At 60.1% G+C, this 57671-nt stretch carries 45 protein-coding genes (1 of these 45 cut by a window edge); 25 read left to right on the top strand and 20 right to left on the bottom strand.

The genetic code is table 11. The annotated features are described in order from the left end of the window. Positions 1-1047 precede the first annotated feature (1047 nt). Positions 1048-2547 (top strand): hypothetical protein, encoded by a 1500-nt coding sequence (locus CKW11_RS18190; RefSeq protein ID WP_095138610.1) that lies wholly within the window; start codon positions 1048-1050, stop codon positions 2545-2547. A 251-nt stretch (positions 2548-2798) separates the two neighbouring features. Here the strand turns inward: CKW11_RS18190 and CKW11_RS18185 are convergent, their stop codons facing one another. The 3 genes from CKW11_RS18185 to CKW11_RS18175 form a co-directional block, all read right to left on the bottom strand. Next, positions 2799-3158 carry a DUF6124 family protein gene (locus tag CKW11_RS18185; RefSeq protein WP_095138609.1) on the bottom strand — a complete coding sequence of 120 codons (360 nt, stop codon included), beginning with the start codon at positions 3156-3158 and terminating at the stop codon, positions 2799-2801. Positions 3159-3298: 140 nt separating this feature from the next. Continuing rightward, on the bottom strand, positions 3299-3670 hold the full coding sequence (locus CKW11_RS18180) for a DUF6124 family protein (RefSeq protein ID WP_095138608.1): 372 nt from the start codon (positions 3668-3670) through the stop codon (positions 3299-3301). Between the two features lie 1097 nt (positions 3671-4767). Next, positions 4768-13389, bottom strand: a complete 8622-nt coding sequence (locus CKW11_RS18175; protein WP_095138607.1) for a retention module-containing protein — start codon at positions 13387-13389, stop codon at positions 4768-4770. 532 nt (positions 13390-13921) lie between these two features. Between CKW11_RS18175 and CKW11_RS18170 the strand changes: the two genes are divergently transcribed. From CKW11_RS18170 to CKW11_RS18160, 3 genes are all read left to right on the top strand, one after another. Continuing rightward, positions 13922-15280 (top strand): TolC family outer membrane protein, encoded by a 1359-nt coding sequence (locus tag CKW11_RS18170; RefSeq protein ID WP_095138606.1) that lies wholly within the window; start codon positions 13922-13924, stop codon positions 15278-15280. Positions 15281-15421: 141 nt separating this feature from the next. Continuing rightward, the gene (locus tag CKW11_RS18165) at positions 15422-17584 is read left to right on the top strand and encodes a type I secretion system permease/ATPase (RefSeq protein ID WP_095138605.1); all 2163 of its coding nucleotides are present in this window, start codon (positions 15422-15424) and stop codon (positions 17582-17584) included. 172 nt (positions 17585-17756) lie between these two features. After that, on the top strand, positions 17757-19115 hold the full coding sequence (locus CKW11_RS18160) for an HlyD family type I secretion periplasmic adaptor subunit (protein WP_095138604.1): 1359 nt from the start codon (positions 17757-17759) through the stop codon (positions 19113-19115). A 696-nt stretch (positions 19116-19811) separates the two neighbouring features. Here the strand turns inward: CKW11_RS18160 and CKW11_RS18155 are convergent. Both CKW11_RS18155 and CKW11_RS18150 read right to left on the bottom strand, forming a co-directional pair. Beyond that, a complete protein-coding gene (locus CKW11_RS18155; protein ID WP_095138603.1) occupies positions 19812-20408 on the bottom strand; it encodes a tRNA-uridine aminocarboxypropyltransferase in 597 nt (198 codons plus the stop codon). Positions 20409-20413: 5 nt separating this feature from the next. Beyond that, positions 20414-21307: a LysR family transcriptional regulator gene (locus CKW11_RS18150; protein WP_007956593.1), complete on the bottom strand. Its 894-nt coding sequence runs from the start codon at positions 21305-21307 to the stop codon at positions 20414-20416. 323 nt (positions 21308-21630) lie between these two features. Here CKW11_RS18150 and speB point away from each other — a divergent pair, with 323 nt between their 5' ends. The 6 genes from speB (at position 21631) to CKW11_RS18120 (ending at position 27208) form a co-directional block, all read left to right on the top strand. Continuing rightward, entirely contained in the window at positions 21631-22581 is a 951-nt protein-coding gene (gene speB / locus CKW11_RS18145) for an agmatinase (protein WP_003222717.1), read from the top strand. A gap of 10 nt (positions 22582-22591) precedes the next feature. Further along, positions 22592-23014: a nuclear transport factor 2 family protein gene (locus CKW11_RS18140; protein ID WP_095138602.1), complete on the top strand. Its 423-nt coding sequence runs from the start codon at positions 22592-22594 to the stop codon at positions 23012-23014. A gap of 56 nt (positions 23015-23070) precedes the next feature. Next, positions 23071-24573, top strand: coding sequence for a cytosine permease (locus tag CKW11_RS18135; protein ID WP_095138601.1), 1503 nt, complete (start codon positions 23071-23073; stop codon positions 24571-24573). A gap of 153 nt (positions 24574-24726) precedes the next feature. After that, entirely contained in the window at positions 24727-26106 is a 1380-nt protein-coding gene (locus CKW11_RS18130; RefSeq protein WP_095138600.1) for a sodium:solute symporter, read from the top strand. A gap of 85 nt (positions 26107-26191) precedes the next feature. After that, the gene (locus CKW11_RS18125; protein WP_095138599.1) at positions 26192-26917 is read left to right on the top strand and encodes an MBL fold metallo-hydrolase; all 726 of its coding nucleotides are present in this window, start codon (positions 26192-26194) and stop codon (positions 26915-26917) included. 42 nt (positions 26918-26959) lie between these two features. Continuing rightward, a complete protein-coding gene (locus CKW11_RS18120; RefSeq protein WP_095138598.1) occupies positions 26960-27208 on the top strand; it encodes a phosphopantetheine-containing protein in 249 nt (82 codons plus the stop codon). 203 nt (positions 27209-27411) lie between these two features. On the opposite strand, the gene CKW11_RS28870 is transcribed toward CKW11_RS18120, so the two are convergent. Further along, positions 27412-27540: a PA1414 family protein gene (locus CKW11_RS28870; RefSeq protein ID WP_007914492.1), complete on the bottom strand. Its 129-nt coding sequence runs from the start codon at positions 27538-27540 to the stop codon at positions 27412-27414. 142 nt (positions 27541-27682) lie between these two features. Continuing rightward, on the bottom strand, positions 27683-28576 hold the full coding sequence (locus CKW11_RS18115) for a LysR family transcriptional regulator (RefSeq protein ID WP_095138597.1): 894 nt from the start codon (positions 28574-28576) through the stop codon (positions 27683-27685). 104 nt (positions 28577-28680) lie between these two features. On the opposite strand from CKW11_RS18115, the gene CKW11_RS18110 reads away from it, so the two are divergent. After that, complete coding sequence (locus tag CKW11_RS18110; protein ID WP_095138596.1) at positions 28681-29862, top strand: MFS transporter; 1182 nt, start codon at positions 28681-28683, stop codon at positions 29860-29862. On the opposite strand, the gene CKW11_RS18105 is transcribed toward CKW11_RS18110, so the two are convergent. From CKW11_RS18105 to CKW11_RS18095, 3 genes are all read right to left on the bottom strand, one after another. After that, positions 29807-30739, bottom strand: coding sequence for a DMT family transporter (locus CKW11_RS18105; protein WP_095138595.1), 933 nt, complete (start codon positions 30737-30739; stop codon positions 29807-29809). The two genes, CKW11_RS18110 and CKW11_RS18105, sit on opposite strands and share 56 nt — an antisense overlap. A 255-nt stretch (positions 30740-30994) precedes the next feature. Continuing rightward, positions 30995-31384, bottom strand: a complete 390-nt coding sequence (locus tag CKW11_RS18100) for a DUF2177 family protein (protein WP_095138594.1) — start codon at positions 31382-31384, stop codon at positions 30995-30997. Positions 31385-31487: 103 nt separating this feature from the next. After that, the gene (locus CKW11_RS18095; protein ID WP_095138593.1) at positions 31488-32324 is read right to left on the bottom strand and encodes a S1 RNA-binding domain-containing protein; all 837 of its coding nucleotides are present in this window, start codon (positions 32322-32324) and stop codon (positions 31488-31490) included. A 350-nt stretch (positions 32325-32674) separates the two neighbouring features. Between CKW11_RS18095 and CKW11_RS18090 the strand changes: the two genes are divergently transcribed. The 3 genes from CKW11_RS18090 (at position 32675) to CKW11_RS18080 (ending at position 34730) form a co-directional block, all read left to right on the top strand. After that, positions 32675-32863 carry a hypothetical protein gene (locus tag CKW11_RS18090; protein ID WP_016985943.1) on the top strand — a complete coding sequence of 63 codons (189 nt, stop codon included), beginning with the start codon at positions 32675-32677 and terminating at the stop codon, positions 32861-32863. Between the two features lie 206 nt (positions 32864-33069). Further along, positions 33070-33789: a TorF family putative porin gene (locus CKW11_RS18085; RefSeq protein WP_095138592.1), complete on the top strand. Its 720-nt coding sequence runs from the start codon at positions 33070-33072 to the stop codon at positions 33787-33789. Between the two features lie 71 nt (positions 33790-33860). Then, positions 33861-34730, top strand: a complete 870-nt coding sequence (locus tag CKW11_RS18080) for a DUF6279 family lipoprotein (protein ID WP_095138591.1) — start codon at positions 33861-33863, stop codon at positions 34728-34730. Between the two features lie 113 nt (positions 34731-34843). Here the strand turns inward: CKW11_RS18080 and CKW11_RS18075 are convergent, their stop codons facing one another. After that, a complete protein-coding gene (locus CKW11_RS18075; RefSeq protein WP_095138590.1) occupies positions 34844-35236 on the bottom strand; it encodes a transcriptional regulator in 393 nt (130 codons plus the stop codon). A gap of 176 nt (positions 35237-35412) precedes the next feature. Between CKW11_RS18075 and CKW11_RS18070 the strand changes: the two genes are divergently transcribed. From CKW11_RS18070 to CKW11_RS18055, 4 genes are all read left to right on the top strand, one after another. After that, positions 35413-36147 carry a thioredoxin family protein gene (locus tag CKW11_RS18070; RefSeq protein ID WP_095138589.1) on the top strand — a complete coding sequence of 245 codons (735 nt, stop codon included), beginning with the start codon at positions 35413-35415 and terminating at the stop codon, positions 36145-36147. 105 nt (positions 36148-36252) lie between these two features. Beyond that, positions 36253-36528 carry a hypothetical protein gene (locus CKW11_RS18065; protein ID WP_095138588.1) on the top strand — a complete coding sequence of 92 codons (276 nt, stop codon included), beginning with the start codon at positions 36253-36255 and terminating at the stop codon, positions 36526-36528. Between the two features lie 262 nt (positions 36529-36790). After that, on the top strand, positions 36791-37375 hold the full coding sequence (locus tag CKW11_RS18060; RefSeq protein WP_095138587.1) for a papain-like cysteine protease family protein: 585 nt from the start codon (positions 36791-36793) through the stop codon (positions 37373-37375). 12 nt (positions 37376-37387) lie between these two features. Beyond that, positions 37388-37987: a hypothetical protein gene (locus CKW11_RS18055; protein ID WP_095138586.1), complete on the top strand. Its 600-nt coding sequence runs from the start codon at positions 37388-37390 to the stop codon at positions 37985-37987. A 63-nt stretch (positions 37988-38050) separates the two neighbouring features. Here the strand turns inward: CKW11_RS18055 and CKW11_RS18050 are convergent, their stop codons facing one another. Further along, positions 38051-39391 carry a DEAD/DEAH box helicase gene (locus CKW11_RS18050; RefSeq protein WP_041070247.1) on the bottom strand — a complete coding sequence of 447 codons (1341 nt, stop codon included), beginning with the start codon at positions 39389-39391 and terminating at the stop codon, positions 38051-38053. Between the two features lie 191 nt (positions 39392-39582). Between CKW11_RS18050 and CKW11_RS18045 the strand changes: the two genes are divergently transcribed. Continuing rightward, entirely contained in the window at positions 39583-40881 is a 1299-nt protein-coding gene (locus tag CKW11_RS18045; protein ID WP_095138585.1) for a mechanosensitive ion channel family protein, read from the top strand. 110 nt (positions 40882-40991) lie between these two features. Here CKW11_RS18045 and CKW11_RS18040 read toward each other — a convergent pair whose 3' ends face one another. The 3 genes from CKW11_RS18040 to CKW11_RS18030 all read right to left on the bottom strand — a co-directional run bounded on the left by CKW11_RS18040 (position 40992) and on the right by CKW11_RS18030 (position 43347). After that, positions 40992-41858 (bottom strand): carboxylate/amino acid/amine transporter, encoded by an 867-nt coding sequence (locus CKW11_RS18040; RefSeq protein ID WP_095138584.1) that lies wholly within the window; start codon positions 41856-41858, stop codon positions 40992-40994. Between the two features lie 342 nt (positions 41859-42200). After that, positions 42201-42800, bottom strand: coding sequence for an FMN-dependent NADH-azoreductase (locus CKW11_RS18035; protein ID WP_095138583.1), 600 nt, complete (start codon positions 42798-42800; stop codon positions 42201-42203). Between the two features lie 232 nt (positions 42801-43032). Further along, positions 43033-43347, bottom strand: a complete 315-nt coding sequence (locus tag CKW11_RS18030; RefSeq protein ID WP_095138582.1) for a 3-phosphoglycerate kinase — start codon at positions 43345-43347, stop codon at positions 43033-43035. A gap of 49 nt (positions 43348-43396) precedes the next feature. Between CKW11_RS18030 and CKW11_RS18025 the strand changes: the two genes are divergently transcribed. The 5 genes from CKW11_RS18025 (at position 43397) to aqpZ (ending at position 48612) form a co-directional block, all read left to right on the top strand. After that, positions 43397-44320, top strand: coding sequence for a LysR family transcriptional regulator (locus tag CKW11_RS18025; protein ID WP_025110609.1), 924 nt, complete (start codon positions 43397-43399; stop codon positions 44318-44320). Between the two features lie 14 nt (positions 44321-44334). Beyond that, on the top strand, positions 44335-45138 hold the full coding sequence (locus tag CKW11_RS18020; RefSeq protein ID WP_095138581.1) for an alpha/beta fold hydrolase: 804 nt from the start codon (positions 44335-44337) through the stop codon (positions 45136-45138). A 3-nt stretch (positions 45139-45141) separates the two neighbouring features. Further along, positions 45142-45705 (top strand): peptidylprolyl isomerase, encoded by a 564-nt coding sequence (locus CKW11_RS18015; protein WP_095138580.1) that lies wholly within the window; start codon positions 45142-45144, stop codon positions 45703-45705. An 88-nt stretch (positions 45706-45793) separates the two neighbouring features. Then, the gene (locus CKW11_RS18010) at positions 45794-47626 is read left to right on the top strand and encodes an ABC transporter ATP-binding protein (RefSeq protein ID WP_095138579.1); all 1833 of its coding nucleotides are present in this window, start codon (positions 45794-45796) and stop codon (positions 47624-47626) included. Between the two features lie 290 nt (positions 47627-47916). Further along, complete coding sequence (gene aqpZ / locus CKW11_RS18005; protein ID WP_095138578.1) at positions 47917-48612, top strand: aquaporin Z; 696 nt, start codon at positions 47917-47919, stop codon at positions 48610-48612. Between the two features lie 158 nt (positions 48613-48770). Here the strand turns inward: aqpZ and CKW11_RS18000 are convergent, their stop codons facing one another. After that, positions 48771-49895, bottom strand: coding sequence for a GNAT family N-acetyltransferase (locus tag CKW11_RS18000; RefSeq protein WP_095138577.1), 1125 nt, complete (start codon positions 49893-49895; stop codon positions 48771-48773). Positions 49896-50173: 278 nt separating this feature from the next. Here CKW11_RS18000 and CKW11_RS17995 point away from each other — a divergent pair, with 278 nt between their 5' ends. Further along, positions 50174-51496, top strand: a complete 1323-nt coding sequence (locus tag CKW11_RS17995; protein ID WP_095138576.1) for a putative porin — start codon at positions 50174-50176, stop codon at positions 51494-51496. Between the two features lie 183 nt (positions 51497-51679). On the opposite strand, the gene CKW11_RS17990 is transcribed toward CKW11_RS17995, so the two are convergent. The 4 genes from CKW11_RS17990 to hrpA form a co-directional block, all read right to left on the bottom strand. Next, entirely contained in the window at positions 51680-51913 is a 234-nt protein-coding gene (locus CKW11_RS17990; protein ID WP_095138575.1) for an anti-sigma factor, read from the bottom strand. Continuing rightward, on the bottom strand, positions 51907-52521 hold the full coding sequence (locus CKW11_RS17985; protein ID WP_095138574.1) for an RNA polymerase sigma factor: 615 nt from the start codon (positions 52519-52521) through the stop codon (positions 51907-51909). Before CKW11_RS17985 ends, CKW11_RS17990 begins: the two co-directional genes overlap by 7 nt. A gap of 189 nt (positions 52522-52710) precedes the next feature. Next, on the bottom strand, positions 52711-53832 hold the full coding sequence (locus CKW11_RS17980; RefSeq protein ID WP_095138573.1) for a beta-ketoacyl-ACP synthase III: 1122 nt from the start codon (positions 53830-53832) through the stop codon (positions 52711-52713). 403 nt (positions 53833-54235) lie between these two features. After that, positions 54236-57671, bottom strand: partial view of an ATP-dependent RNA helicase HrpA gene (gene hrpA / locus CKW11_RS17975; protein ID WP_095138572.1) — the 3' portion only. 476 nt of this gene lie beyond the right edge of the window; only the last 3436 of its 3912 coding nucleotides appear in the window; its start codon lies off the right edge, out of view — the gene reads right to left on this strand; it ends in the stop codon at positions 54236-54238.

Genomic DNA, 57671 nt, shown 5'->3' with positions numbered 1-57671 from the left:
GGTACCGATTGCCGAAGGCGGAATCACCGTCGATGACGAGGTCACGTTGTCAGGGGCCGGGGCCAAAGGTCAGAAAGTCCAGATCAAGGATGGCACCACCGTCAAAGGTGAAGCGACGGTTAACCTGACAACCGGCCTGTGGGAACTGACCCTGACAGGCTTGAGCGTGGCCGCTCACAGCTTCACCGCCATCGCGTTATATGGCAGTGGTCAGGTGTCCGCGGCGTGGACGTTGACGGTGACGGCCAGTAACCCACCGACCATCACCAAGGCCATCGACTCCAAAGGGAATGAGATTGCCAAAGGCGGATTCACCGTTGATACCCAGATCAAGTTGTCAGGGGCCGGGGCCAAAGGTCAGAAAGTCCAGATCAAGGATGGCACCACCGTCAAAGGTGAAGCGACGGTTAACCTGACGACCGGCCTGTGGGAACTGACCCTGACAGGCTTGAGCTTGGCCGCTCACAGCTTCACCGCCATCGCGCTGTATGGCGGTGGTCAGGTGTCCGCAGCGTGGACATTGACGGTGACGGCCAATACCCCACCGACCATCACCAAGGCCATCGACTCCAAAGGGGCAACGATTGTCAAAGGCGGATTCACCGTCGATACCCAGATCACGTTGTCAGGGGCCGGGGCCAAAGGTCAGAAAGTCCAGATCAAGGACGGCACCACCATCAAAGGTGAAGCGACGGTTAACCCGACGACCGGCCTGTGGGAACTGACCCTGACAGGCTTGAGCGTGGCCGCTCACAGCTTCACCGCCATCGCTCTCTATGGCAGTGGGCAGGTGTCCGCGGCGTGGACGTTGACGGTGACGGCCAGTACCCCACCGACCATCACCAAGACCATCGACTCCAAAGGGAATGAGATTGCCAAAGGCGGATTCACCGTTGATACCCAGATCAAGTTGTCAGGGGCCGGGGCCAAAGGTCAGAAAGTCCAGATCAAGGATGGCACCACCGTCAAAGGTGAAGCGANNNNGCCATCGACTCCAAAGGGAATGAGATTGCCAAAGGCGGATTCACCGTTGATACCCAGATCAAGTTGTCAGGGGCCGGGGCCAAAGGTCAGAAAGTCCAGATCAAGGATGGCACCACCGTCAAAGGTGAAGCGACGGTTAACCTGACGACCGGTCTGTGGGAACTGACCCTGACAGGCTTGAGCGTGGCCGCTCACAGCTTCACCGCCGTCGCGCTGTATGGCAGTGGGCAGGTGTCCGCGGCGTGGACGTTGACGGTGACGGCCAGTAACCCACCGACCATCACCAAGGCCATCGACTCCAAAGGGAATGAGATTGCCAAAGGCGGATTCACCGTCGATACCCAGATCACGTTGTCAGGGGCCGGGGCCAAAGGTCAGAAAGTCCAGATCAAGGATGGCACCACCATCAAAGGTGAAGCGACGGTTAACCTGACGACCGGCCTGTGGGAACTGACCCTGACAGGCTTGAGCGTGGCCGCTCACAGCTTCACCGCCGTCGCGCTGTATGGCAGTGGGCAGGTGTCCGCGGCGTGGACGTTGACGGTGACGGCCAATACCGCACTGACCATCACCTCAGTAAAAGATCAGAGCAACTGGAACATTCCCGATAACGGTCATACCGTGCACACCAGCGTCACGCTCACTGGCTCCGCGCCTGTTGGCCAGAAGGTGGAAGTTTTCCTCGGTGCGATCTCCAAAGGCATCGCGGAAGCTGGCCCCGACAGAACCTGGACCCGTACCGTGAGCGGGTTATCGCTGGACGTACTGCACACCTTAAAGGCCGTTGGCCAATACGCGAACAATCCGACATCGAACCTTTGGCGTTTGACGGCGTTGAATGGCGTGAGGCCGGCCATCACCGCCGCGCAGGATTCCAAAGGGCAGCCAATCAGCAATGGTGGCAACACTGTTGACCGCACTGTTCATCTTATGGGGACGGCGACTAAGTATCTTGAGGTGGAGATTTACGACGGTGCCACCGCCACTGGCAAAAAGGCCAGGGCCAATGACAAAGGTGAATGGGCGGTTCAGTTGACCGGGCTGACACCTACGAAGCATGTGTTCAAAGCCAAGGCGTTGTATGGCAGCGGGACGGAGTCGGGGGAGTGGGCTGTCACGGTAGTCAATGAAATATTGTTAGAGAATTTCGATAGTCGCCCCCAGCAAGAGCATAAACCGGGCACTCCATTAATAATCCCAACAATGACAGTCACATCATCCAATACTAACGTTGGAATAATACCCTCTCCCAACTACTCTGCCGGAATGAAAGAAGGAATGATTTTGGTTATATTCACTCGCGGCACCGCATACATCACTTTCAAATCCGAATATTCCTATATTAAATTCTCCGGCTCATTTTCCGATGTAACAACTTTAACTTTCTATAGCTCGAACGACACTCGATTAGGCGAACGTCGTCCGCCGCATGGGAGGCCCACCCCCATTACCTGGGTCGAATTTCAAGCTCCAGAGGGAGAAAAAGTTTCCTATATAGATATTAATCAGACAGCAAGCGCTTTTACACAGTCGCATTTTGATTATTTCTATATCCGACCATAACGCACGAAATTAAACTCAACATACAAAAACATGTTTGATTTATAGTGCCGCCGCAACACCTGATCCATTGGCAAAGTGTTGCATTGGGATAAGGATCTGAATAAGGATGGGATAAGGGCACGGATTTATTTAATGGTAATCACGAGCAGGCTCACGCCTACAGTAGATCTGCTTTTTTCGCAGGTTATGTGCCCAGCAAAGATCCTTGTAGGTGTTAGCCTGCTTCGCAATGAGGCCGTTACTGCTTTCGGCTATTCCTTCGGCACAACATTATCCAGCGCCCGATTCACCGCCAACTCTCCCAACATCACCACCTGCGCGATACCCAACACCGTGTTGCGACTCGGCCCATCCAGCGTGCCGGCAAAGTCACCGAGCATGACCGTAGCCGAGGCCAGGGATTCGCAGGCGTTGGCCAGCAGGGATTCGGTGTCGGTTTGTGGATTGACCAGGAACATGCTGTTGGGGGTGTAGGGTGTGGCCATGATTTGCGCGGGTGCGAGGTAATGGTCGAGGGCGCGTTCGGCGGCTTCGTGGAGTTTTCTGGAGTTGAGGGATTCGTAGGGTGATAGCGGGTCTGTGATTGGAGGATTGGGCTTGGTTTCGGACATCAGCAGGAACTCCGATCAAAGTACTTTGAAAGAATGACTCCCTGTAGGAGCTGCCGAAGGCTGCGATCTTTTGATCTTGTTTTTTAAAAGCAACATCAAAAGATCGCAGCCTTCGGCAGCTCCTACAGGGAACCGGGCAGTTAGTTCGGCACGCGGCGGCCGTCCAGTACCCGGTTGACCATCAGTTCACTGAGCATGATCACCTGATGCAGCATCAGCATGGCTCGGCGCTGTGGGTGGTCGACGGTGTCGCCGATGTCGCGGGCCATGTCGCTGGCAGCTGCCAGAGATTCGCAGGCTTCGACGAGCAAGGTTTCTTCGTCCACGGTGGGGTCGATGAGGAAGATTCTGTTCGCCTTGCATGACGAGGTTGAAGGGATCGAGATCTTCAGGGCGCCGGGGTTGAGGTAGAAGTTGATGGCGCGGTCGGTTGCCGCTTTTATCTTCTGCGGGTCGAGGGCTGGGTCGTATGGGATCGAGGTGTCCGGAGGGTTGGGTGTGGCTTTGAACATAGGTGACTCGCTGTTTTGAATAAGTGAGGAGCCATCACTCTCGCTACCAAACGAAGGGTGGCGGCCATTTGTGGGTTGGTAGACCGGTCAAAACAGTAAACCCGGCGCTCCCGAAGGAGCCCCACGCATGGCCACCAAAAAGCAGAGTCCCAAAAACGGACCTGTAATGTGGCGCACGACTGTAATGAAACGGGCTACCAAACCCGATCACTGATTTTCAGTGACAGGGAAACGATATAGCCCGCCCCATAGCCGTGTAAGCCGGCGGATTCTGGCGTACGCGTAGGTAACGGCGCAAGGCGTTGTAGCCGGTATGGCGTAACGATTCGTGTACTTTAAACGTGGTTGCGGAGTTACGTTTATGTGCGGGGTTTGCTCTGTTGTTTTTATGTTGTCTGGCAAGCCGCTTTCGCGAGCAAGCCCGCTCCCACAGTTGGATTGCGTGCATTCAGGTGGGAGATTGGTCGGCTGGTGGGCCGCCATCGCTGGCAAGCCAGCTTCCACCATTTGACCGAGTGCATTCAGTTGGGGATTGGTCGGCTAGTAGGCCGCCATCGCTGGCAAGCCAGCTCTCACCATTTGACCGAGTGCATTCAGTCAGGGATTGGTCGGTTGTGAGGCCGCTTTCGCGAGCAAGCTCGCTCCCACAGTTGGAATGCGTGCATTCAGGTGGGAATTGGTCGGCTTGTAGGCCGTCATCGCTGGCAAGCCAGCTCCCACCATTTGACCGAGTGTATTCAGTTGGGGATTGGTCGGCTGTGAGGCCGCTTTCGCGAGCAAGCTCGCTCCCACAGTTGGAATGAGTGCATTCAGTTGGGGATTGGTCGGCGGGTAGGCCGTCATCGCTGGCAAGCCAGCTCCCACCATTTGACTGAGTGCATTCAGTTGGGGATTGGTCGACTGTGAGGCCGGTTTCGCGAGCAAGCCCGCTCCCACAGGGGAGCCTTGTTGTTCACAAAATGATGAGCACCCTAAATCCAATGTGGGAGCGAGCTTGCTCGCGAAGGCTGACTCACTGGCAACACAGTTCTCCAGACAGAAAAAAACCCGCCGTCCCGACTGATCGGGGCGGCGGGTTTTGTCGTTTCAGGCCTTGATCACACCGTGTCCACTTTCAGCGAATGATCATTGAGCATGCCGCTGATGATCGTCGCCGTGTCGTGCCCGCCGGCCACCACCCCACCCGCCCCCGGGGTCACGCCGTAGTGGCTGGCGAGGTTGACGCCGGCCAGGTCGATGGTCTGGTTCGGCGTGGCGCCGGCCATGGCGCTGACGTCGATGCTGGTGAGCACCGAGGCGCCGCTGCCGGTGACGGTGAAGTGCAGGTAGTCGTCGAGCGAGGCGGTGGTGCCGTTTTCACCTTGCAGCAGTTGCGACAGATCGAGCTTGTCGGTGCCTGGGGTGAAGTCGGTGATCAGGTCGTGGCCGCTGTTGCCCTTGAGCCACTGGAAGGTATCCGCGCCCGGCCCGCCGGTGAGGGTGTTGTTGCCCATGCCGCCGATCAGCAGGTCATCGCCACCGCCACCGTTGAGGATGTCGTTGCCCAGGCCGCCGTTGATCACGTTGTTATTGTTGTCGCCAGTGAGGGTGTCGTTGAAGTTCGAGCCGACGAGGTTCTCGATCCCGGTCAGGGTGTCGGTGCCGGCCCCGAGGGTGTTTTGCGCACCGAGCAGGCCGAGGTTGACGGTGACGGCAGCGGTGGCGTGGGCGTAGCTGGCGGTGTCGCTGCCGGTGCCGCCGTCGAGCAGGTCATTGCCCGGGCCGCTGTAGAGCAAGTCGTTGCCCGCACCGCCGTGCATCTCGTTGTTGCCGGAACCGGCGGTGAGCACGTCGTTGCCGTCGCCGGCGTTGAGGATGTTGTTGCCGGTGCCCGCCACCAGAATGTCATCCCCGGCGGTGCCGGTGAGGGTGTGGCCGTCCTGATAGCTGATGCTCACATTGGCGGTGTCGCTGCCGCCATGGTTGTCATTGGCGGTGTAGGTGCCGTTGAAGTCCGGGGTAATGTCATGCGCCCCGGCGTAGTTGAGGGTCATGGTCAGCTGATAGTTTTCCGCCGCGTTGGGGTTACCGCCGCCGGTGGGATCGGTGATGTTGGTGATGTGGATCTGATAGACGCCATCGGCCGACGCGGTGAGGGTTTGCCCGTCCGCCAGGGTTGTGTAGGCGCCACCGTTGATCGAGTACTCCATGGTGACGTGACCGGCCGCCAGGTTGTGATCGAGGTTGAGGGTTTCGCCCTGGCGCAGGTTGACGGTAATGCGGTCTTCATCGTTGGCGTTACTGTTGGTCACCGCACCGAGATAGCCACTGACCACCAGCACGGCAGTCATTGTCGCGGCGTTGGCACTGAACGAATTACGCACGTTGGCCAGGTTCTGGTTGGCGGCGGTGTTGGCGTTAGTGCCGGTGAAGTTGATCGCACCGGTGCCGGTGAAGTCCGCCGCTTTCGAGATCCAGCCCGTGTTGAAACTGGTGGGCGTGGCGTTGAGCGTATCGCCGTTGGGATCGGTGTCATTGGCCAGCAACAGTTCGCCCGGCACGACGATATTGCCCGACAGCACGTTGGTGATGACATGGTCGTCGACCGCCACTGGCGGCGAATTGGGGATCACTTTCACGGTCAGCGTCGAGCTGACAAGGTCGCCGTCGTTGTCGCTGAGGGTGAAGCCGATGTTCTCGGTGATCACCGTAGTGGTGGTTTTTTGCGAGGTGTAGTTGTAGTCGCCGGTGTCGAGGTTGATCACCAGGGTGCCGCTGTTGTTGGTGGCGATACTCAGCGTGTTGTTCACCGTATTGAACGTGCCGTGGTTGGTGCCGCCGGATGCGGTCAACGAACCCTGGCCGCTGTTGGCGCGCGGGTCATAGGTGTAGGTGGTGCCGTCGACCACGATCGATTTGATGAAGCCGCCATCGGCGCCGAACGTACCGCCCTCGCCCAGCAGCGAACCGGTGACCGGCGCACCTTCCACAGTGCCCGACAGCACCGAGTTGAGCTGATTGAGATCGGTGACCACCACCGCGTTGGTGTTGGTGTGGCTGATGCCGTCATAGGCCAGCGGATCAAGGTTGGCGTTGCTCACGCCGCTGCCCAGACCGATGGCGTAGTTCTTGATGTTGTTGGCATCGAGGAAGTTTTTAAGCGCGGCTTCGTCAGCGGCGTTGATGTCGCCTTCGTTGGGTTTGCCATCGGAGAAGAAGTAGCCGACGTTCTGTGCCCCGGTGAGTTTGCCCGAGGTGTTGAACGCGGTTTGCATCACCGCCACGGCGGCGTCGTAGTTGGTACCGCCACCGGCGGTGAGACCGGCGAGTATAGACTTGGCCGTCGCCACATCGACCCACACCGAAGTCCGGTCCGTGGCGCTACTGCTGAAGGTGACGAGTTGTACCTTCACATCGCCGAGGTCATCGTATTTGTCGAGCAAGGCACTGATGGCCTGCTTGGCCAGCGCCAGCCGTGACAGCCCCGGTACACCGGACGCGTCGGCCATACTGCCGGAGATGTCGAGGACGATCAGCAGGTTGGAATCGATCTCCACCGCCGCCACCGAGCGATCCGACGCCACGGCTTTGGGCACGTCATCAACGATGTTGACCACGAGGGTGCTGGTGGTGCTGTTGCCCAGCGCATCGGTGGCTTTGTAGGTGAAGCTTTCGCTCAGGGTGTTGGCGCCGTCGTTGGCGTTCGGCGTGGTTTTCGGCGCCGAGGTCAGGGTGTAAGTGTAGGTGCCGTCGGCGTTGAGCTGGATCTGCCCGTAAGTGCCGGTGGCGCTGCCGACCAGGGTGTAGGTGAGCGCCCCGCTGCCGCCGCTGACCGCGCCGACCAGCGTACCGCTGGCGGTTTCGCCGGTGTTGCTCGGGTCGCTGCCGGTGACTGTGCCAGGGGCCAGATCCTGGCCATCCTTGGTCAGGTCGAGGGCTTTTTCATAGACCGTCACGTCCTGATCCACCGATGCAATCAGTTTGCTGTCGGCGACGTTGATGGTGATGGTCGTGGTGCTTTCATCGCCATCGGAATCGCGCACGGTGTAGGTAAAGGTGTCGGTGGCACCCGGCGGGCTGACGGAGTTCGGATTGCTGTGATACACGGCGTTGCCCGCCGCATCCAGGGTCAGGTAGCCGTAGGCGCCGTTGATGTTGCTGTTGAGGCCGCCGATCGCCGAGGTCGCGGTGTTGCTGCCGGCGCGCACGCCGACCACGGCTCCGCCCGCCGCGGCGCCATCGGCACCGGTGACGTCGTTGCCGAGCACGCTGAGGTTGACCGTACCGCCCTCCGCCACTGAGCCGGTATCGGCGTTGGCAGTCGGCAGGTCATCGATGATGTTGACGTTGATCTGGCCGCTGGCGGTGCTGCCGTCGGTGTCTGTCGCGACCACGTTGAAGTTTTCGGTGAGGCTATTGGCGCCGTTAGCGGTCGGATGATTTTCGTTGTCCACCAGCGTGTAGCTGTAGCTGACCACGCCGGTTGCCGGGTTGTAGCCGGTGACGGTGAACGTGCTGCCCAGCGGCGACACCACCGATTGCGGGAAGCCTGCGGCGACCCCGTTGGTCACTACGGCAATGCCACCGACGGTGAGGGTTTGCAGTCCATCCAGGGCCGTGACGGTGAAGGTACCGCTCTGGGTCAGCGCCGGGGTGTTGGGGCTGGTGCCGTCACTGAGGTTTTTTTCGTAGACGGTGAGTTCGCCGCCATTGACGTCGAGGCCGTTGAGCACCACCGGATCGTCGTTGTTGTGGATGTTCAGCACCAGGTTGGCGGTGCTGGTATCGCCATCGGCATCGGTGAGCGTGTAGGTGAATGTTTCGGTGCCGTTTCCACCGCCGTGCAGCGCCTTGAAATCGGCGTCAGCCGGGTTAAGCGTATAGGTGTAAGTGCCGTTGGCATTGAGCACCAGCGTGCCGTAAGTCCCGGTGAACGTACCGGCGGTGATCGGCCCGACATTCGGCCCGGTCGCGACCACGTCCGCGCCTTGCACATCATTGGTCAGCACGTTGCCGGTCAGGGTCAGCTGGGTTTCCGAGGCGCTGTTGGCGTTGCTGTCGTTCACGGCTTTCGGCACGTCATCGACGATGTTCACGACGATGGTGCTGGTGACGATGTTGCCCAGCGAATCGGTGGCCTGATAGGTGAAGGTTTCAGTCAGGGCATTGGCACCATCGTCGGCATGCGGCGTGGTGGTTGCCGGCGAGGTCAGCGTGTAGGTGTAAGTGCCGTTGGGGTTGAGCACGATCTGCCCGTAGTTGCCGGTGGCACTGCCGACCAGCGCATAGCTGATCGCGCCGACCGCCCCGGTGACCGAACCGACCAGCGTGCCGGACGCGGTTTCACCCGTATTGGTCGGATCGCTACCGGTGACCGTTCCGGGGGCCAGATCGGCGCCGTCCCTGGTCAGGTCGAGGGCTTTTTCGTAGACGGTGACGTCGGTGTCGCTGGTCGCGTACAGCTTGCTGTTGGCGACATCGATGGTGATGGTGGTGGTGCTTTCATCGCCATCGGAATCGCGCACAGTGTAGGTGAACACATCCACCGCGCCGGGGCCGCTCACGGCATTGGGATTGCTGTGGTAAACCGCGTTGCCGTTGGCATCCAGCGTCAGGTAACCGTAGGTGCCGTTGATGTTGCTGTTGAGGCCGCCAATGGCCGAGGTCGAAGTGTCGGCACCGGCGCGTACGCCGACCACTGCACCGGTTACGGCCGGGCCATCGGCGCCACCGATGTCGTTGTTCAGGACATTGCCACTGACGGTGCCGCCCTCCGCTACCGAGGCGGCGTCAGGGTGGGCGCTGGGCAGATCATCGACGATGTTGACGTTGATCTGGCCGCTGGCGGTGCTGCCGTCAGTGTCCGTAGCAACTACGTTGAAGTTCTCGGTGATGCTGTTGACGCCGTTGGCGTTCGGATGGGTTTCGTTGTCGACCAGGGTGTAGCTGTAGCTGACCACGCCGGTCGCCGGGTTGTAGCCGGTGATGGTCAGCGTGCTGCCCAACGGGGTGACGATCGATTGCGGAAAGCCTGCCGCCACACCACCGGTGACGACGTTGATGCCGCCCACGGTCAGGGTTTGCAACCCGTCAAGGGCAGTCACCGTGAAGGTGCCGCTCTGGGTCAGGGCCGGTGCATTGGGACTGGTGCCGTCGCTGAGGTTTTTTTCGTAGACGGTGAGTTCGCCACCATTCACGTCGAGGCCGTTTAGGGTCACCGGGTCGTCGTTGTTGTGGATCTGCAAGACGAGGTTCGCAGTGCTGGTATCGCCATCCGAATCGGTGATGGTGTAGGTGAAGGTCTCCGTGCCATTGCCGCCGCCGTGCAGGTTTTTGAAATCGGCGTCGGTGGTGTTCAGCGTGTAGGTGTAGGTACCGTCGGTATTCAGTACCAGGGTGCCGTAGGTGCCGGTGAAGGTACCGGCGGTGACGGGGCCACTCGGAACGCGGTCGGCACCCTGAACATCGTTGGTCAGGACGTTGCCGGTCAGGGTCAACTGAGTTTCCGAAGCGGTGCCGGTGTTGCTGTCATCGACCGCTTTGGGCAGGTCGTCGATCACGTTCACATCAAGCGTTGCATTCGCGGTGGTGCCGTTGTCGTCCACCACGGTGACAGCGAACTGCTCAGGCAGGTTGTTCGCACCGTTGGCATTAGCGTGAGCTTCGTTGTCGACCAGGGTGTAGCTGTAACTCACCACTCCGGTGGTGGCGTTGAAACCGGTGATGGTCAGTGTGCTACCCAATGGGGTGGTGACCGATTGCGGAAACCCGGCAGCGACGCCGTTGGTGACGACCGCGATACCACCGACGGTCAGCGTGGTGACACCGTCCAGCGCAGTGATGGCGAACGTGCCGCTTTGGGTCAGCGCGGTGGAGTCTGGCGTGCTGCCGTCGCTGAGGTTTTTTTCGTAAACGGTGAGCTCGCCGCCGTTCACATCAAGACCGTTGATGATCACCGGATCATCGTTGTTGTGGATCTGCAAGACGAGGTTCGCAGTGCTGGTATCGCCATCCGAATCGGTGATGGTGTAGGTGAAGGTCTCCGTGCCATTGCCGCCGCCGTGCAGGTTTTTGAAATCGGCGTCGGTGGTGTTCAGCGTGTAGGTGTAGGTACCGTCGGTATTCAGTACCAGGGTGCCGTAGGTGCCGGTGAAGGTACCGGCGGTGACGGGGCCACTCGGAACGCGGTCGGCACCCTGAACATCGTTGGTCAGGACGTTGCCAGTCAGGGTCAACTGAGTTTCCGAAGCGGTGCCGGTGTTGCTGTCATCGACCGCTTTGGGCAGGTCGTCGATCACGTTCACATCAAGCGTTGCATTCGCGGTGGTGCCGTTGTCGTCCACCACGGTGACGGCGAATTGCTCAGGCAGGTTGTTCGCACCGTTGGCATTAGCGTGAGCTTCGTTGTCGACCAGGGTGTAGCTGTAACTCACCACTCCGGTGGTCGCGTTGAAACCGGTGATGGTCAGTGTGCTACCCAATGGGGTGGTGACCGATTGCGGGAAGCCTGCGGCCACACCGTTGGTGACGACCGCAATGCCACCGACGGTCAGCGTGGTGACGCCGTCCAGCGCAGTGATAGTGAAGGTGCCGTTTTGGGTCAGTGCGGTGGAGTCTGGCGTGCTGCCGTCGCTGAGATTTTTTTCGTAAACCGTGAGCTCGCCGCCGTTCACATCAAGACCGTTGATGATCACTGGATCGTCGTTGTTGTGGATCTGCAGCACCAGGTTCGCAGTGCTGGTATCGCCGTCCGAATCGGTAATCGTGTAGGCGAAGGTTTCCGTACCGTTGCCGCCGCCGTGCAGATTTTTGAAGTCGGCGTCAGAGGTGTTCAACGTGTAGGTGTAGGTGCCGTCGGTATTCAGTACTAGGGTGCCGTAGGTGCCGGTGAAAGTGCCGGCGGTGACGGGGCCACTCGGAACGCGGTCGGCACCCTGAACATCGTTGGTCAGGACGTTGCCGGTCAGGGTCAACTGAGTTTCCGAAGCGGTGCCGGTGTTGCTGTCATCGACCGCTTTGGGCAGGTCGTCGATCACGTTCACATCGAGTGTCGCATTGGCAGTCGTGCCGTTGTCGTCCACCACGGTGACGGCGAACTGCTCAGGCAGATTGTTCGCACCGTTGGCCGTCGGATGGGCCTCGTTGTCGACCAGGGTGTAGCTGTAGCTGACGACACCGGTGCTGGCGTTGAAACCCGTGATGGTGAGCGTGCTGCCCAAAGGTGTAGTCACCGATTGCGGGAAGCCTGCGGCCACACCGTTGGTGACCACGGCGATGCCGCCGACAGTGAGCGTGGTGACGCCGTCCTGCGCAGTGATGGTGAACGTGCCGCTTTGGGTCAGTGCGTTGGCATCCGGGGCGCTGCCGGTGCTGAGGTTTTTTTCGGAAACCGTCAGTTCGCCGCCCTCGACATTCAGCCCGTTAATCACCACCGGATCGTCGTTGTTGTGGATCTGCAGAACCAGATTGGCGGTGCTGGTATCGCCGTCCGAGTCGGTAATGGTGTAGGTGAAAGTTTCGGTGCCGTCACCACCGCCGTGCAGGTTTTTGAAGTCGGCGTCGGTGGTGTTCAGCGTGTAGGTGTAGGTGCCATCGGTGTTCAGTACCAGGGTGCCGTAAGTGCCGGTGAAGGTACCGGCGGTGACGGGGCCGGTGGGGACGCGGTCGGCGCCCTGGACATCGTTGGTCAGGACGTTGCCGGTGAGGGTCAGGAATGTCTCTGAAGCAATACCGTTGCTGTCGTCCACTGCCCGCGGCACGTCGTCGGTGATATTGACGTCGAGGGTACCGGTGGCGGTGTCGCCATTGCTGTCGCTGGCAACGACAGTGAACTGCTCGCTGAGCGAATTCGCGCCGTCACCGGCCGAATGGGTTTCGTTGCCGTTGAGCGTGTAGCTGTAGGTCACTGCGCCGGTGGCCGGGTTATAACCGGTGATGGTCAGGGTGCTACCCAACTGCGTGGTGATCGACTGCGGGAAACCGACCGGCACGCCGCCCACGATGACGCTGATGCCGCCGATGCTCAGACTGGTCAAACCGTCTGGTGCATTGACAGTGAAGCTGCCGCTCTGGGTCAGCGCTCCATTGTTGTTGGCCGAACCATCGGGCAGATTGGCTTCGTTGACCGTCAGTTCGCCACCCTGCACATCAAGACCGGCGAGCGTGACCGGGTTGTTTACCGGCGCAGGTGGCACAACGATTGGCGCTGCATCGTCATTACCATTGTCGATGACTGCGTTACGCCGCTCTTCGGGAAACTCGGGAATTCCGTTGAAACCGGCAGTCGGGAAGCCGATCACCGGGTCCACTCGCCCACCGACTTCCGTCAGCAGGACAAAACTGTGGCCGCCACCCAGTTCACCTGGCGCGCCGCCCGGCGCATTCGGGCCGGCGGCGGTGGCTTCTGCCGCTTTGGTCGGGTCTTCACCGGCAGCGATGGCTTTCTGGATCTGCTCGACGTCAGTCAGCTGTGCCTGGCTGGGGGTCAGCGCTTCAGGAGAGTCGACATGCACCGCCTGATTGGCCAGCAGTTGCCCGGACAGGGTCATGCTGCTGTCGCGGCCCAGGGTCAAGTCGCGGCCATTTTGCAGATGAACGGCGACGGCGCCTTCTGCCCCGGTGATCAATTGATCGCCGGCATACACGCGGTCACCCTCGACCAGCGCGCGGCGTGTGCCGTCGGTGCCCTGCGCAAAAACCTGACCAATGACTTTAGTGACGGTCCCGATGAGCGTTGCCATGTGAAATTCCTCCGCTGCCGACCACCGTCGGCACTGGTTCGCGAAGCAGCCCATGGCTCAATCGGGTTGCCGAAGTGACGCTCGCACCTCGACAGTTCGTTTCGCAGGGTGCGCAAACAAGGAAACCTCAGTGCTTTCAGGCACTTCGCGATCCTGATCGTTGCAGCAGCCCCACTAACGCTACGTAACGGTGGTGAATCACCCGAGTGACAAAAATCTGTCGCTCATCTGCCGCTACGCGTCCCTCCCCTTCAGCAGTACTTCGCCGTATGTCGCAAAGTGAATGGAACTTTCCTCAAGCCTTTTTGTGCTCCCTAAAGCGCATGAAACAAAGGCTTTCGCCGTGAACAATGTGCCGGTTTTCGAGAACCGCATAAGTTTTTTTCGGCATAAGCCTTATGAAAATTTTTTCTTAGCTACGCTTCAGGATGTTCTTAGCTCTGTTGTTACAAGAGTGAAACGCTTACACCTCAAATTATCGTCAAATATTTGGCGACAGTAACGCACCATCAGGACCAGGGAGATGCACCCCATGCGCGTACTAACCCCCCTCTGCAGCGCGGTTTTGCTGGCCATGGCTTGCACTTCCCAAGCCCAGGCCATGAACCTGACCGAGGCGATCCAAAGCACCATCGCCACCCACCCGGAACTCGCCTCGCGCGTGGACGCCAGACTGTCGGCCGATGAACAGGTGAAAGTCGCCAAAGGTGGCTTCTATCCGTCCGTCGATTTGAATGCCGCGTATGGCCGTGGTTACAGCGACAACACCAACACCCGAGCCTTCGGTAATCACCACACCGAAATTCTCAACTACACCCAGTCCGAGCTGCGTCTGCGGCAGATGCTGTTCGACGGTTTCAACACCGCTAACGAGGTCGAACGCACCAAGGGCGTGTCCAATTCGCGGGCCTATTACGCACAAGGCACCGCTCAGGATCTGGCCCTGCGCACCATCGAGGTCTACCTCGAAGTGCTCAAGCGCCGTGAACTGGTGACGCTGGCCAGGAACAACCTGCAAGCGCACTTGCGGGTGAATGATCAGATCGGCCTGCGCACCGAGCGCGGCATTGGCAGTACCGCCGACTCCGATCAGTCGGTGGCCCGTAAGGCGCTGGCGCAGAACAACCTCGACACTGCTGAAGTCGATCTGGCCGACGCCGAATCGAACTTCTACAGCGTGGTCGGACGCATGCCCGATGAGCTGGAAACGCCTGCCTCGACCCGTGGCGAACTGCCGACACAATTGCGTGAAGCCCAGCAGAGCATGGTCGACAACAACCCGTATCTGAAGTCCGCCCAGGCTGACGTGCAATCGGCCGAGAGCCAGTACGAAGTCGCCAAATCGCCGTTCTATCCGCGCTTCGACGCCGAAGCCGCCGTCGGCGCGAATAACAACGTGCAAGGCGATGAAGGCCACGACAACGAATGGCGCGTGGGTGTGGTGATGAACTACAACCTGTTCCGTGGCGGCAGCGACAAGGCCCGATTGGCCGCCAATGCCCATGACATCAATCAGGCGATGGACATCCGCAATAACGCCCTTCGCCAACTCAACGAGAACATCCGCCTGGCGTGGAACGCCATGGAAAACGCGAAGAAACAGACCCCGACCGCCCGCGAATACGCCGAGACCACCAAGCGTGTGCGCGCGGCTTATCAGGATCAGTTCGGTCTTGGCCAACGCACCCTGCTCGACTTGCTCGACAGTGAAAACGAGCTCTACAACGCCAACCGCCGCTACACCGAAATCCGTTACACCGAGGAATACTCGATGTACCGCGTGCTGGCGAACATGGGTCAGTTGCTGAGCAAACAACGGGTGGTGCTGCCAGCAGATGCGATCGCCGCGACCGAGGTGAAAAATGAAGCGCGCCTGCCTGAGCTGAAATGAGGTAACCCCGTGTAGGAGCTGCCGAAGGCTGCGATCTGTTGATCTTGATCTGCAAAAACAAGATCAAAAGATCGCAGCCTTCGGCAGCTCCTACAGGGGAGATGTGTCGAAAGTCGAGTCAGTTCAACAGGGGCGATCAATATGACCAGCATGGCCGAAGGCGGACACACCGGGATCGATCCGCGGCTGAGCTTCGATGACCCGTTGCTCGACGGTCTGTTGATCCTCTGCAAACTCCACGGCGCGATCGTCAGTCGCGCCAGCCTGAGTGCCGGGTTGCCCCTGAACAAGCAACGCCTGAGCCTGGACCTGCTGCCCCGCGCAGCGGCCCGGGCCGGTTTGCAGGCGCGCCTGTTGCGGCGCGAACTGAAAGACATTTCTGCACTGAATCTGCCGATTCTGCTGCTGCTCAAGGACGGCCGCACCGCCGTGCTGCGGCGTTTCGCCGACGACGGCAAGGCGCTGATCCTGCCCAGCGAAGCCGATGGCGGCGAGCAGTGGGTCGAGCGCGAAGAACTCGCCGAACACTACAGCGGCCAGGCGTTGTTCGCCCGTCCGCGCCACGAACTCGAAGACTTGCGCTCACCATTGGTGCCGCGGGTCCACGCCTGGTTTCGCGACACCCTCAAGCTGTCGAAATGGCTGTACAGCGATGCGATCCTCGCCAGTTTCCTGATCAACCTGCTGGGCCTGATGGTGCCGTTGTTCGTCATGCAGACCTACGACCGCGTGGTGCCGAATCAGGCCACCTCGACCCTGTGGGTGTTGTCGATCGGCCTGCTGATCGGCACCGGTTTCGAACTGGTGCTGCGGGTGGTACGCGCGCACCTGCTCGATACCGCCGGCAAGAAAACCGATGTGATCCTTTCCGCGACTTTATTTGAACGCATCACCGGCATGTCGATGAAGGCCCGGCCGGCGACCATCGGCGGCTTCGCCCAGAGCATTCATGACTTTCAGGGCCTGCGCGAATTCCTTACTGCGGTGACCCTGACCAGCCTGATCGACTTGCCCTTTGTGGCGTTGATGCTAGTGGTGATCGGCCTGCTCGGCGGCTGGCTGGTGGTGATTCCGCTGCTGGCGTTTCCGCTCACGATCATTTTTGCCCTGGCAATTCAGGTGCGTCTGCGTGACACCGTGCAGAAAAGTCTGAGCCTCGGTGCCGAACGGCAGGCGCTGCTGATCGAAACCCTCGGCGGGCTGGAAACCCTCAAGGCCTGCAGCGCCGAAAGCGAGCGCCAGCACAAATGGGAAAGCACCCACGGCGCCCTCACCCGCCTCGACAGCCATGCGCGCAACCTTTCGGCGCTGGCGACCAACGGCACGCTGTTCATCCAGCAGTTCTCGGGGATGGCGACGATTGTCGCCGGGGTCTACAGCATCATCGCCGGCAACCTCAGTGTCGGTGCGCTGGTGGCGACCTACATGCTCGGCAGCCGGGTGCTCGCGCCGCTGGGGCAGATCGCCGGGCTGATCACCCGCTACCAGCAAGCGCAACTGACCATGAAAAGCACCGACGCACTGATGGGCCTGCCGCAGGAGCGCGACGGCAAGCAGCGGCCCCTGGAGCGCACGCAGCTGCAAGGTGCGCTGGACGTCAGCGGCGTGACCTTTCACTACAACGGCCAGAATGCGCCGGCGCTGAGCAACATCAGCTTCAGCATGAAACCCGGCGAAAGGATCGGCATCATCGGTCGCAGCGGCTCGGGTAAAAGTACCCTGGCGCGATTGGTGATGGGCTTCTATGAACCCGAGGAAGGCCAGTTGCTGCTTGATGGCCTCGATCTGCGGCAACTGGATGTCGCCGACCTGCGCCAGCAGATCGGTTATGTCGCCCACGACCTGCCGCTTTTGGCCGGCAGCCTGCGTGACAACCTGACCCTCGGCGCGCGCTACATCAGCGATTCGCGCATGCTCGAAGTCGCTGAGCTGACCGGCGTCACCGAACTGGCCCGGCAGCATCCGCAAGGTTTCGACCGGCCGGTGGGCGAGCGCGGGCAGTTGCTCTCCGGCGGCCAGCGTCAGGCGGTGTTACTGGCCCGAGCGTTGCTGCTCGACCCACCGATCATGCTGCTCGATGAACCCACCAGCGCCATGGACAACAGCAGCGAAGACCTGCTGCGCCAGAAGCTCCACGGCTGGGTGCAAGGCAAAACCCTGCTGCTGGTCACCCACCGCACCTCGATGCTGAGCCTGGTGGACCGGTTGCTGGTGCTGGACAACGGCCGGGTCGTCGCCGACGGCCCGAAAGAAGCGGTCATCGATGCACTGCGCAAGGGCCGCGTCGGCTCGGCGGCGGTTTAGTCGATGCAACGCAAACCTGTGGCCACCTAGTGTCTGTGGCGAGGGAGCTTGCTCCCGCTTGGGTGCGCAGCGCCCACAAGATCTTTGGGGCTGCTTCGCAACCCAGCGGGAGCAAGCTCCCTCGCCACAAGTCGGATTGGCTTGGTTTCTCTTGATTGAGGGGTATCGCCGCATGTCAGCTTCATCTTCGAAAGAGCGCGGCTACTTCGACAGTTTCGGCAAAAGCGCCGAAGCCGAGTTCATGCCGGAAACCGCCGGCGCTTCATTGCAGGATTCGCCGCGCTGGTCGCGGATCACCGTGTGGCTGGCCGCGGCGCTGCTGGTCAGTGCGCTGGTCTGGGCCAAGTTCGCGGTGCTTGAAGAAGTGACCATGGGCGAAGGCAAGGCGATTCCATCAAGCAAGGTTCAGGTGATCCAGAACCTGGAGGGCGGGATCGTCACCGAGATTTTTGTCCGCGAAGGACAAATGGTGAACAAAGGCGACAAGCTGCTGCGCCTGGATGACACGCGCTTCCTGTCGAACAAGGGCGAAAGCGAGGCCGACCGTTACGCGCTGACCGCGCAAGTGGAACGCCTCTCTGCCGAGGCCGAGGGCCGTCCGTTCAAGCTGTCTGACGAAGTGATCGCCAAAGCGCCACAGGTCGCCGAAGACGAGCGCGCGCTGTACGACCAGCGCCAACGGCGTCTGGCCAGTGAGCAACGCACCCTCACCGAACAGCTGCGGCAGAAGACTCAGGAGCTTGCGGAGTTCCGCTCCAAGCAAGGCCAGTACAGTTCCAGCCTGGCGCTGCTGCAGCAAGAGATGAACATGTCGGCGCCGCTGGTCGGCACTGGTGCGGTGTCGCCGGTGGAGATCCTGCGACTGAAACGCAGCGCGGTGGAAATTCGCGGTTCACTGAACGCAACGACCCTGGCCATCCCAAGGGCGGAATCGGCGATCAACGAGATCAAGAGCAAGATCGACGAATCGGAACAGACCTTCCGCTCCGACGCCGCCAAGGACCTCAATCAGAAACGCACCGACCTGTCGAAAATCACCGCGTCAAGCATCGCCATCGACGACCGGGTCAGCCGTACCACCGTGACTTCGCCGGTGCACGGGGTGATCAAGCAACTCAAGGTCAACACCATCGGCGGCGTGGTGCAGCCGGGCAGCGACATGGTGGAAATCGTGCCGCTGGAAGACAACCTGCTGATCGAAGCCAAAGTCCGTCCGCAAGACGTCGCATTCCTGCATCCGGGCCAGAAAGCCATGGTCAAGTTCAGTGCCTATGACTACACGATCTACGGCGGGCTGAGCGCGAAACTGGAACTGATCGGCGCCGACACCATCACCGATGACAAGGGCAACAGCTTCTACCTGATTCAGGTGCGCACCGATAAAAACCACTTGGGCGGGGATGCGAAACCACTGCTGATCATCCCGGGGATGGTAGCGACGGTGGACATTATTACCGGGGAAAAAAGTGTGCTGGATTACCTGCTCAAACCGGTGCTCAAAGCCCGGACCGAGGCGATGCGTGAGCGGTAGGCATTGTTGGGATTTGCGCTGATTGTTCTGGCGCCTTCGCGAGCAAGCCCGCTCCCACAGGTGATCGCATTCCTGCTGGAAGAAGCCGATTGTGACCGTTGTTGGGATTTGCGCTGATTGTTCTGGCGCCTTCGCGAGCAAGCCCGCTCCCACATTTGGAATGCATTCCTGCTGGAAGAATGCCGATTGTGGACATTGTTGGGATTTGCGCTGATTGATCCGACGCTTTCGCGAGCAAGCCCGCTCCCACTTTTGGAATGCATTCCTGCTGGAAGAAGCCGATTGTGGACGTTGTTGGGATTTGCGCTGATTGATCCGACGCTTTCGCGAGCAAGCCCGCTCCCACATTTGGAATGCGTTCCTGCTGGAAGAAGCCGATTGTGGACATTGTTGGGATTTGCGGTGATTGATCCGACGCTTTCGCGAGCAAGCCCGCTCCCACATTTGGAATGCATTCCTGCTGGAAGAATGCCGATTGTGGACATTGTTGGGATTTGCGGTGATTGTTCTGGCGCCTTCGCGAGCAAGCCCGCTCCCACAGGTGATCGCATTCCTGCTGGAAGAAGCCGATTGTGGACGTTGTTGGGATTTGCGCTGATTGATCCGACGCCTTCGCGAGCAAGCCCGCTCCCACATTTGGAATGCATTCCCCTGTGGGAGCGGGCTTGCTCGCGAAGAGGCCGTTACTGGCAACAACTATCTGTCGCCATGATTGCGCTGAAAAACTTCCTCCCCCATCGCCGCAATCTGCCCCTCGATCAACGCTTCGAACGGCTTGAGCAACGGCGCAAACGTCATCGGCGCTTCCAGAGTTTCCAGCGCCTGCACAATCGCCTCGATGGTCGACAACGCCCCCGGCCCCGGGGCCTTGCGCAAGCGGTAGCGCGACACCCCGCCCGCGGCCAGCGTCACCCGTGGCAACGCTGCCAGTAGCGGATTGAGGTGGAGCATCTTGCGTGCCTTGCGCCAAGTGCCGTCGGGCACCACCAGCAACAACAGTTGATCGGATTCACGGTAAGCCTGCAGCGGCTGCGCATCGTCGGCGGGAAACAACAACCGCGCCTGATACCCCGGCCGATTGAGCAGCGTCGGCAGATCCTCGAACACTTCCCCGACAATCAGCTCGGCATTGGTCAAACCAAGAGCCGCCAGTCGCGCAGTGTTGAGCGCGTGATTGACCTCGCTTGGGTGCTGCAACAGCAGAACGCGGGTGCGGCTGTCGAGGCTGGGGATCAGCGGGCACAGGCAGTGGGTGTGTGGGCGCAGGCAGCGCGGGCATTGGGGTCTGGACATGGTTCTTATGCCTGATTGAGCTGTGCTTTGAGCAAATCACGGAAGGTCTGGATCAGCGGCTCGCGGCTGCGGCCACGACGCATGATCATCGAAAACGGCGCCTGATAGCCGAAGGTCGCCGGCAGCAACACGCGCAGGTCGCCCTTGTCGGCCCAGGCCTGGGCGTAGTGCTCCGGCAGATAACCGATGTAGGCGCCGGACAGCACCAGAATGAGCTGCGCCTCCATACTTTCCACGGTCGCCGCGCTGTGTTTGAAACCGTGGCGCGCCAGCTCTGCCTGGCTCCAGTAACCACGGCCGACCATGCGTTGCTGGGTGATGACCTGCTCGGGGATTCGCCGCTCGTTGAACAGCGGATGCCGGCTGCTGCAATACAGCCAGTGCTGCTCGCGGTACAGCGGCATGTACACCAGACCGCTCATGCGCGTGGAGAACGCGCCGATGGCCAAGTCGAGGCGATTGTCCTGCACACCGAGTTGCAGTTCGTACGGGCTCATCACCGACAGGTGCAAATGCACCGCCGGGTGTTCCTGACTGTAGGCGCCGATGGCTTCGGCGAACGGCAAGGCCTTGTCACTGACGGTGGAGTCGATCACCCCGAGGTTGAGCGTGCCGCGCAATTCGCCCTTGAGCGCAGCGGCGTATTGCTCGAATCCTTCGAGCTCGGCCAGCAGGCGCAGGGTTTCCTGATGGAACAGCTCGCCCTTGCTGGTCAGGCTGAACCCGCCCCGCCCGCGATGGCACAGCACCAGACCGAGCGCGGCTTCGAGCTGGCTCATGTAGGTGCTGATCGCCGAGGTCGACAGGTTGAGCTCCTGCTGCGCGTTAGCGAAGCCCTGATGCCGGACCACGCTGACGAAGATGCGCAATAGTTTCAGGTCGGGTAAAGCGTTGGCCATCAGGTACTCCACAAATCATTTGAACTCACCGATCCCTGTAGGAGCTGCCGCAGGCTGCGATCTTTTGATCTTGATTTCTGGCAGCCTTGAAGGCGCCGAAAATCAAAAGATCGCAGCCTTCGGCAGTTCCTACAGGGGTGTTTCACTTGGCAAGAAGTCTATCCCGGGCCTCACCATTAGTTTAGAAAATTCTGAACTAAGTTTTTGCCCGTAGCGATTCTTCCCCTCCACTACATTTCGCAGAATCGGCCCCACAACGGCGTCCGAACCTGTGTTCAACGGTGCGCCGACATAAATAAAACAAAGACGATGAGGCCCTACCCGTGGACAAGATTCTTCACCAACCACTGGGCGGCAACGAAATGCCGCGCTTCGGCGGCATCGCCACCATGCTCCGACTCCCCCATGTACCGACCGCTGCCGGCCTGGACGCTGCCTTCGTTGGCGTGCCACTGGACATCGGTACTTCGCTGCGCCCCGGCACCCGCTTCGGGCCACGCGACATCCGCACCGAATCGGTGATGATCCGCCCGTACAACATGGCCACCGGCGCCGCGCCGTTCGACTCGCTGTCGGTCGCCGACATCGGTGACGTGGCGATCAACACCTTTAATCTGCTCGACGCCGTGCGCATCATCGAAGAAGCCTACGACAACATCCTCGAGCACAACGTGATCCCGATGACCCTGGGTGGCGACCACACCATCACCCTGCCGATCCTGCGTGCCATCCATAAAAAGCACGGCAAGGTCGGTCTGGTGCACATCGATGCGCACGCTGACGTCAACGATCACATGTTCGGCGAGAAGATCGCCCACGGCACAACCTTCCGTCGCGCCGTCGAAGAAGGTCTGCTGGACTGCGACCGCGTGGTGCAGATTGGTCTTCGCGCGCAGGGCTACACCGCTGACGACTTCAACTGGAGCCGCGATCAGGGTTTCCGCGTGGTGCAGGCCGAAGAGTGCTGGCACAAGTCACTGGCACCGCTGATGGCCGAAGTGCGCGAGAAAGTCGGCGGCGGCCCGGTGTACCTGAGCTTCGACATCGACGGCATCGACCCGGCCTGGGCGCCAGGTACCGGCACCCCGGAAATCGGTGGTCTGACGACCATTCAGGCGATTGAAATCGTACGCGGCTGCCAAGGCCTCGACCTGATCGGCTGCGATCTGGTAGAAGTCTCGCCCGCTTATGACACCACCGGCAACACCTCGCTGCTGGCCGCCAACCTGCTGTACGAAATGCTCTGCGTACTGCCTGGCGTGGTCCACCGCTGAGGGTTCGGCCATGAACGAACGTGATCAGGTGTTGCAAGCGGCTGCCGATCTGGTGTCCGCCTTCGCTCGTAACGATCGCGAGGCTTATTTCGGCGCGTTCAGCGCCGATGCGAGCTTCGTGTTTTACACCCTCGAACAGCCGCTGCTGTCGCGCGATGCCTATCAAGCGTTGTGGGACAGCTGGCGCGCCGAGGATGGCTTCGAAGTGTTGTCGTGCACTTCAAGCAACGCCTTCGTCAGCTTGCAAGGTGACGTGGCGGTGTTTATCCATGACGTGGCCACCGAGCTGCGCATGCAAGGGGAGCAACATTTCAGCCAGGAGCGCGAGACGATTGTTTTCAGGAAACAAGCGTCGAGCCTAGAACAACAAGGCCATTGGCTGGCCTGCCACGAACATTTATCCGCCATGCCGGAAGGGCTGCCATCCCCTTAGCCAAACAGGTGACGCCTCACACACGATGAGGCGCGCCTTTATGATCGGAGCAGATCATGAATAACAACAACAACGACCAAAGCCTTACGCAAATTGAAACCCACGGGGTCGAACAGATCCCGGACCACGAACGCACCGCAGGCCCGACGGATTTGTTCCGGATGATCTTCGGCGGTTCGAACACCTTTGCCACCGCCGTGCTTGGCAGTTTCCCGGTGCTGTTCGGTCTGTCGTTTCAGGCCGGTGTCTGGGCGATTGTGCTGGGCGTGCTGCTCGGCTCGCTGATCCTCGCACCGATGGGCCTGTTCGGCCCGCTCAACGGCACCAACAATGCCGTGTCCTCCGGGGCGCATTTCGGCGTACACGGGCGGATCGTCGGTTCGTTCCTGTCGCTGTTGACCGCCATCGCGTTTTTCTCGCTCTCGGTGTGGAGTTCGGGCGATGCGTTGATCGGTGGGGCGAAACGCCTGATCGGTCTGCCGGAAACCGACCTGACCCTGGGCCTGGCCTACGGTCTGTTCGCGATTCTGGTGCTGACCGTGTGCATCTACGGCTTCCGCTTTTTGCTGTGGGTGAACAAGATCGCGGTGTGGAGCGCCAGCCTGTTGTTCCTGCTGGGCATCTTCGCCTTCGCCGGTCCTTTCGATGTCAACTACGCCGGTACGGTAAACCTCGGTCAACCGGGCTTCTGGGCGGCGTTCATCGGCGCGGCGCTGGTCGCGATGAGCAACCCGATTTCCTTCGGCGCGTTCCTCGGCGACTGGTCGCGCTACATCCCGCGTGACACTTCCAAGCAGCGAATCATGGCCGCCGTGGTGCTGTCGCAGATCGCCACGTTCATCCCGTTCCTGTTCGGCCTGAGCACCGCGACCATCGTCGCGATCAAGGCGCCGGACTACATCGCGGCGAACAACTATGTGGGCGGCCTGCTGGCGGTATCGCCGAGCTGGTTCTTCCTGCCGGTGTGCTTGATTGCGGTGATCGGCGGCATGTCCACCGGCACCACCTCGCTGTATGGCACCGGGCTGGACATGTCCAGCGTGTTTCCACGGGTGCTGTCGCGGGTCAAGGCGACGCTGCTGATCGGCGTGCTATCGATTGCCTTCATCTTCATCGGGCGCTTTGCGGCGAATTTGGTGCAGAGCGTGTCGACCTTCGCCGTGCTGATCATCACCTGCACCACCCCGTGGATGGTGATCATGATCATCGGCCTGCTGGTGCGTCGCGGCTTCTACTGCCCGGATGACCTGCAAGTGTTCACTCGCGGCGAGCAAGGCGGACGCTACTGGTTCAACCACGGCTGGAACTGGCGTGGTCTGGGCGCATGGATCCCGAGCGCGGCGGTCGGCCTGTGCTTCGTCAACCTGCCGGGGCAATTCGTTGGCCCGCTGGGCGAGTTGGCCGGTGGTATCGACATCAGCCTGCCGGTAACCCTGGGCCTGGCGTCGGTGGTGTACCTGACGCTGCTGAGCCTGTTCCCGGAACCGCGGGAAGTGTTCGGGCCCACGGATGCCCGGCGTGAAGCCGCAGTAAAACCCCAACTGCGTCAGGCCGCCTGACGCAAATCCCCTGTGGGAGCGGACTTGCTCGCGAAGACGGCGGCACATCCAGCATTAATGTGACTGACCCGAAGCATTCGCGAGCAAGCCCGCTCCCACAAGGGCAAATCGAATTCCGCCTCACATAAAAAAGACAATCGGAGACACGCCATCATGGCTTTGGATTTATTCGTCGTCCTCATCTACGCCGCCGGCATGCTCTTGCTCGGCTACTTCGGCATGCGCAAGGCCAAGACCAACGAGGACTTTCTCGTGGCTGGTCGTAACCTCGGCCCAAGCCTGTACATGGGCACCATGGCCGCGACCGTATTGGGTGGCGCATCCACCGTTGGCACCGTGCGCCTGGGCTACGTGCATGGCATCTCCGGTTTCTGGCTGTGTGCGGCGCTGGGTTGCGGCATCGTCGCGCTGAACCTGTTCCTCGCCAAACCGCTGCTGAAACTGAAGATCTACACCGTTACCCAGGTGCTGGAAAAGCGCTATAACCCGATGGCCCGCTCGGCGAGCGCGGCGATCATGCTGGCCTACGCGCTGATGATCGGCGTGACCTCGATCCTCGCCATCGGCACCGTGCTGCAAGTGCTGTTCGGCCTGCCGTTCTGGATCTCGGTACTGCTCGGCGGTGGCGTGGTGGTGATCTATTCGGCGATCGGCGGCATGTGGTCGCTGACCCTCACCGACATCGTCCAGTTCATCATCAAGACCGTAGGCCTGATGTTCATCCTGTTGCCGATCTGCCTGTACCGCGTCGGCGGCTGGGACGAACTGGTGCTGAAGCTGCCGGCAGCGGCGTTCAACTTCACCACCATCGGCTGGGACACGATCATCACCTACTTCATGATCTACTTCTTCGGCATCCTGATCGGTCAGGACATCTGGCAACGGGTGTTCACCGTCAAGACCGCCAAAGTCGCCCAGTACGCCGGCAGCATCGCCGGTATCTACTGCATTCTCTACGGTCTGGCCTGCGCGCTGATCGGCATGGCCGCTCACGTACTGATCCCGGATCTGGACAACGTCAACAACGCCTTCGCCGCCATCGTCAAACTGTCGCTGCCGGACGGCATCCGTGGCCTGGTGATCGCTGCGGCACTGGCCGCGATGATGTCCACCGCCAGCGCCGGCCTGCTGGCTGCTGCCACCACCCTGACCGAAGACCTGCTGCCGAAACTGCGCGGCGGCAAACAGTCGAGTCTGGCGATCAACCGTCTGTTCACTCTGCTCACCGGTGTTGTGGTGCTCGGCATCGCGCTGGTGGTGAATGACGTGATCAGCGCCCTGACCCTGGCCTACAACCTGCTGGTCGGCGGCATGCTGATTCCGCTGATCGGTGCGATCTTCTGGAAACGCGCAACCACCGCCGGCGCCATCGCCAGCATGGGCCTGGGTTTCGCCACCGCGCTGCTGTTCATGTTCAAGGACGGTCTGGATGCGAACACGCCGATCTACTACAGCCTGGCGGTGGGTCTCGTGAGTTTTGTTGTGGTCAGCCTGGCATCGCGTCGCCCTGCGACCGTGGCCAGTGCCATCTAAGCTTTGATGTAACGACTTGATGCTTTCTTCGACGGGTGTGGCGTCGGTTGCCACACCCGTTTTTTTCGTCTGGAGAAAATGATTGATGAAGATTGTTTCTCGCGATCAATGGTTCGAAGTTTTGAGTTTGAGCGATGGCATCCGGTTGATCCACGAGCCGTACATCCGCCCGTTCTACCGCTGCAACCTCTGGCATATTCAGGGCCGCGACAAGGATCTGCTGCTCGACAGCGGTTCGGGACTGGTCAGCCTGCGCGAGCAGTTGCCGTGGATTACCGAGCGGCCATTGGTGGCGGTGGCCAGTCATTGCCACTTCGACCACATTGCCGGGCATCACGAATTCGCCGAGCGCCTGGTGCATCGTGCCGAGGCCGACATCCTCGCCGCGCCGGACGGAGAGAACGACCTGAGCCGGGCCTTCGTCTGCGACGACATGTTCGAGGCGCACCCGGACTGCCCGCTGTGCTACGCCGAATACCGGGTCAAGGCTGCGCCGGCCACCGGGTTTGTCGAGGATGGCGACGTGCTGGATCTGGGCGATCGCACCCTGCAAGTGCTGCATACGCCGGGGCACTCGCCGGGCGGGATCAGCCTGTATGAAGCGGCGACCGAAACGTTGTTTAGCGGCGACATCATTTACGACGGGCCGTTGATCGAGGACGCCTACCACTCCAATCTGCAGGATTACGCCGCCAGTCTGCGGCGTTTGCAGGCGCTACCGATCCGCACCGTGCATGGCGGACATTTCGGCAGTTTTTCCGGCGGGCATTTACGTTCGATGATTGACGAATGGCTGCGCGGGCACGCTTGAGGCCTGCTGTAATCAGTCGAAACAACCACGAAAACCTCTGCCATGAGAAGAGCTGCCGTGCGTGCTGCGGTGCACCGATACATTCGGCGCCTGCTGGAATCCCGCGAATTCAACGACGACACCAGTCTGGTGCAGTTAGGGCTGGAGAAGGCGGATATCGAGGATCTGATCTTTCATCTGGAAGATGAATTCGGACTGACGGCGTTTACTGCCGAAGAGGATCACATGCTCAAGACCGCGAAGACCGCGAATGACCTGAGTCGATTTTTGTTAGAGATTGGACGGCATTGAGGGAGATTGCCTAATACATCCTTCAGGGTGAGCTCAAACCCTGTGGCGAGGGAGCTTGCTCCCGCTGGGCTGCAAAGCAGCCCCAACACCATTCAGCCCGGTTGTGCCAGACGGACCTTGTTCAGTGACGTTACGACTGCTGCGCAGCCGGGCGGGAGCAAGCTCCCTCGCCACCACAAGCGTCACTCACTTGTGAGTCGTGCTTACCGGCGACGTTGTTGACGCCGGCGCTGTTCATCATCGGTGCGGATCGGTACGGGTTGCAGAGGCGGTTCGATCAAGCCGAGGGCAACACCCAAATCGTGCAGCCAGTTCTGAATTTTCTCTTTCATCGTCATGCCCCCTTCAGGGTAGTGCTGAGCGGCCGGAATTCTGAGGCCGCTTCGCACTGATAATAGTCCGAAGTCCTACGCAATGCTCGGCCAAATCCGCAATGATCTGTTACTGAATTGAACAGAATTACCCTCGGTAGGTTCACGCCGTCTGCCGGGATTCATTCGCGGCCACGGGATAGAGCGCTTGCTGTTGTTCAATCCAGGCATTGAGGTTGGCCCCGACCATGCCCTTGCGCCACATGAGCCACGTTGTCGCACTGGCAAACGGCTCGGCCAACGGGTGCACTGCAACGCTTTCGCGCCCCGGCAGACTGGCCAGCATCGACTCCGACATCAATGCCACACCGCTGCCGGCAATCACGCAGGCAAGCATGCCCTGATAGGACTCGATCTCCATCGCCCGCCCCATCGCCGCCTGATAGTGAACGAACCACGCCTCCAGCCGCGCACGGTAGGCGCAACCGTGGCGGAAGGTGAACACCGCCCTGCCCTCGACGTCCTTGGCGCTGCGGATCGGCGGGTGGTCGGCCTCGCTGATCAGCACCAGACGCTCCTCACACAGCGGCACGCCGTCGATCCCCGCCAGTTGTGGCGGGCCGTCCACCAGCGCCGCATCGAGACGCCCGGAGACCAGACCTTCGAGCAATTCGCCGCTGGGTCCGGACTGCACTTGCAGATTCACCGCCGGGTATTGCTTGTGATAGCGCGCCAGCAACGCCGGTAAATGGATCGCCGCCGTGCTGTACAGCGTGCCGAGGACGAAATCCCCCGCTGGTTGCCCGCCCATCACCGCGGCACTGGCCTGATCGCGCAAGGCGAACAGCTTGCCGGTGTAGTCCAGCAGGACTTTTCCCGCAGGCGATAACTGCAATCGCTGACGCTCGCGGACGAAAAGTTCGACGCCCAATTGCTCTTCCAGCTGTTTGAGCCGGGTCGACAGGTTGGACGGCACCCGGTGCAGACGCTCGGCGGCGCGGGTGATCGAACCTTCCTCGGCCACTGCCTGGAAGATCCGCAATTGGCTGAACTCCACTACCTTTCTCCATAACAGAACAAGTTACTCACTATTATTCAATTTTAAAGAAAGTCAATCGCTTCTAGCCTGACGGTCATTGCTCCTCCAAAGGAATCCCGACCATGTCGCCCTTGATTCGTTTATCCGCCTGTTTCGTCGCCCTGATGATGGCTATGGGCATCGGGCGTTTCGCCCTTACACCGCAACTGCCGCATCTGCTCAGCGAGGGTCAGGTCGACCTGACGGGCGCCGGTCTGATTGCTGCGGCCAACTACCTCGGCTACCTGCTGGGCGCGGTGGATGCGATGTTCGCTCACCGTCCACCGCAAGTGCGGCGTCGGTTGCATGGCGGTTTGTGGCTGTGTGTGCTGCTGACCCTGGCCTCGTTCTGGGCCAACGGTTTCTGGGCGCACCTGTTGCTGCGCTTTGGCACCGGGGTGGCGAGTGCCTGGGTGCTGGTGATGATTACGGCGCTGAGTCAACCACTGGCAGCGGCGGCAGGCCGGCCACGGCTGGGGGCACTGGTATTTGCCGGTCCCGGACTGGGAATTTTTCTGACCGGGTTGCTGGCACTGTTCTCACATCTGCTGAACCAGACATCTGCCACCTTGTGGCTGATCTATGCCGCCGTGGCGCTGCTGATGTTGCTGGGGATCGTGCGGATCCTGCCGCAACCGGGCGTGCACACGCCGGTCGCCACCCTCAACGTCAGCCATTCGAATCGCGGTATCCCGCGACTGGCGGCGGTGTATGCGTTATATGGCGTGGGTTACATCATCCCCGCCACATTTCTCTCGCAAATGGCTAACGCGCAGTTTCATGGGCAATGGCAGGCCGATCTGTTCTGGCCGTGTTTCGGTCTCGGCGCAGCGATTGGCGTGCTATTGGTGAGCCTGCGTCGCCACGATCCGAACACCACGCGGCACTGGCTGACCGCCACCCTTTGGTTGCAGGCGCTCGGGGTCTTCGCGTGTCTGTTGGGCAGCGCTTATGGCCTGGCGCTGGGGGTGGTGTTGTGTGGCATGCCGTTCCTGGCGTGCATGCAACTGGTGATGCAACGCTCGCGGGAACTGGCGCCGCACAGCACCCAGCGCAATGCCGGGCTGCTGACGGCGTGCTTTGCCGTCGGCCAGCTCAGCGGCCCGCTACTGGCGGCGCTGAGCAGCCATTTCAGCGGTGATCTGCAACCGGCGCTGATCATTGCCGGCAGCGGTCTGCTGATTGCCGGCGGGCTGGCGCTGCAATCGGTCAGTGCTGGCCGAGGGCTTTGCGCAAACGCCGACGCACCCACTGCTCAGCGCTGACAAAGGTGATGCCGAGCAACACCAGCACCGCGCCGATGACGAAGTTCACGCTCAATTTTTCACCGAGCAGTACCACGCCGAACGTGACGCCGAACAACGGGGTCATGAACGAAAACACTGCCAGATTGGCCGCCAGGTAGCGGCGCAGCAGCCAGAACCAGGTCAGGTAGCTGAAGAACGACACCACCAGGCCCTGAAACAACACGCTGGCCACCGCCACGGTGGTCAGGCTGACGTGAGTGATCTGGCCGCTGAACAGTGCGATCAACAGCAGACCGACGAAGCCGACGATCAGCTGATAGAACAGGGTCAGCGTCACTGGCGCCTCTGACAGACGCGAGGCGCGCACCACCACGGTGGTCGCGCCCCAGCAGGCGCCGGCAATGACCCCGAACGCATCGCCCAGCAGCATGCGCCGGTCGAGGTTGTCCCACGACACGCCACCGGCGAAGGCAATGGCGATACCGACGAACGCGAGCAGAATCCCCAGCCATTGCAACGGCCGCAAGCGTTCGCTGGCCAACAGGAAATGCACGCCCAGTGCGGTAAAAATCGGCGCGGTGTAGAGGAACACTGACATATGCGCGGCGGTGGTCAGTTGCAGACCTTCGGCGATGAAGAAGAACTCCAGACCGAACAATGCACCGGCCAGCAGTCCGCCGCGCCAGGTGTTGCCCACCTGATCCCAGCCGCCCTTCCAGCACAGCAGCAAGCCCACCAGCAACGCGGAAATCCCCGAGCGCCCGGCGGCCTGCATCACTGGCGCGATGTCGGGCGCGGCCCACTTGATCATCACTTGCTGCACGCCCCAGATCAGGCAGAGGCCGATCATCACCTGCAAGGCAAAACCGTCGGCATTGCGCCGCTCGACACTCACCGCAACACCTCGAACACACACAACATGGCAGCCATCCACTGGTCAAAAATCTGTGTCGGGATTATCAATCAGTCGGACAGAAAAAACCGTCTGGAAAAGACATTTAGTTTGTCTGTTGCGGCAGCGGCGAATGGTTGTCGGCTGCGCCGCCATTCGCGAGCAAGCCCGCTCCCACAGGATGATCGCATTCCCCCTGTGGGAGCGGGCTTACTCGCGAAGGCGTCGCTCCAGACAACAAAGATTACGGGGCTGACTTCAAAATCGCTTTGCCACCAAAAAGCCGACCGTACACGCCACAGCCGTGGCAACCGTCCCCCACGCCCAATCCATCAAACTCACCTGCACCGACCAGCCGCGCAACGTGGCCCAGTTGGTCAGGTCATACGTGCCATACGCCACCAGCCCCAGCAGCGCGCCCATCTTTGCCGCACGTTGCCAGCTCTGCGCCGGCAAGACCACAAACAGCACACAGCCAAAAACATACAGGCAATAAAAAACCGCTGCCGGAACCAGCAGCGGTTTTTCGAGCATCAGCGAACCGAGCAGTTCGCGGTAGGTTGGCGCCATCAATACGCCGAGCCAGATGCCATCGAGCAACAGAAACGCCACCAGCGTAGCAATATAAGCGATCAGCGCTTTCTTCATTTGCGAATCCTCATGTAGGAGCTGCCGCAGGCTGCGATCTGTTGATCTTCAAAAGGCAAAAGATCGCAGCCTGCGGCAGCTCCTACATGGGGCCGGCGTTCATTCAGGTTAGTTCAATGCGATCGGCATGAATGACGATCTTGCCTTCCTTGTACAGCGAACCAATGGCTTTCTTGAAGTTGCCCTTGCTGACACCGAACAGACTGCTGATCAACGCCGGATCGCTCTTGTCGCTGACGGCCAGCGAGCCATCGCTTTCGCGCAACTTGGCGAGAATCTTCGAGCTCAGGCTGCTCGCCGCTTCCTGACCCACCGGTTGCAGGCTAAGGCTGATCTTGCCGTCGGCGCGCACTTCCTTGATGAAACCCTTCTCGCGCATGCCGGAACGCATGAACTTGAAGATCTCATTCTTGTGGATCAAGCCCCAGTGCTTGTTGTTGATGATCGCCTTGAAGCCCATGTCGGTGGCTTCAGCCACCAGCAGATCAACTTCCTGACCGGCGCTGTAGTTGGCCGGGGTCTTGTCGAGATAGCGATCCAGACGCGCGGTGGCGGTGATGCGGCGGGTGTGTTTGTCCAGATAGACGTGCACCACGCAGTACTCGCCAGCGGTCATCTGACGCTTTTCTTCTGAGTACGGCAGCAACAGATCTTTGGGCAGGCCCCAATCGAGGAACACACCGATGCTGTTGACTTCAACAACTTTCAGGCTGGCAAATTCGCCGACCTGAACTTTTGGTTTTTCAGTGGTAGCGATAAGTTTGTCATCGCTGTCCAGATAAATAAAAACGTTGAGCCAGTCTTCATCTTCGCTGGGAATATCTTTAGGGATATAACGGTTGGGCAAAAGAATTTCGCCGTCGGCACCGCCGTCCAGATATAAACCGAAGTTAGTGTGTTTAACCACTTGCAAACTGTTGTAACGCCCGACTAAAGCCATTTTCCAGAACCCTCATTGCGTGGGCGGCATTCTACCCGGTTTTGCCGGTCTCGTTCGCTGGGCAAGCAGCCTGCCGCAGAAAATCTGCGGACACCTTGATTTCCCTGGGTTTGGCGCGGACGGCTCGCCATTCGTCAGACCAGCACGGAGCCTGCGGCGCCGTTTCACGGCGAATGTTTCCGCTAATGACCAAAAAATGTTCTTATTTAAAACAGTAGCTTAGGGGGATATTTCGGATAATTAATCGAGAATAATCCACCCACGCGCTCAGTTATTCCCGGGGATATTTATCAAGCAATTGTCAAGTTATTCCTGTACGATGCCTGGCCGAGTTACTTTTCTACAGGTTAATGGCCGCCATGCGTGTAAAAGCATCCACCAGCAAAGCAAAGCCAGCTCCAGCCGTTGAAACCAGCGAATCGATCAACGATCAGATCGCAGCGTTCCTTAAGTCCGGCGGCGAAATCCAGCAAATTGCCAAAGGCGTCAGCGGCCAGACGTTCGGTCCGTCCAAGCAGATCAGCCTGGGCAAGAAGTAACATCCGGTAATACACCCGTCCAGAGGCGCTTTGAGCTTCGAAGCGCCTGGACTGGCACCCGCGTTACCCCCTCCTTCTGTTTAATCAAATCCTTTGAAAATCGACGAACGGCCATCATTGCCGAGCATTCGCCGGTATCCTTGCACGCGTCTGGATCAAGCGTTTCAGCAGGCCAAGCCCTGCCCTCGCTGTTCATGGAGTGACGCATGCTCAAACCAAATTCATGTTTATTGTTTGTAGGCTTTCTAGCCTGCTCATCGGCGCACGCGCAGATTTTCCAGCGCGAGCTTGGCGACTTCGACCTCAAACTCGGCACCACGCCCAGCCGCAGCATGGCTCAGGGACTGGTCAAGCCGTCAGCCGTCGGCTCGTTTCACGGCGGCCTCGATCTGAGCCACGACAGTGGTTTGTATGTCGGCCAGTACGCACCGAGCATGGGCCTGACCCCGGGCAAGAACCTCGAAATCGACTCCTACATCGGCTTTAAACAACCTTTCGATCAAACCCTCGGCTACGAAGTCGGGATGATCCACTACAGCTATCCAAAGGTGGATACCCTCGACAGCCAGGAGCTGTTCGGCGGCCTGACCCTGCTCGGCAGCCGCTTCGGTGTGGCCGTCAGCAACGACCCGGACAAACAGAACAACACGCTTTTCGCCGACCTGGGCGGCAATCAGCCGTTCGGCATTGGGATCAGCATGAAATACACCACCCACCAACTGAACACACCGGTGTCGGTGGACGGTGGTTATGTCAGCAGTTTTACCGACTGGTCGGTGAAATTTTCCCGGCCGTTCATGGGCGTCGACCTGGACCTGATCTACAGTAATTCCAACCTCAGCGGCAGCGAATGCTCGGCGTATTCGGGACACAACAGTCAGTGTGACGGACTGGTGACGCTCAAGGCCGAGCGCGCATTCTATTGATCGGCTGAACTGCCGGGAGCTTCCTGCGTTCACATGAGAATCAGACGTCAGGCTCTCGCAAGGATTCGCCCATGTCTCGCTGGTTCAAGTACCTCACCCCCCTGCTGATCTTCACCCTCGCCCTCGGCGCCTGCAGCCGCGTCGGCCTGGCCTATCGCAATCTCGACGTGATCATCCCGTGGACGCTTGGCGACTACCTGGACATGAACGGCGAGCAGAAGGACTGGTTCAACGAAAGGCTCAAGGAACACCTGAACTGGCACTGCACCACGCAGCTGCCGGGCTACCTCGACTGGCTGGATCGCTTGCAGGCAATGGTCGAAAGCAATCAGGTGACCGACGCTGCGCTGCAAGCACGAACCGAGGAAGCGAAAAAAGCCATTGCCGAAACCGCACGGCAGATCACACCGTCGGCCATCGAGTTGCTGCAAGGGCTGGACGACAAACAAGTCGCCGAGATGAACGATGCGTTCGCCAAGGATCTGCGCAAACGTGAAAAGGAATACGTCCAACCGCCACTGGCGCAGCAGATCGCCGAGCGCGGCGCGCGCATGGACAAGCGCCTGACCGATTGGCTTGGCCCGTTGAGCGCCACTCAGGAAAAACGGGTGATGGCCTGGTCGACCGCGCTGGGCGATCAGAACACTCAATGGATCGCCAACCGCGCGCACTGGCAGCAACAGCTCAGCAACGCCGTTGCCCAGCGCAAAAGTCCGGAATTCCCACAGCGAATCGAGACACTTCTGGTCAACCGCGAGCGTTTATGGACAGCGGATTACCAAAAGGCCTACGCCAACACCGAAGCACAGGCGCGCTCGCTGGCGGTGGATCTGATGGCCGAGAGTACGCCGCAGCAACGTCAGCGGTTGTTGAAAAAGATCGAAGGCGTACGTAAAGATTTCAACGACCTCAAATGCCTGAAGGGCGCGCAAAAACCTTAAGGCTATGCAAAAAACAATGTGGGAGCGGGCTTGCTCGCGAATGCGGCGTGTCATTCACCCTTTACGTGTCTGATACACCGCATTCGCGAGCAAGCCCGCTCCCACAAAGGCTATCAGGCAATCTGCGCCTTGGAAGCCACCTCATCAAACGTCGCTTGATCCAGAGCATCTTCCTGCTCGTCCAGCACCTGCCGCGGATGATCATTTCCGGGAATGCTGCTGTCGATCAGGCTCAGCAGGCTTGATCCGCGTGGCGTCAGAATGAAATTGCTGCCGGTACTGCCCATATGATCCGGGCGCGGTTCGATAAATCCACGATCAAGCAACAAGCCTTCATATTCGCAGGCCACCGTTTTCAGGTGATCCAGATTCTCGATTGGCTCGCCCGCACTGGCTTTCTGCGCCGCATAGTCCTCGGCGTATTTTCGAGGCGCGAAACTTTCGCCTGCGCTGTTTTGCACTTCATGCAGCAGGCGTTCAATCAAATCCCAGTTATAAGTCGTCATCCTGATTCAACCTCCGGTGCGCGTGATTTGGGGCGCTGTCATAGGTTGTGACCCGGACGCATCGCAGCCGTTCAGCTGCATTTTCCGCGGCGCCCGACCGACGGTCTGTCGAATTGCCCGAGGGTTAAACGACTAGTCTGACAAAGACGGTTTCAACCCCCGCAGGAGAAATCATCATGAACATCGAGAATCATCCGGTGGTATCGCGCGAAGAATGGCTCGCTGCGCGCAAACAACATCTGGCCGAAGAAAAGGCCTTTACCAAGGAACGCGACCGCCTCAGTGCCAAGCGCCGCGCGTTGCCCTGGGTCAAAGTCGACAAGAACTACCGATTTCAAGGCCCAAACGGCCAACTGAAACTGGCCGACCTGTTCGGCAAGCACAGCCAGTTGATCGTTTACCACTTCATGTTCGCCAAGGACTGGGAGGAAGGCTGTCAGGGCTGCTCGTTCCTGTCCGACCACATCGACGGCGCCAATCTGCACCTGGCCCACCACGACATCGCAATGGTCGCGGTTTCCCATGCACCGTTTGAACAGTTCCAGGACTTCAAGCGGCGTATGGGCTGGAAATTCGACTGGGTGTCGTCAGACGGTTGCGATTTCAACTACGACTTTGGCGTGTGTGCCCGCGCTGAAGATGTTGCTGCAGGAAAGGCTACCTACAACTACGAAAAGACTTACAGCGCCGAGGAAGAAATGCCGGGGCTGAGTGTGTTTTATCGTGATGCAAAGGGCGACATTTTCCACACCTACTCAACTTATGCCCGCGGTCTGGACATGCTGGTCGGCGCCTACAACTACCTCGATCTCACGCCAAAGGGCCGCAATGAAGACGAGATCATGGAGTGGGTGCGGCACCACGACCGATATGAGAGAGAAACAAAATCCAGTTGCTGCCATGGCAACTGATAAACCTGTGGGGGCAAGTCTTGCTGGCTCCCACAACTCTGAACTTTTTACGTCATCCAGCCCTCCACCGATTACCTGCCTTAACCGGAACGGAGGCCCGCCCCCATGAAAACCCTGCTCAAGCTCACCCTTGCCGCCACTCTCGCCTGCGCCCTGCCGGTCTGGGCCTGTACACCGGAAGAAGCCACCGCCAAACGTGAACAATTGGCCAAGGAAGTCTCCAGGCTCACCGAACAGAATCCGGCCAAGGCCAAAGAGATCAACGCCGAGTTGCAGAAAATGGATCTGGGCACGGCCAGTGCCGATCTGCCGGACAAGTGCCAGTTGATTGATCAGCGCTTGAAGGAATTGGGCACGGCCGAGAAAAAAGCCGAGAGCTAAAAGCAAGATAAAAAGATCGCAGCCTTCGGCAGCTCCTACATTGATCCCTGTAGGAGCTGCCGAAGGCTGCGATCTTTTGCCCCTAAAAATGCATTAGTGCATTTATTTTCTTGCATAAACGCATATCCGGGCTAAGGTTACATCGAGCAAGGAGATCGGCACCGTTCATCGCAGATGAAAACCGTTAACCACCGATCGCTCGGCAATACCGCAACACAATCACAAGCTGGACGCTTGTTTTCATTCATGGAGGACTGAAAAAATGTTAACCACTCAAGCAACATCGTTCACCGGCGAGAGCCTGCCAAGGTGTCTCGTTGGCCACCTGCTCGACCCGCAACTGGTCGAGGTTGAAGCCACTGCGCAAACGGCGGCACTGGCCGCTGCCAACCTCAACTTCACGATGCAGAAACAGACTCAGACCAACTGGTGCTGGGCCGCTGTTTCCGCTTCGGTCGGCAACTACTACGGCACCGGGTCATGGACTCAGTGCGGCGTCGCCAGCACCCAACTGGATCGCAATTGCTGCAGCCAGCCAGGACCGTGCAACGTCTATGGCTACCTGGATTCTGCCCTGCAAACCACCCGCAGCTATAACGGGATGAATCAGGGTTCACTGCAGATGTCGGCCATTCAGAACCAGATCAACATGGGCCGCCCGGTCGGCCTGCGCTGTGCCTGGTACGGGGGTGGCGCACACTTCCTGGCGATCTACGGCACCAACGGCAACTACGTGCTGGTCGCCGACTCGATCTACGGTTACTCGACCCGCGCACTGAACTCATTCCCCGGTTCGTACAACGGCGGCGGCAACTGGACTCACACTTACTTCACCGCGAAAAACTAGGAGGGCGACATCATGCAACTGACTTATCCAAAGGCGCCTTCCAACGGCGTACAGACTTTGCGTCCGGTGCTGCAAGCCGCGCTGCAAAACCAGGGCTTCGGCATCAACCGCCAGTTCGCCAACGCGACACCGGCCAAAGTCAGCCTCAGCGAAGCCTATCGCGGCTACTCGCTGACGCTGGACGATCTGAGCCAGGGCAAAGGTCTGAAGGACGCCCGCATCGGCGACTGGCATTACCTGGTGTTTGCCGACGGCGTGAGCATTGCCGATGCGCAATTGGCCGAGGTGCGTGGTCATGTCGAGTTCGCTTCGCTGAACCACGGCACCCGGGCCGCTGACACCGTGGGCGCGTTGAAACTGGCGGAACAGGCGGCGCAATTGCAGGGCAAGAGCGTTGAGCTGCGGGTGCTGTTTGTCTCGGCACTGCACGTCGTGGCGATCTGGCTGCATGCTGACGGTGAAGATGTACTGATCCCGATCGAGCCGACGCCGAAAGAGCTGGGCGACTCGCGGTTGTACAGCGAAGCCGCACTGCTCGCGCTGCTCAAACCGGCGGCCGATCGCGCCAGACAGCGCTTTGACGCGGACACCAGCGGGCAGTTGGGGAACTGACAAACCCCGCGCATAAAAAAACCCGGACACTGTCCGGGTTTTTTATTGGCCATTTGTGGCGACTTATTCAGCCGCAGGCTCGGCCGGCTTGCGACGCTTGAGCGGGGCCATGCCGTCGCTGCTCACCAGAGAATCCGGCTTTGGACGGTTGGCGCTCTTGCGCTTGGTCGGGGTCTTGGCGGCGGTTTTCTTCTTGTCGCCCTTGGCGTCGGTCTTTTTCTTCTTCACGCCGACGGCTTTACCCGAGGCCTTGACCTTCTTCGGCCCGCCGTAGGTGCCTTTGACTTCCTTGATGGTGCGGCGCTCGAAGCTCTGCTTCAGGTAGCGCTCGATGCTCGACATCAGGTTCCAGTCGCCGTGGCAGATCAGCGAGATCGCCAGACCGTCATTACCGGCGCGGCCGGTACGACCGATGCGGTGCACGTATTCGTCGCCACTGCGCGGCATATCGAAATTGATCACCAGATCCAGGCCATCAACGTCCAGACCTCGGGCAGCCACGTCGGTCGCTACCAGAATCTTCACGCCACCCTGCTTCAGACGGTCGATCGCCAGTTTGCGATCCTTCTGGTCTTTCTCGCCGTGCAGCACGAACGCCTTGTATTCCTGAGCCACCAGGCGGCCGTAGATGCGGTCGGCCATGGCGCGGGTGTTGGTGAAGACGATGGCCTTCTGGTAGGTCTCGTTGGCCAGCAGCCAGTTGACGATCTGCTCTTTGTGCTGGTTGTGGTCGGCAGTGATGATCTGCTGACGAGTGGTCGAGTTCAGCTGGCTGACCGCGTTGAGCTGCAAGTGCTCAGGGTTGTTCAGCACCTTGGCGATCATCTCGCGCAGGCCGGAACCGCCGGTGGTGGCGGAGAACAGCATGGTCTGCTGACGGTTCGGGCATTCGTCGACCAGACGTTGCACGTCTTCGGCGAAACCCATGTCGAGCATGCGGTCGGCTTCGTCGAGCACCAGCACTTCGACTTCTTTCAAATCGAGGTTGCCGGCGTTGAGTTGCTCGATCATCCGGCCCGGCGTACCGATCAGGATGTCCGGCACCTTGCGCAGCATGGCGGCCTGGACCTTGAAGTCTTCACCGCCGGTGATCAGGCCGGACTTGATGAAAGTGAACTGCGAGAAGCGCTCGACTTCCTTCAGGGTCTGCTGGGCCAGTTCGCGGGTCGGCAGCAGGATCAGGGTCTTGATGCTGACGCGGATCTTCGCCGGGCCGATCAGGCGATTGAGGATCGGCAGGACAAAAGCGGCGGTCTTGCCGCTACCGGTTTGCGCCGTCACCCGCAGGTCACGCCCCTGGAGCGCCAGCGGAATGGCCGCTGCTTGCACAGGCGTTGGCTCGACAAATTTCAGCTCGGCCACGGCTTTGAGCAGGCGTTCGTGCAGGGCGAATTGGGAAAACACGGGTGCTACCTCGAAGATATGCAAAAAAACAGCTGCATAGGTTACCGGTTTCGAGCGCTCAGGCCGAGTTTCTTTATACAAACGGGCGTAATCAGTGGCTTTTTTGTTGCTCGATTTGTCTCCAACGGTAATACACAGCGTCTTAAATGCTCTAATCGCCCATCGCGTCTTACAGAAGAATCGTTGCTCACATGGATTTCAAACAGCTCTGGCTCAACGCCCAAGACCTCTGGGGTGCCCTCGAACAGCACCCGTTCCTGCAATCCGGCCTGGCGCTGATGCTGCTATTGGTGATCGCGCTGGTCCTCGGACGAGTGGCGCGCTATCTCATCCTGCACGCCAGCCGCATGCTCGGTCGCCAGCCGGCCCTGCACTGGATCAACGACTTTCGCCACAACAAGGTGTTCCAGCGTCTGGCGCAGATGACGCCATCGCTGGTGATCCAGTTCGGCCTGCACCTGGTGCCGGAATTGAGCAAAACCGCGATGACCTTTCTCGGCAACGTGGCGCTTTCGTTCACCATCCTGTTCCTGCTGCTGTCGGTCAGTGCCCTGCTCAATGCGCTGCTCGATATCTACGCCCGCACCGAACACGCCCGCACCCGCTCGATCAAGGGCTACGTACAGCTGGCGAAGATGGTTTTGTACGTGTTTGGCGCGATCATCATCGTCGCCACCCTGATCGACCGTTCGCCGCTGTTGCTGCTGTCCGGTCTGGGTGCGATGTCGGCGGTGATTCTGTTGGTCTACAAGGACACCTTGCTGTCGTTCGTCGCCAGTGTGCAACTGACCAGCAACGACATGCTGCGGGTCGGCGACTGGATCGAAATGCCGCAGGTCGGCGCCGATGGCGACGTAGTCGACATCACTTTGCACACGGTCAAGGTGCAGAACTTCGATAAAACCATCGTCTCGATCCCGACCTGGCGCCTGATGTCGGAGTCGTTCCGCAACTGGCGCGGCATGCAGCAATCCGGCGGGCGGCGGATCAAGCGCAGCCTGTTCATCGACGCCAGCGGTGTGCGCTTCATCCGCGATGATGAAGAGGAAAAGCTCTCCCAGGTACACCTGCTGACCGGCTACATGGGCCGCAAGAAAGCCGAGCTCAAGGCATGGAACGAGGCGCAGGGCAACGTCGCCGCGATGTCAGCCAACCGCCGGCGCATGACCAATATCGGCACCTTCCGCGCTTATGCGCTGGCGTATTTGAAGAGTCACCCGGAGGTGCAGCCGAACATGACTTGCATGGTGCGGCAGATGCAGACTACAGCCCAAGGCATTCCGCTGGAAATCTACTGCTTCACGACCACCACGGTGTGGGCCGATTACGAGCGGATTCAGGGGGATATTTTCGACTATCTGCTGGCGGTGCTACCGGAGTTTGGCTTGAGCCTGTATCAACAGCCGAGTGGCGGGGATTTGCGTACCGGGTTGCTGCCGGCGGTGCTGGGTTCGGCGCATATTCCGGAACCGCAAAAACATCTCATGTAACCCCACAGATCAAAACTGTGGGAGCGGGCTTGCTCGCGAAGGCGTCAGGTCAGTCAACATAATCGTTGAATGACACACCGCTTTCGCGAGCAAGCCCGCTCCCACAGGGGTTATGCGGTGGCTTGGGAATTGCGGATGCCCAGTCGGCTGATCCATACGGCCGCGAGGATGACGCTGCCGCCGAGCAACAATCGCCCCAGCTCTTCGTGCTGATTCCAGATCAGCAGGTTCAACAACAGCCCCACCGGCACATGCAGGTTGTTCATCACCGCCAGCGTGCCGCCGTTGACCATGCATGCGCCTTTGTTCCACCAGTACAGGCCCAAGGCGGTCGAGACCAGTCCCAGGAACAGCAACACGCCCCATTGCAGCGGTGCTTCGGGCAGGAAGTTGGCTTTGCCGAACAGCAGAAACGCCGGCAATACCACCGCCAGTGCCCCGAGGTAGAAGAAGCCGAAACGCCGGTAATGCGGCAGATCACTCGGGTGTTTCGCCACCAGGTGCTTGTACAACACCTGGCCTGCGGCGTAGGTGAAGTTGGCCAGTTGCAGCAGCAGGAAGCCCATGAAGAAGTCCGGGTTGATCCGGTCAAAGCGAATCACTGCCGCCCCGCCCACCGCGACCAGCGCCGCAATCAGCGCCCATGGATTGAAGCGGCGGTTCAACGCATCTTCGATCAACGTCACGTGCAGCGGCGTGAGGATGGTGAACAGCAGAACTTCCGGCACCGTCAACACGCGAAAGCTCAGGTACAGGCAGACGTAGGTGATGCCGAACTGCAACGCGCCGATCAGCAGCATACCGCGCATGAACGCCGGTTCCACCGAGCGCCAGCGGGTCAGCGGGATGAACACCAGCCCGGCCAGCACCACGCGCACCAGTACCGCGAAGTAGCTGTCGACGTGCCCGGCGAGGTATTCGCCGATCAGACTGAAGGAAAACGCCTGGATCAGCGTGACAAAAAGTAGATAGCCCATGCTCGCCTCTGTTTCGAATGGCGGCGACGATAGCGTTTTTTGCGCCAGACCGCGAACCTCAGGTAACACTGAACCCTGTGGGAGCGGGCTTGCTCGCGAAGGCATCGTGTCAGTCGACGAATATTTGACTGACACACCGCCTTCGCGAGCGAGCCCGCTCCCACAGGGTTACACGTTGCTCAGATAATCCCAGGCAAAAAAAAGCCCGATCTCGCTAAAGCGTTCAATCGGGCTACAGCACTCAGGAGCAACAAGTGCAAAGGGAGGTTCGATGCGCGTAGAGCCTTGAAGGGGTTGCGCCAGGTCACTTAAACAAGCGGCGATTATCTGGCGATTAACATATCAAGCGACCTGGGACAGTTTGGCGTTGGCCTGATTCAGGCCCTTCTCCTGGAAGTCGCCACCCAGGTTCATGCCTTCGGCGTGAATGAACGTCACGTCGTGGATGCCGATGAAACCCATGACCTGACGCAGGTACGGTTCCTGGTGGTCGGCCGGGCCGCCGGCGTAGATCCCGCCGCGAGCGGTGAGCACGTAGGCACGTTTGCCGCTGAGCAGGCCTTGCGGGCCGGTTTCGGTGTACTTGAAGGTCACGCCGGCACGCAGCACGTGGTCGAGCCAGGCCTTGAGGGTGCTCGGGATCGCGAAGTTGTACATCGGCGCAGCCATCACCAGCACGTCGGCGGCGAGCAGCTCATCGGTCAACTCGTTGGAGCGCTCCAGCGACGATTGTTCGTTGGCGTTGCGCTGTTCGGCAGGCTTCATCCAGCCGCCCAACAGGTTGGCGTCCAGGTGTGGAACGGGATTCACGGCGAGGTCACGCACGGTGATCTGATCGTTGGGATGCGCCGCTTTCCACTGACCGATGAAGGTCTGGGTCAGTTGACGGGAAACCGAGTCTTGCTGGCGGGCGCTGCTTTCGATGATCAGAACGCGGGACATGGTGTGTAGTCTCCATCCGAGAATGTTGTAGGTCGATGGAGTGAAGGTTAAACAGAGCCGCTTCGATGAAAAAGCGCAAATAATTGCTGCAAAGCATCGAATAATTCGTTTAGATGCTGACACGTACCCTTGTAGGAGTGAGCCTGCTCGCGATAGCGGTGTGTCAATCGACGCATTCTCTGACTGATACACCGCTATCGCGAGCAGGCTCACTCCTACAAGGGATCGACCGTTATTTCGGGGTGCAGGTCAATTTGATGCGCAGTTTGATGATCTCGCGGGTGAACTTGGCCGTGGCGTTTTTATGTTTGCCGGCCGGTACATCGATCGTTCGGGTGCGTGGTGCTTCCGGGCCATTGCTGAACACTGCTTTGCACGTCGCATCGACATCACCGTAGTTGGCCACACGGATGGACCCGATGTCATTGTCAGTGTCGTAGGTCTCATAGTCGATCTTGAGACCATTGAGATCCTTCTGCACATCGATCGGGTACGCAAACGCCGTCAGCGGCAGCAGCGCCAGCAACACACAACAGAATTTTTTCATTCGCCAGTCTCCATGGGGGACGGCCAGCTTAGGACAAGAGGAGCTATTGATGAAAGCGCCCCGCGTGACCCTTGATCAATGGCGAACGTTGCAGGCCGTGGTCGACCACGGCGGATTCGCCCAGGCCGCCGAGGCACTGCACCGTTCGCAATCGTCGGTGAGTTACACCGTCGCCCGCATGCAGGACCAGCTCGGCGTGCCATTGCTGCGCATCGACGGGCGCAAAGCCGTGCTCACCGAAGCCGGCGGCGTGCTGCTGCGGCGCTCGCGACAACTGGTGAAACAGGCCAGTCAACTGGAAGACCTCGCCCATCACATGGAACAGGGCTGGGAGGCCGAAGTGCGGCTGGTGGTCGATGCGGCCTACCCGAGCGCACGCATCGTCCGCGCGCTGACCGCATTCATGCCGCAGAGTCGCGGCTGCCGCGTGCGGCTGCGCGAGGAGGTGCTGTCGGGGGTTGAAGAGGTATTGCTCGAAGGCGTCGCCGATCTGGCGATCACCGGTTTGAGCATTCCTGGTTACCTCGGTGCGGAATTGAGTGACGTCGAATTTGTCGCGGTCGCCCACCCGGATCACGCGCTGCATCGGCTCAATCGCGAGCTGAGCTTTCAGGATCTGGAAACCCAGATGCAGGTGGTGATCCGCGACTCCGGCCGCCAGCAACCACGGGACGTCGGCTGGCTCGGTGCCGAACAGCGCTGGACCGTCGGCAGCCTCGCTACGGCTGCCACATTCGTCAGCAGCGGCCTGGGCTTTGCCTGGCTGCCACGGCACATGATCGAACGGGAATTGAAGGAAGGCACGCTCAAGCTGCTACCGTTGGATCAGGGCGGCAGCCGCAACCCGAGCTTCTATCTGTACTCGAACAAGGACAAACCGCTGGGCCCGGCGACACAAATCCTCATCGAACTGCTGCGTACCTTCGACACCTTGCCGCTGGACGCACCGTTCGCCGCCCCTGAGCAAGCCTGACACGGAGTTCACCGATGGCCTATTTCGAACATGACGGTTGCAACCTGCACTACGAGGAATATGGCCACGGCACACCGTTGCTGCTGGTTCACGGACTGGGCTCGAGCACCCTGGACTGGGAAATGCAGATCCCGGCGCTGTCGACGCACTATCGGGTGATCGTCCCCGACATACGCGGTCACGGCCGCTCCGACAAACCTCGCGAGCGCTACAGCATCGCCGGTTTCAGTGCCGACCTGCTGGCACTGATCGAACACTTGAACCTCGGCCCGGTGCACTACGTCGGGCTGTCGATGGGCGGGATGATCGGCTTTCAGTTCGCCGTCGATCAGCCGCAAATGCTGAAAAGCCTGACCATCGTCAACAGCGCTCCCGAAGTGAAAATCCGCAGCCGCGACGATTACTGGCAATGGTTCAAACGCTGGAGCCTGATGCGCGTGCTCAGCCTCGCGACCATTGGTAAAGCGCTGGGCGGCAAACTTTTCCCCAAGCCCGAACAGGCCGATTTGCGGCAGAAAATGGCCGAGCGCTGGGCAAAAAACGACAAACGTGCTTATCTCGCCAGCTTCGATGCGATTGTTGGTTGGGGCGTTCAGGAACGACTTTCCCGGGTGACCTGTCCAACCCTCATCGTCACTGCCGACCGTGACTACACACCGGTGGCACTGAAAGAAACCTATGTAAAACTGTTGCCTGATGCGCGGCTGGTGGTCATCGCCGACTCGCGCCACGCCACCCCGCTTGATCAACCCGAACGCTTCAACCAAACGCTGCTGGAGTTTCTCGCCGCAGCCGACATTCAATCTCAGGATCTCTGACCCATGCTGAAAAAACTCGCCCTCGCCGCCGGCACCGTGCTGTTTGCTGCCAACCTGATGGCTGCCACGCCTGCAAAAGCACCGCACGTGCTGCTGGACACCACCAACGGCCAGATCGAAATCGAACTGGATCCGGTCAAGGCGCCGATCAGTACCAAAAACTTTCTGGATTACGTCAACAGCGGTTTTTACACCAACACCATTTTCCACCGCGTGATCCCGGGCTTCATGGCTCAGGGCGGCGGTTTCACGCCACAGATGCAGCAGAAAGAAACCAAGGCGCCGATCAAGAACGAGGCGAGCAACGGTCTGCATAACGTTCGTGGCACCCTGTCGATGGCGCGCACCTCCAACCCTGATTCGGCCACCAGCCAGTTCTTCATCAACGTCGCCGACAACGCCTTCCTCGATCCGGGCCGTGACGCCGGTTACGCGGTATTCGCCAAAGTGGTCAAAGGCATGGACGTAGTCGACATCATCGTCAACTCGCAGACCACCACCAAACAAGGCATGCAAAACGTGCCTGTCGACCCTGTGATCATCAAGTCGGCCAAAGTCATCGACTAAGCTGTACAGGGCGTTTCGAGCGGCGCTGGCCTGACACCACGTCGCTCACACCGATAAAAGGAGAGCCCGGCATCCGGGCGGTTATCTGATGCTCTATCGCCGTTTCGAACAACTGATCGACATATTCCGCGACGCTCCGACGGCGTCTCCTCCAGATCGTGTCTGGCCCTTCTACACCTATTACCTCAAGCAGGTCTGGCCGAGTTTCGCCGCCCTGCTGGTGGTGGGCCTGTTTGCCGCGTTGATCGAAGTCGCGCTGTTCAGTTACCTGAGCCGCATCATCGACCTGGCCCAGGGCACACCCAACCCGAATTTCTTCAGCGACCATGCCCTCGAACTGACCTGGATGGTGGTGGTTGCGCTGGTGCTGCGGCCGATCTTTTTCGGCCTGCACGACCTGCTGGTGCATCAGACCCTGAGCCCGGGGATGACCAGCATGATCCGCTGGCAGAACCACAGCTACGTGCTCAAGCAGAGCCTGAATTTCTTCCAGAACGACTTCGCCGGGCGCATCGCCCAGCGCATCATGCAGACCGGCAACTCGCTGCGTGACTCGGCCGTGCAAGCGGTGGATGCGCTGTGGCACGTGGTGATCTACGCGATCAGTTCGCTGGTGCTGTTCGCCGAAGCCGACTGGCGCCTGATGATCCCGCTGCTGACGTGGATCGTCGCCTACATCGGTGCGCTGTATTACTTCGTGCCACGGGTGAAAGAGCGTTCAGTGGAAGCTTCCGACGCGCGCTCGAAACTGATGGGACGGATCGTCGACGGCTACACCAACATCGCCACCCTCAAGCTGTTCGCCCACACCAACTTCGAACAGCACTACGCCAAGGAAGCCATCGAGGAACAGACGGTCAAGGCGCAAATGGCCGGCCGCGTAGTGACCAGCATGGACGTGGCGATCACCACCATGAACGGTCTGCTGATCGTCGGCACCACCGCACTGGCACTGTGGCTGTGGACGCAGTCACTGATCACCGTCGGCGCGATCGCCCTGGCCACCGGCCTGGTGATTCGCATCGTCAACATGTCTGGCTGGATCATGTGGGTGGTCACCGGCATCTTCGAAAACATCGGCATGGTGCAGGACGGTCTGCAGACCATCTCGCAACCGGTCAGCGTTACCGATCGCGAACAGGCCAAACCGCTGGCCGTGGCTCGCGGCGAAGTGCGTTTCGAGCACGTGGATTTTCACTACGGCAAGAAGAAAGGCATCATCGGCGACCTCAATCTGACCATCAAACCCGGCGAGAAAATCGGCTTGATCGGGCCGTCCGGCGCCGGCAAATCGACCCTGGTCAACCTGCTGCTGCGTCTGTATGACGTCGAGGGCGGAAGGATCCTGATCGATGGGCAGAACATCGCCGAAGTCGGCCAGGAAAGCCTGCGCGCACGCATCGGCATGATCACTCAGGACACCTCTCTGCTGCACCGTTCGATCCGCGACAACTTGCTCTACGGCAAGCCTGACGCCACCGACGCCGAACTCTGGGACGCGGTGCACAAGGCCCGCGCCGATGAGTTCATCCCGTTGCTGTCGGATGCGGAGGGACGCACCGGTTTCGATGCGCACGTCGGCGAACGCGGGGTGAAACTGTCCGGAGGCCAGCGTCAGCGCATCGCGATTGCCCGGGTGCTGCTCAAGGACGCGCCGATCCTGATCATGGACGAAGCGACCTCGGCGCTGGACTCGGAAGTCGAAGCGGCGATTCAGGAAAGCCTGGAAACCCTGATGCAAGGCAAAACCGTGATCGCCATCGCTCACCGTCTCTCGACCATCGCCCGCATGGACCGGCTGGTGGTGCTGGAAAACGGCAAGATCGCCGAGAGCGGTACCCACGCCGAACTGCTGGCACATCGCGGGTTGTATGCGCGGTTGTGGGCGCACCAGACCGGAGGGTTTGTCGGGATCGATTGATCATTGGGTCAATACAATTCCAATGTGGGAGGGGGCTTGCTCCCGAAAGCGGGGTGTCAGTACCGAACATTTGTCTGACACACCGCATTCGGGAGCAAGCCCCCTCCCACAATACATTGAGAACCGCCCCAGCCCCTTAACCACGGGCTCTGGCGGTTTTTTTGCGCCTGCTGGAAATCCATCCAAAGCGTGCTGTACTCAGCCAAGGTTCCAGCATGGGACCTGTCGTAAATCGGCAAGGAAGCACAACTCGATACAGTCTCGATAGCACGCCTATCAAGGACTCTCTCATGTCTCTGTTCAAACGTTCAGTCACTGAGTTGTTGGGTACGTTCTGGCTGGTTCTGGGTGGTTGTGGCAGTGCGGTGCTCGCCGCGTCTTCGCCCTTGGGCATCGGAGTGCTGGGGGTGGCCCTGGCGTTTGGTCTGACGGTGCTGACCATGGCGTTCGCCATTGGCCACATCAGCGGATGTCATCTCAATCCGGCCGTCTCGGTCGGTCTGTTCGTTGGCGGTCGGTTTCCGGCCAAAGAGCTGCCCGCCTACATCATCGCGCAGGTGCTCGGCGCGATTCTCGCCGCCGCGCTGATTGCGCACATTGCCAGCGGCAAGGAGGGTTTCGATATCGCCGCAGGTCTGGCCTCCAACGGTTACGGTGAGCATTCACCGGGCAAATACTCGATGGCGGCCGGATTTGTCACCGAACTGGTGATGACCGCCATGTTCGTGATCATCATCCTCGGCGCCACCGACAAACGCGCCCCGGCGGGCCTCGCACCGATTGCCATCGGCTTGGGCCTGACGCTGATTCACCTGATCTCGATTCCAGTCACCAACACCTCGGTGAACCCGGCGCGCAGCACCGGACCGGCGCTGATGGTCGGCGGCTGGGCGATCGCGCAGTTGTGGATGTTCTGGGTCGCGCCGCTGATTGGCGCTGTGGCAGGCGGGGCGATTTATCGCTGGTTAGGTAAAGAGGATATCTGAAGCTACTGGAAATCCCCTGTGGGAGGGGGCTTGCTCCCGAAGGCGTCGTGTCAGTCATATTTACCCTACTGACACACCGCATTCGGGAGCAAGCCCCCTCCCACAGTAATAAATCAGCCATGCCCGGCAATCGATGTCGCCCCCGATCAAAAGCAAGCTCAGGCCTGGCGGTACGGCAAGGCTGTTCTGGCTTCCTCGGCGTACGCAAGGACGCCGGCGCGTTCCTGTTGCAGGAAGTCTTTGACTGCGGCTTTCAGACCGGGATGACGCAGGTAGTGCCACGAATGGGTGATCACCGGCTCGAATCCACGAATGAGCTTGTGCTCGCCCTGCGCACCGGCATCAAAGCGCTGGTATCCGTGGGCAATCGCGTAATCCATGCCTTGATAAAAACACGTCTCGAAATGCAGCCGGTCAAACTCGGCCAGACAGCCCCAATAGCGTCCGTAGAAGCTGTCGCCCCCGACCAGACTGAAGGCCATCGCCACCGGGCGTGAGGCCTGTTTGGCGAAGACCACCCGAATCGCCTCCGGCATCCGCGCAGCCAGCAGACTGAAAAACTCGCGCGTCAGGTACGGCGCCTGGCGGCGCACGGCGTAAGTATTGGCATAGCAGGCGTAGACAAAATCCCATTGCGATTCATCCAGCTCACGCCCCTCCAGCCATTCGAATTCGAAGCCCTGCCCCGCCACTTGCTCGCGCTCTTTACGCATTTGCTTGCGCTTGCGCGAACTGAGCACGTCGAGAAAATCCTGGAAATCCCGGTAACCGCGATTCTGCCAGTGATACTGACAGCCGATACGTTGCAGCCAGCCCGGCTGCTCGGCCATCGCGGCGTCGGTGAACGGGTCGGTAAAGTTGATGTGCGCGCTGGAAAGTTCTTCGATTTCCAGATAACCGGGCAAGCTCTTGAGCAGTTCGAAACCGTCCTCGACATTCGCCGCCAACAGTCGTGGGCCGCTGACCGGGCTGAACGGCACCGCCGTCAGCAGTTTGGGGTAGTAATCGATGCCGGCCCGGGCACAGGCATCGGCCCAGCCGTGATCGAACACGTATTCGCCGTAAGAATGCCACTTGCGATAACTGGGCAGCGCCGCGATCAGCCGATTGTCTTCGACGTGCAGCAGATGCTCGGCTTGCCACCCCGTGTGCGGGCCAACGCTGCCGCTGTCTTCAAGGGCCGAGAGGAAGGCGTGCCGCAGAAACGGCTGGTTCTCGGGCACCAGTGAATCCCAGGTCGCAGGGGCGATTTCTGACAGGCTTTGCAGGCGTTGCAACGGCATCCACTGACTCTCCACTTCCGGGCATCAAAGCCCCGCGAGTATCGCTTATCGCTGCCCTTTGCACACGAGCATTCGGACGACAGCGCTCTAGATCAATAGTTCAGGACAACTTTATATCGTCATCGACATGACATCACTTAGCCACTGCTCTGTCATAAACCATCGCGATACTCGCTCCTGTTTTTAGAGCGCCGGGTTCTACCCGGACACTGTTTTCCGACGTGCGCGTCGGTGTGCCCCGGATGGTTCAGCCATCCCTCTCATCTTCGGAGATTGCTATGCGTCTTGCTTCCACGAAAACTGCGGCGGCCCTGTGCGGTGGCCTGCTGCTGGCCATGAGCGTTCCGGCCAGTGCTGCAGTCGACGCCAAACTGCTCGACATGCTCAAGGCCAACGGTTCCATTTCCCAGGCGCAGTACGTAGAACTGCAAACTGAACTGGCCAAGGATCAGAAGGCTCAGCAAATCGCGCAGCAGGCGCAGCAAGAGACCAACGAGCAAATCGCGGCGACCGCGAAGAAAACCAACGAGTTGAGCTCCTTCGACCAGAAACTCGCCTGGGCCGCCAAGACCCAGTTCAAGGGCGACGTGCGTATTCGTCAGGAAACCATCAAGATCGACGGCGAGCCGAACAACGGCGGCCGCGACAAGGATCGTCAGCGCATCCGTGCCCGTCTGGGCGCCTACACCGAGATCAACCCGCAAGTCGACACTGGCATCCGTATCGCCACCGGCGGCGGCGACGATGCCCGTTCGACCAACCAGGACCAGGACAACTACTTCGACAAGAAGCAGATCTGGCTGGATCTGGGCTACATCGACTACCACCCGGACCAGATCAAGAACCTGCACATTATCGGCGGCAAGATGCTCCAGCCGTGGGTCAGCATGGGCGACGTGATCTGGGACAGCGACATCAACCCGGAAGGTCTGGCCGTCACCTACAAATATCCACTGGGCAGCAGCGCCGAACTGTTCGGCAGCCTGGGTAACTACAATCTCAAGGACAACGTCGACGGCGATGGCGTGCAATTCCGTCACGACCTGCGCCTGACCGCTGGCCAGTTGGGTAGCCGCTTCAACATCACCGACAACCTGAAACTGACCCTGGGCGGCAGCGTCTACGCCTACCAGAACGACGAAGACAGCCGCTGCACCGGCACTTCCACACCGTGCGCCCTGGCGGTCAACGGTAACTCGGCCAACAACGAATTCCGTCTGTATGAAGGGTTCAGCCAGGTCGACATCGGCGGTCTGCCGATGCCATTGTCGTTCTACGGCCAGTACGTGAAGAACAACGATGCCGTGACCGACGCCGATACCGCGTGGCTGTTGGGTGCCAAGTCGAAAGTCTTCGGCCTGAACCTCGATTACAACTATCGTGACGTGCAACGCAACGCCGTGGTCGGCGCCTTCACCGACTCCGACTTCGCCAACGGCACCACCGGTTCCCGTGGGCACAAGTTCAAGGTCGGTTACGACATCGACAAGAACTTCGCCATCGGCGCCACATACTTCCTGACCAAGGCCGACTTCTCCAGCCGTACCCAGCGTGACGCAGACACCAACACCCTGCAGCTGGACGCGGAAGCGAAGTTCTAAAACGCGTCACCCTGTAGCTTGGCGTGGGCGGAACGATCCCCATCATCCGTTCGTTTCGTCCGCGTCGGGCTATTTCTGCAGAATGCAAAAAAAACCTGTAGGAGCTGCCGAAGGCTGCGATCTTTTGATCTTGTTTTGAAGATCAAAAGATCGCAGCCTTCGGCAGCTCCTACAGGTGGAATTCTATTTTTCCTTGCGGCGTTGCTCGGCCAGACGTTCGGCCAACGCGTCAACACCCTCCTCGGGCTTCTCAGGCATCGCCTTCAGCGTGGCCTGCATCAAACGCATCTGACGAATGAAGCGCCGGCAGTTCGGGCAGAACATCAGGTGATGACGCACCAACAGTTTTTCGCGAAAGCTCAACTGGCCATCGAGATAATCGCTGGAGCGCGCTACTTGTTCCTTGCAGGTCAGCATTCGCCGGTCTCCTCAAAATGCTCCACCGTGGCGAAGACTTTCAGTCGTGCCCGATGCAGCAGCACCCGAACATTGGAGAGCGAGATTTCCAGAAGATTACAGATCTCTTCCAGCTCCAGGCCCTGACGCTCGCGCAACAGCAACACACTGCTTTGCAATTCCGACAGGTTGAGCAAGGTGTGCTCCAGACAGTCACGCAACTCGCTTTCGGTGAGCAAGGCTTCCGGCGTGTCCTGATGCCAGGCGAACGGCGCCACCAGCCAATGGCCGTCACCGGGCGAAAAACGATCGTCGTCGATGGTGCCGTGGGGTGACGGCAGGTCATCCATCAACACTTCGCGGCGGTTTTGTTTGTAGCGGCTCTTGGCCGAGTTGGCGGTGATGGTCAGCAGCCAGGTCTTGAGACTGGAGCGGCCCTCGAAGCTATCGATATGGCGCACCACCGAGAGCCAGGCGTCCTGCACCACTTCTTCGACATGGCGTTGGCCGACGATGGCGTAAGCCACGGCGCGCATGGCGCTCTGGTAGGTGCTGACCAGTTCCTTGAAGGCCTTTTGCTCACCCGCGAGCAGGCGTTCGAGCAGTTGGGTGTCGTCCGTTGCGGCCATGCACGCCTCGTTTGCAATACCGATTGACGTTAACCACTCGAACCTGTGGCGAGCGAGCTTGCTCGCGCTCGGCTGCGCAGCAGTCGCAAAACCGGCGAATGCGGTTCTTCAGCAAGACCGCAATCGCCGGTGTTGGGAGCGCTACGCACTCCAGCGGGAGCAAGCTCCCTCGCCACAAGGGCGGGTGACTCAGCGCTTGCGCAGAATCACGCTACCGATCGAGTAACCGGCGCCGAACGAGCTCAGCACGGCCAGCGAACCGGCGGCCAGATCATCCTGATTTTTGTGGAAGGCAATCACCGAACCTGCGGAGCTGGTGTTGGCGTAGGTGTCGAGAATCACCGGCGCTTCTTCTTCGGTGGCTTCACGGCCCAGCAGCTTGCGCACGATCAAGTGGTTCATGCTCAGGTTGGCCTGGTGCAGCCAGAAACGCTTGACGTCGCCGACGTTGAGCTTGTTCTCCTCCAGGTGCTCACCGATCAACTCGGCGACCATCGGGCAGACGTCCTTGAACACCTTGCGACCTTCCTGCACGAACAGCTTGTCGCGGGCACCGATGCCCTCTTCCGCGGCGCGGTTGAGGAAGCCGAAGTTGTTGCGGATGTTGTTGGAGAACTTGGTCAGCAGCTTGGTGCTGACCACATCGAACTGGTACTTGGACGTCGCCAGATCGGCACGCTCGATGATCACTGCCGTCGCTGCGTCACCGAAGATGAAGTGGCTGTCGCGGTCACGGAAGTTCAGGTGACCGGTGCAGACTTCCGGGTTGACCATCAGGATCGCCCGGGCCTGGCCCAGTTGCACGCTGTTGGCGGCTTGCTGGATGCCGAAGGTCGCCGACGAGCAGGCAACGTTCATGTCGAAACCGAAACCCTGAATGCCCAGCGCTTCCTGGACTTCGATGGCGATCGCCGGGTAAGCGCGTTGCAGATTGGAGCAGGCAACGATCACGCCGTCGATGTCGGCGGCGGTCTTGCCGGCACGTTGCAGGGCCTGTTCGGCGGCGCCGATGGCCATCTGGCACAGGACCGACCATTCATCGTTGGAACGCTCCGGCAGGCGCGGGGCCATGCGCGCAGGATCAAGGATGCCGTCCTTGTCCATGACAAAGCGGCTCTTGATGCCCGAGGCTTTTTCGATGAACGCGGCACTGGATTCGGTCAGCGCCTGGACTTCACCGCTGGCGATGGCGTCGGCGTTGTCGGCGTTGAACTGCGCGACGTAGGTATTGAAAGACTGCACCAGCTCTTCGTTGGAGATGCTGTTGGCCGGGGTGTACAGGCCGGTGCCGCTGATGACGACGTTATGCATGGTCGTTTCTCTAATCTGTTCAGGCAGAAAGCGCTGGCACCGACGTACCAACACACAAAGGGTCTGTTCCCGTCCGCGGGACGCTGACCTGGCATCTTTATAGTGCCGCCCGTGACCTCGCCGAAGGCTCTGGGTCGCGAAAACGGCATTTATGGTCGCGAAGTTTGCCATAAACCCAAGGTTTTGGCGCCTTTCTCAAACACAACCCAAATCCCGATGTGGGGCATATCTCTATCTTTGTGGCGAGGGGATTTATCCCCGATCGGCTGCGAAGCAGTCGCCAAACCATCACCCTCATCAAAACTGATGGGCTGAGATGGTCGCTTTTGGGGCGGCTTCGCCACCCATCGGGGATAAATCCCCTCACCACAAATGCCCACAGGTGATCGAGCAAGGTTTGGGATCAGGCCTCGACCTGACTCCACTGCTTGCTCAGCCGCTTGTCCGAGATCGGCACTTTGGTGCCCAACTGCTGGGCGAACAGCGACACTCGGTATTCCTCCAGCCACCAGCGGTACAGCTCCAGCTGCGGATCGCGTTTGCCTTCCTGGGCATGTTTGGCGGCGCGGGTCTGATATTGCGCCCAGAGGCCGGCCAGTTCACCGCTCCAGACCCGGTCCTTCTGCACTTGCGCGCCGAGCTTCTCGAAACGCTGCTCGACCGCCTTCAGGTAGCGCGGCAACTCCTTGAGCCATTGCATCGGCGTTTCCCGGACGAAACCCGGATACACCAGATTGCTGATTTGCTGCTTGATGTCGTTAAGCGCCACTGCCTGAGCCAGATCGATCTTGCCCTTGAAGCGTTTTTGCAGGCCGTGCCACAGCTTGAGAATTTCCAGCGTCAGCCGCGCCACGCGCTCGGCGTGTTCGGTCCAGTTGCCGCGTTTGCGCTCGGCCAATGCCGCCAGCCCGGCGCCGTCACGCGGCAGCGGGTCTTCGCCTTCGAGAATGCAGCTGTCGAGACTGGCCAGCAGAATGTCTTCGACCAGCGCATCCACTCGGCCCAGCTCGCGATAGAGCAGGCCCAACTCGGTGATACCTGGCAGTTTGCTACGCAGGAACTTCGCCGGCTCGGCCAATTGCTGCATCAGCAGCCGCTGCAAGGCGCGGCGATGCTGGAACTCGGCTTCGGCCGGGGTCGAAAACCGCCCTTCCTTGACCGTGCCGCCCTCTTCCACCAGCGCCGGATAGACCGTCATCGACAGCCCGGCAATCTTCTGCTGGGTCTTTTCCGCCACCGGGGCGAAGACCTTGGCCTCCACCGGTTGCTGACTTTTTGCACTCTGCGGTACGGCCAATGCCGCTTGGCTGGCTTCGGCAAAACGCGCGGTCAGCTCGGCCAGATCGCGGCCCTCACCGAGGAACTTACCCTGGCCGTCGACGATTTCCAGGTTCATCCGCAGATGACTTTCGACCTGCTGCGCCGCTTCCGCCCAAGCCTCATCGCTGACCCGGGCACCGGTCATGCGCAGCAGTTCGCGACCCAACGCCTGCGGCAACGAGCCCTCGGCGAAGGTCATGCGCTGCAACGCCGCCTTGATGAAGTCCGGCACCGGCACGAAGTTCTTGCGCAAGGCTTTCGGCAGATTGCGCACCAGCGCAATGCACTTGGCCTCGATCAGCCCCGGCACCAGCCATTCCAGGCGCTCCGGCGGCAGCATCGGCAGCAGCGGTGCCGGCACGCGCAGGGTCACGCCGTCGCGCGGGTGATTGGGTTCGAAGTGGTAACTGAGCGCCAGTTCCAGATCGCCGATGTGCAGCGTGTCCGGGTAGTCGCGCGCGGTGACTTCACTGGCCTCGCGGGCCATTACGTCTTCTTCGCGCATGATCAGCAATTGCGGGTCTTTCTGACTGTTGACCCGATACCAGCTGTCGAACGTCGCGGTCTGATGAATCTCCGCCGGCAAGCGCGCATCGTAGAACGCGTACAGGGTTTCTTCGTCAGCGAGGATGTCGCGCCGCCGGGCCTTGGCTTCCAGCTCGTCGAGCTGTTCGAGCAACTGCTTGTTGGCGGTCAGGCACTTGGCTTTCGACTGAATCTCGCCACGTACCAGGCCTTCGCGGATAAACAGCTCCCGCGAGACCACCGGATCCACCGGGCCGTAATGCACCGGGCGGCGACCGACCACGATCAGCCCGAACAGAGTGATCTGCTCGTAGGCCACGACCTGGCCGCGCTTCTTCTCCCAGTGCGGTTCGAAATGGTTTTTCTTGATCAGGTGCCCGGCCAGCGGCTCGATCCAGTCGGCATCGATCTTGGCGACCATGCGCGCGTAGAGCTTGGTGGTTTCCACCAGTTCAGCGGTCATCAGCCACTGCGGACGTTTCTTGCCGATGCCCGACGACGGATGAATCCAGAAGCGCCGCTGACGGGCGCCGAGGTAATCGCCGTCTTCGGTTTTCTGGCCGATCTGGCTGAGCAGACCGACCAGCACCGCTTTGTGCAGTTTCGGATAATCCGCCGGCTCTTTATTCAGGCTCAACTGCATGTCGCGGCAGATCAGGCTCAACTGACGATGAGAATCACGCCACTCGCGCAGGCGCAGATAATTGAGGAAATTCTTCCGACACCAGTTGCGCAGCGGGCTGGCGGTCAGCGCCTGGCGCTGCTCTTCAAAACCACGCCACAGATTGACCAGCCCGGCGAAGTCGGAGTCGGTGTCTTTCCATTGTGCGTGGGCCTGATCCGCCGCTTGCTGACGCTCCGGCGGACGCTCGCGCGGGTCCTGAATCGACATGGCGCTGGCGACGATCAGCACTTCCTGCAGGCTGCCGAGTTTTGCCGCTTCGAGCAGCATGCGGCCCATGCGCGGGTCGACCGGCAGGCGCGCCAGCTGGCGGCCGAGCGGGGTCAGCTGACTGTTGCGATCCACCGCCGAGAGTTCTTGCAGCAGGTTGAAACCGTCGCTGATCGCCTTGCCGTCCGGCGGTTCGATGAACGGGAACGCAGTGATTTCGCCGAGGCGCAGATGCAACATCTGCAAGATAACAGCGGCAAGGTTGGTACGCAGAATCTCCGGATCGGTGAATTCCGGACGACCGAGGAAATCCTCTTCGCTGTACAGCCGCACACAGATCCCCGGTTCGACCCGGCCGCAGCGGCCTTTACGCTGGTTGGCGCTGGCCTGGGAAATCGCTTCGATCGGCAGGCGCTGCACCTTGGCGCGATAGCTGTAGCGACTGATGCGCGCGGTGCCGCTGTCGATCACGTAACGGATGCCCGGCACGGTCAGCGAGGTCTCGGCGACGTTGGTTGCCAGCACCACGCGCCGCCCCGGGTGCGACTGGAAAATCCGCTGCTGCTCGGCCGGCGACAGGCGCGCGTACAGCGGCAGGATTTCGGTGTGTTTGAGCTGGGCCTTGCGCAGCATGTCGGCAGCGTCGCGAATCTCGCGCTCGCCGGGCAGGAACACCAGCACATCGCCGGGACTGCGGCGCTCGCTGCGTTCGTAGGCGGCAATTTCGTCGAGGGTGGCGAGGATTGCCTGATCCACAGTCAGGTCGTCCTCGACACGATTGCCCTCTTCGTCCTGCTCCAGGGTCAGCGGGCGATACCAGGTGTCCACCGGGAAGGTGCGACCGGACACCTCGACAATCGGCGCATCGTCGAAATGCTTGGAGAAACGCTCCAGATCGATGGTCGCCGAAGTGATGATGACCTTCAGGTCCGGGCGACGCGGCAGCAGGGTTTTCAGGTAACCGAGCAGGAAGTCGATGTTCAGGCTGCGTTCGTGGGCTTCGTCGACGATGATCGTGTCGTAGCGTTCGAGGTAACGGTCGTTCTGGGTTTCCGTCAGCAGGATGCCGTCGGTCATCAGTTTGATCAGGGTGTTGGAATCG

Origin of the sequence: Pseudomonas sp. Irchel s3a10 (genome assembly GCF_900187525.1) — a bacterium.
In the GTDB taxonomy this organism is placed as follows: domain Bacteria; phylum Pseudomonadota; class Gammaproteobacteria; order Pseudomonadales; family Pseudomonadaceae; genus Aquipseudomonas; species Aquipseudomonas koreensis_G.
This window is presented reverse-complemented; position numbering and strand designations above follow the sequence as displayed.

What these genes read in the sequence shown, in the direction of transcription:
- CKW11_RS18125 (WP_095138599.1), top strand. Translation starts at nt 26,192, where the DNA reads ATGAAGATTGTTTCTCGCGATCAATGGTTCGAAGTTTTGAGTTTGAGC.
- CKW11_RS18015 (WP_095138580.1), top strand. Translation starts at nt 45,142, where the DNA reads ATGCTGAAAAAACTCGCCCTCGCCGCCGGCACCGTGCTGTTTGCTGCC.
- CKW11_RS18010 (WP_095138579.1), top strand. Translation starts at nt 45,794, where the DNA reads ATGCTCTATCGCCGTTTCGAACAACTGATCGACATATTCCGCGACGCT.
- CKW11_RS18185 (WP_095138609.1), bottom strand. Translation starts at nt 3,158, where the DNA reads ATGTCCGAAACCAAGCCCAATCCTCCAATCACAGACCCGCTATCACCC.
- CKW11_RS18095 (WP_095138593.1), bottom strand. Translation starts at nt 32,324, where the DNA reads ATGGCTTTAGTCGGGCGTTACAACAGTTTGCAAGTGGTTAAACACACT.
- CKW11_RS18170 (WP_095138606.1), top strand. Translation starts at nt 13,922, where the DNA reads ATGCGCGTACTAACCCCCCTCTGCAGCGCGGTTTTGCTGGCCATGGCT.
- CKW11_RS18060 (WP_095138587.1), top strand. Translation starts at nt 36,791, where the DNA reads ATGTTAACCACTCAAGCAACATCGTTCACCGGCGAGAGCCTGCCAAGG.
- CKW11_RS18025 (WP_025110609.1), top strand. Translation starts at nt 43,397, where the DNA reads ATGAAAGCGCCCCGCGTGACCCTTGATCAATGGCGAACGTTGCAGGCC.
- CKW11_RS18040 (WP_095138584.1), bottom strand. Translation starts at nt 41,858, where the DNA reads ATGGGCTATCTACTTTTTGTCACGCTGATCCAGGCGTTTTCCTTCAGT.
- CKW11_RS18160 (WP_095138604.1), top strand. Translation starts at nt 17,757, where the DNA reads ATGTCAGCTTCATCTTCGAAAGAGCGCGGCTACTTCGACAGTTTCGGC.
- CKW11_RS18155 (WP_095138603.1), bottom strand. Translation starts at nt 20,408, where the DNA reads ATGTCCAGACCCCAATGCCCGCGCTGCCTGCGCCCACACACCCACTGC.
- CKW11_RS18120 (WP_095138598.1), top strand. Translation starts at nt 26,960, where the DNA reads ATGAGAAGAGCTGCCGTGCGTGCTGCGGTGCACCGATACATTCGGCGC.
- CKW11_RS18085 (WP_095138592.1), top strand. Translation starts at nt 33,070, where the DNA reads ATGCTCAAACCAAATTCATGTTTATTGTTTGTAGGCTTTCTAGCCTGC.
- CKW11_RS18090 (WP_016985943.1), top strand. Translation starts at nt 32,675, where the DNA reads ATGGCCGCCATGCGTGTAAAAGCATCCACCAGCAAAGCAAAGCCAGCT.
- CKW11_RS17985 (WP_095138574.1), bottom strand. Translation starts at nt 52,521, where the DNA reads ATGGCCGCAACGGACGACACCCAACTGCTCGAACGCCTGCTCGCGGGT.
- CKW11_RS18165 (WP_095138605.1), top strand. Translation starts at nt 15,422, where the DNA reads ATGACCAGCATGGCCGAAGGCGGACACACCGGGATCGATCCGCGGCTG.
- CKW11_RS18100 (WP_095138594.1), bottom strand. Translation starts at nt 31,384, where the DNA reads ATGAAGAAAGCGCTGATCGCTTATATTGCTACGCTGGTGGCGTTTCTG.
- CKW11_RS18180 (WP_095138608.1), bottom strand. Translation starts at nt 3,670, where the DNA reads ATGTTCAAAGCCACACCCAACCCTCCGGACACCTCGATCCCATACGAC.
- CKW11_RS18130 (WP_095138600.1), top strand. Translation starts at nt 24,727, where the DNA reads ATGGCTTTGGATTTATTCGTCGTCCTCATCTACGCCGCCGGCATGCTC.
- CKW11_RS18045 (WP_095138585.1), top strand. Translation starts at nt 39,583, where the DNA reads ATGGATTTCAAACAGCTCTGGCTCAACGCCCAAGACCTCTGGGGTGCC.
- CKW11_RS18150 (WP_007956593.1), bottom strand. Translation starts at nt 21,307, where the DNA reads ATGGCCAACGCTTTACCCGACCTGAAACTATTGCGCATCTTCGTCAGC.
- CKW11_RS18065 (WP_095138588.1), top strand. Translation starts at nt 36,253, where the DNA reads ATGAAAACCCTGCTCAAGCTCACCCTTGCCGCCACTCTCGCCTGCGCC.
- CKW11_RS18000 (WP_095138577.1), bottom strand. Translation starts at nt 49,895, where the DNA reads ATGCCGTTGCAACGCCTGCAAAGCCTGTCAGAAATCGCCCCTGCGACC.
- CKW11_RS18175 (WP_095138607.1), bottom strand. Translation starts at nt 13,389, where the DNA reads ATGGCAACGCTCATCGGGACCGTCACTAAAGTCATTGGTCAGGTTTTT.
- CKW11_RS18070 (WP_095138589.1), top strand. Translation starts at nt 35,413, where the DNA reads ATGAACATCGAGAATCATCCGGTGGTATCGCGCGAAGAATGGCTCGCT.
- CKW11_RS18055 (WP_095138586.1), top strand. Translation starts at nt 37,388, where the DNA reads ATGCAACTGACTTATCCAAAGGCGCCTTCCAACGGCGTACAGACTTTG.
- CKW11_RS17990 (WP_095138575.1), bottom strand. Translation starts at nt 51,913, where the DNA reads ATGCTGACCTGCAAGGAACAAGTAGCGCGCTCCAGCGATTATCTCGAT.
- CKW11_RS18080 (WP_095138591.1), top strand. Translation starts at nt 33,861, where the DNA reads ATGTCTCGCTGGTTCAAGTACCTCACCCCCCTGCTGATCTTCACCCTC.
- CKW11_RS28870 (WP_007914492.1), bottom strand. Translation starts at nt 27,540, where the DNA reads ATGAAAGAGAAAATTCAGAACTGGCTGCACGATTTGGGTGTTGCCCTC.
- CKW11_RS17980 (WP_095138573.1), bottom strand. Translation starts at nt 53,832, where the DNA reads ATGCATAACGTCGTCATCAGCGGCACCGGCCTGTACACCCCGGCCAAC.
- CKW11_RS18030 (WP_095138582.1), bottom strand. Translation starts at nt 43,347, where the DNA reads ATGAAAAAATTCTGTTGTGTGTTGCTGGCGCTGCTGCCGCTGACGGCG.
- CKW11_RS17995 (WP_095138576.1), top strand. Translation starts at nt 50,174, where the DNA reads ATGCGTCTTGCTTCCACGAAAACTGCGGCGGCCCTGTGCGGTGGCCTG.
- CKW11_RS18140 (WP_095138602.1), top strand. Translation starts at nt 22,592, where the DNA reads ATGAACGAACGTGATCAGGTGTTGCAAGCGGCTGCCGATCTGGTGTCC.
- CKW11_RS18035 (WP_095138583.1), bottom strand. Translation starts at nt 42,800, where the DNA reads ATGTCCCGCGTTCTGATCATCGAAAGCAGCGCCCGCCAGCAAGACTCG.
- CKW11_RS18110 (WP_095138596.1), top strand. Translation starts at nt 28,681, where the DNA reads ATGTCGCCCTTGATTCGTTTATCCGCCTGTTTCGTCGCCCTGATGATG.
- CKW11_RS18020 (WP_095138581.1), top strand. Translation starts at nt 44,335, where the DNA reads ATGGCCTATTTCGAACATGACGGTTGCAACCTGCACTACGAGGAATAT.
- CKW11_RS18135 (WP_095138601.1), top strand. Translation starts at nt 23,071, where the DNA reads ATGAATAACAACAACAACGACCAAAGCCTTACGCAAATTGAAACCCAC.
- aqpZ (WP_095138578.1), top strand. Translation starts at nt 47,917, where the DNA reads ATGTCTCTGTTCAAACGTTCAGTCACTGAGTTGTTGGGTACGTTCTGG.
- CKW11_RS18075 (WP_095138590.1), bottom strand. Translation starts at nt 35,236, where the DNA reads ATGACGACTTATAACTGGGATTTGATTGAACGCCTGCTGCATGAAGTG.